Below are 56,395 nucleotides of genomic sequence, written 5' to 3' on the forward strand. Positions count from 1 at the left end.
CGCGCCGGCCTCACCTCGTTCCTGGCAGGCGTCGCGCGGACGGTGATCGACCGCAATGTGACGATCAACAACATGCTGCCCGGCAAGCTCGACACCGACCGGCTGCGCGGCCCGCACGAGGCCGGCACGCCCGAAGATCCGGCCGCCGCCGCCGCGCGCAAGGCGCAAGCGGCAGCCAACGTTCCGGCCAAGCGACTCGGCACGCCGGAGGAATTCGGCCAGATCTGCGCCTTCCTGTGCTCGGTCCATGCCGGCTACCTGACCGGGCAGAACATACCGGTGGACGGCGGCCTCTATGTCAGCGCGTTTTAGTGGCAGAATCCAAGGCTTGATACCCGCTGAAAACGGCGGGCAACAGGCGCCCTCAGGCAAGCCGAAACAGGGCAACATTATGCTCAAAACGGCGCCCAGTTCACAAGGACTAGGGTTAGTCCGCATGTTATGTCCTGCCTCGCACATGAAAATGAGACCGGCGAATGGCGTCTATTTATCGCTTTGTTGCGCAAAAACTGCTGTCGCACGGGGTTCGAGACACGGCCGACGGCAACCTTGCAATTGCCGACAGGAGATTGTTCCTTGACTTCGTTCGTCTAGAACGAGCGGTTAGGCTAGAGGATTTCGCTACAGTCCAGTCTGCGGTGGTGGCGATAGAAAATCGTTGCTTATCAATGGGTAAACGTCATATCGCGGTGTTTGCATACATGTATCTCAGGTTTTCGGATGCGGCCCCAAAGTTTACTCACCTGGACATCGAGCTTGAGGAAGAAGGAGGTATCCGCCGAACAGTCGACTACCGGCGTAGGGTGTCGTCGACAGAGCGACTTGTCGGCGAGTGGGCTGCCGCTTGGTACGATCGCTATTCCAAGAGTTTCTTTCGTGCACTTTATAGGAGCAACAGCCCCACAGCGAACTAGCGAAAGAATACCTAATCGTCCGCAAACCACCTGAAGCAGACATTCGGCTCGCAGCTCGCTCCAGCAACGCGCCTATCGCCCCAACATTTCAATGGCAGACCGTACAGGCCGGCGGGCGATGCGAAGCCATAAGCTCGCGCTTGCGACATATCACCCCTCGAAAAGGCTCGGCTGCATGCTAAGAGACTCAAAACACCAAACGGACTGAACTGAGGAGGCGGCCGTCATGACAGGCGAAAGCAAGAAGGCGGCCCGATCCGACCTCGACGAAGCAGCGCTCTATTTCCATAAGCACCCCCGTCCCGGAAAGCTTGAAATCCAGGCGACGAAGCCGCTCGGCAACCAGCGCGACCTGGCGCTTGCCTATTCGCCGGGTGTCGCCGCCCCCTGCCTTGAAATCCGCGACGATCCGGCAACCGCTGCCGACTATACAGCCCGCGCCAATCTGGTCGGCGTTGTCACTAACGGTTCGGCGGTGCTCGGCCTCGGCAATATCGGTCCGCTCGCCTCCAAGCCGGTGATGGAGGGCAAAGCGGTGCTGTTCAAGAAGTTCGCCGGCATCGATGTCTTCGACATCGAGATCGACGCACCGGGCATCGAGCGCATGGTCGAGACGATCTCGGCGCTGGAACCAACCTTCGGCGGCATCAACCTGGAAGACATCAAGGCGCCCGAATGCTTCGAGGTCGAGGAGCAGTTGAAAGCCCGCATGGGCATACCGGTCTTCCATGACGACCAGCACGGCACCGCCATCATCGTCGCTGCCGCCGTGCTCAACGGGCTGGAATTCGCCGGCAAGTCCATCTCGGACATCAAGATAGTCACGTCAGGCGCCGGCGCTGCGGCGCTTGCGTGCCTCAACCTTCTGGTCTCGCTCGGCGCGCGGGTCGAAAACATCTGGGTCACCGACCGGTTCGGCGTCGCCCATAAAGGCCGTGTCGAGGAGATGGACCGCTGGAAAAACCCGTATGTGAAGGATACCGAGGCGCGTACGCTGGCCGACGTTCTGCCCGGCGCCGACGTGTTTCTCGGCCTGTCTGCCGCCGGCGTGCTGAAGCCGGAATTGCTCCACCACATGGCGCCCAAGCCGCTGATCCTGGCGCTGGCCAATCCCAATCCCGAGATCATGCCGGAAGCGGCGCGGGCAGCGCGGCCCGACGCGATGATCTGCACGGGCCGCTCCGATTTCCCCAACCAAGTCAACAACGTACTCTGTTTTCCTTACATCTTCCGTGGCGCGCTGGATTGCGGCGCAAGCGCCATCAACGAAGAGATGAAAATGGCTGCCGTGCGAGCGATTGCAGCGCTTGCCCGCGAAGAGCCGTCCGACGTTGCCGCACGTGCCTATTCCGGCGAGACGCCGATCTTTGGTCCGGAGTTCCTGATCCCCTCGCCTTTCGATCCGCGGCTGATCCTGCGCATTGCCCCTGCCGTCGCTAAGGCAGCCTGCGAGACCGGCGTCGCGACCCGGCCGATCACCGATTTCGCCGCCTATATCGACAAGCTGAACCGCTTCGTCTTCCGCTCCGGCCTGGTCATGAAGCCGGTGTTCTCGATGGCCAAGATGTCGAGCGCCAAACGCGTCATTTATGCCGACGGCGAGGACGAGCGCGTGCTTCGCGCCGCCCAGGTCGTGCTCGAGGAAGGCATTGCCGAACCGATCCTGATCGGCCGCCCGCATGTCATCGAGGTGCGGCTGAAGCGCTACGGGCTGCGCATCAAGCCGGGCGTCGATTTCGGCTTGATCAACCCGGAAGACGATCCGCGTTACCGCCACTATGTCGACCTTTTGATCGAGCTTGCCGGCCGGCGTGGGGTGACTACGGAAGCGGCGCGCACCATGGTGCGCACCGACAATACGGTGATCGCCGCCCTTGCCCTGAAGCGCGGCGACGCCGACGCCATGGTCTGCGGCCTCGAAGGCCGTTTCGAGCGCCATTTGCGAAACGTCACGCTGATCATCGGGCCACGCGCCGGCATTAGGGATCGCGACCTGTCGACGCTTTCCATGCTGATCTCGCAGCGCGGCATCATCTTTCTCACCGATACCCATGTCTCGGTCGACCCGACCGCCGAGGAGATTGCGGAAATGACCGTTTTGGCGGCCGAGGAAATTCAGCGTTTCGGCATCGAGCCCAAGGCAGCGCTACTGTCGCATTCTGATTTCGGCTCCCGCGATTCGCCAAGCGCCATGAAGATGCGGCAGGCAGCGGCAATCCTGGCGCGCATCGCGCCCGACCTGCAATGCGACGGCGAGATGCATGCCGACTCGGCACTGTCGGAGCAGCTGCGCCAACGCGTCTATCCGCATTCGCGGCTGAAGGGCGAAGCCAATCTGCTGGTGTTTCCCAATCTCGATTCGGCGAACATCACGCTGACGGCACTGCGCACGATGATGGACGCGCTGCATGTCGGCCCGATCCTGCTCGGCACCGATAGCCCGGCGCACATATTGACCCCGTCCGTCACGTCGCGCGGCGTCGTCAACATGACGGCACTGGCCGTGGTGGAAGCCGCGCACAAGGCGCAAGCCATCGTCGATCTGGGGTAGCCGCGGGCTTTCTCAGATTGGCCTGAACCGGAAATGTCCTGTCTGCCTGAAGGCAAACAAAGTGTCCTCTTCTTTGGCGCCGCCGCCGATATTGTGAATAACCAGCCTTCTTGTCGGCACCACAGTGGAGCGATTGGACGACACGATGGCAATATGCGGCAGATTGCCCGGCAGCATCTGGGCGACAAGATCCCCAGGCCGATAGTCGGCCGGGTCTTGGCTGACGGGCAAGGCGGCACCGCGCCGCTCGAAATAGACCGCAAGATTGGGCACACGGCGGTGGTCGATGTTGCGGTCCGGCGCTTTCAGGCCCCAAGCCTTCGGATAGGCGGCAAAATTGGCCCGCATATCCTCATGCACCAATTCTTGCAGATCGAGATCGAAGGCGCGGCGATAGGCACGGATCACGACATCCGTGCACACACCCCGCTCGGGCTCAACGTCCCCGCCCGGATAGGCCAGGCGTGTATAGGTCGGATCGTAGAGTGTGGTGACGCCGATCTGCTCACGGGCAGCTTCGACCAATTTGGTACCCCAATCCGGCGTGATGGGCTTTTCCTGCGCCATGGCAACCGGCATCGCCAGGCACAAAAGACCAAATTGCAGTGCGGCTCGACGGGTAATCGCGGTCATGCCAAGCCTCCGGGCATTGCTGGATCCGGGCATTCTTCTGGGCGAATACGCCTTTTTCGTGCAGCGCCAGGATGTCGCGGTTCTGGCTCTGTCCGAATACGTCGTGTGGCGTGGTCGACATGCCAGCACTCGTCGTGATCGAAGCCCCGCACAAGGCGCAAGCCATCGCGCATTTGGGCTGAAGCCGGAATCGGCGGTATGCTAAACAAACGGTTAACCGCAAGCGCGGTAGCTTTCAGAACGGCAGACAGGCGGAGTTTCGGAGGGATGACGGGCGCATGTTGGAAGCTGACGCGTGCCGCCGCGCTGCTCGGTGCCCTGCTACTGTGCGACATTGCCGTCACTCAGGCGCAGCCCGCTCCGCGCCTCTGCCGCCAGCTTGAAGCCGATCTTGCCGCCGCTTCTCGTGGTGGCGGCGGCAAACCGGCCTTGTTCAGGAAATATGACGACGCAATCGTCCGGCAGCGCCAGCAGATTTCAAAGGCCGTCAGCCAGGCCAGCAGCGCCGGCTGCGGCTTTTCGCTGTCTCGCCGCAACGCCAACGCATGCGCGGCACTCGACGCCACCATCGATCGCATGGCAGCCAATCTCGACGCCCTGCAGGCCAAGCGCGCCGACCTTGCCGGCGGTGGTTCGCGACGCGATCGCGCGCGCATATTGACGTTGCTTTACGCCAATGGCTGCCGCGATGATGCGGCGCGGACGCCCGCGCCGGTCCGCGAAGCCAGCCGTGAAAACGGCAAGCGAAACCTGCTCGACCAGCTTTTGGGCAGTGACGCAAGTGAACCGGGCGCGCCCGACCAGCCTGAAGGGCCCAGCCAGGCCGAAGAGCTAAGCCAGCCGGGCAACATCCGCACCATGCTCAACAACGCCGACGACTTGGGGCAGCCGCGAGGCGAATTCCGCACCATGTGCGTGCGGACCTGCGACGGTTATTTCTTTCCGATGTCGAATGCCGCCTCACTGGGCGATTTCGAGCGCGACCAGAAGAATTGCGAATCGAGCTGCCCCGGCACAGAAATGCAGGTTTTCTACACGCGCGGCATGAATGGCGATTCGGCGTCCATGACGTCTTCGGTGACCGGCAGGCCTTATATCGAACTGCCGACGGCATACCTCTACAAGCAGTCCGACATGCCGCGGCCGCCGACCTGCGGCTGCAATGCCGCGCAGAATTTCGAGATCATCGCCGGCAACCCGCCAACCCGGGCACAATCTGAGGCGAATGTAGAGAGTACCCCGTTCATTCCGCTGCCGGTTGCTAGGCCTGATCCGGGCGCCGACCCGGAGTCCTTGGCCAATGCGCAAGACGGTCTCGACCGTGAGGCGATCAGACGCCTTGCCGTCAAGCCCGTGCCTTCGCCGACGTCCCTGCCCCCGCCAGAACAGCGCAAGGTCAGGGTCGTCGGGCCAACATTCCTTCCCGACCCAGCAGCGGCAACAGATCTGCAAGCTCCGGACCCGAAGGCTGTCCCGTAAGCGCCAGCCTGAGCGGCATGAACAGCGCCTTGCCCTTACGGCCGCTCGCCTCTCGGATCTTGCCGGTCCAGTCTTTCCAGACGGTGCCGTTCCAAGGCTCCTCCGGCAGCAGTTCGAACGCCTGGCGAAGAAAGTCGCGGTCATCGTCGGAAAACTCCGCCGGCTCCTCTGGACCGTCTCGAAGCGTACGCCACCAGATCGCCGCATCGGCCAGCCTGTCGAGATTGCCGCGCACCGCCAGCCAGAAAGGCTCGGCCTGTTCGCCGGAGATGCCGAGCACGATCAGCCGGTCGCGCGCCTCGGAAAACGGCATGTGATGCAGCAGCGTGCGGTTGAGCACGAAGAGCTCGTCCGGGTCGAATTTGGCGGCGGATTTCGATGTTGCAGCCGGATCGAAGCGCTCGGCTAGCTCGGCCATCGTTGGCACCGCCACGACGTTTTCCGAGGTGCCGACGAGCACCGCCAGCGAAGCGATCGCCATCGGCTCGATGCCGCTCTCACGCAGGCTCTGGATGGACAGCGCGCCGGTGCGCTTCGAAAGTCCCTCGCCTGATGCCGTTGTCAGGAGATTGTGGTGGCCGAACACCGGCGGCTCCGCGCCAAGTGCTCGGAACAGGGCTATCTGGACGCCGGTATTGGTGACGTGGTCGTCGCCGCGAATGACATGGCTGACGCCCATGTCGATGTCGTCGACAACCGAAGGCAATGTATAGAGGTAGGTGCCGTCCTCACGCCGCAGAACCGGGTCTGAAAGCGAGGCGAGGTCGACGGTCTCTTCGCCCCGCACCAGGTCGTTCCAGTGGATTTCGGTGCGCTCCGGCTGCAGCGGATCGCTGCTGAAGTTGGGCAGCAGAAAGCGCCAGTGCGGCCGCCGGCCATCGGCCTCATATTCCGCCACCTGCTCGGGTGCCAGCGTCAGCGCCTCGCGGCCATAGACTGGCGGCAGGCCACGCGTGCGGCGCACCTTGCGCCTCAGGTCGAGCTCTTCGGGCGTCTCATAGCAGGCATAGACGAGGCGCGCCTCCTTCAGCTTCTGCAGTGCGGCATCATAGACTTCGACCCGCCGCGACTGATACTCCGTGGCGTCGGGGAAGATGCCCAGCCAATGCAGGTCATAAAGGATGGCGTCGGAAAATTCCTGCGTCGAACGGGCAACGTCGGTGTCGTCGAAGCGCTGGATGAAGCGGCCCTTGTTCTTGATGGCGAACAGCCAGTTGAACAGAGCGGTGCGCGCATTGCCGATATGGATGCGGCCGGTCGGTGACGGGGCGAAACGGACGGTAACTGTCATGAGCGGGGCGTACCGGATGGTTTTGCTGTTGACAAGACGCGCCCCCGCGCTCTGCGGCAGACATAGAACATGACGAAGGCGAAGAAAAGACTGCAGCGCCACGCGTCCATCAGGACGCGCGGCGCCGCAACCGTCAGATCACCATGCCTTTGGTCAGTTCAAGCGCCTGGCGTTCGAACAGCCGGCGGTAGATGCCGCCTTGCAGCCGGATCAGTTGGTCATGCGAGCCCTCTTCGACGATGCGGCCGCGATCGAACACCAAAAGCCTGTCCAGCGCCCGCACCGTCGACAGCCGGTGGGCAATGACCAGCGTCGTGCGGCCGACCATCAACCGCTCCATCGCCTGCTGGATCAGCACCTCCGATTCCGAATCGAGGCTCGACGTTGCCTCATCCAGGATGAGAATGCGCGCATCGGCAAGAAAGGCGCGTGCGATTGCAACGCGTTGACGCTCACCACCCGATAGCTTTACGCCACGCTCGCCGACCAGCGTGCCATAGCCTTTCGGCAAATTGGCGATGAAGTCATGCGCGCTGGCCAATCGCGCCGCGTGCTCGATCTCGGCCTGCGTGGCGGCCGGCCGGGCATAGGCGATGTTTTCGGCCAGCGACCGGTGAAACAGGATCGGTTCCTGCTGGACAATCGCGATCTGTGCGCGCAGCGACGCCTGCGCCACATTGGCAATATCCTGGCCGTCGATCAGGATATTGCCCGCAGTCACGTCGTAGAGGCGCTGGATCAGCTTGACGAATGTCGTCTTGCCGGAGCCCGAATGGCCAACCAGCCCAACCCGTTCGCCCGGCGCGATGTCCACCGAAAAGTCGCGATAGAGCGGCAGGCGGTGGCTGCCATAATGGAACGTGACCTTGTCGAAGGTGATACGGCCATCGGTGATCCGGATCGGTTTGGCTCCGGGCCGATCCTCAATGCCGAGTGGTTCGGACTGGAAGTCGACCAGTTCCTCCATGTCGTTGATCGAGCGCTGCAGATTGCGGATATGCGTGCCGATGTCGCGCAGATAGCCTTGCAGCACGAAGAATGAGGTCAACACGAAGGCGACATCGCCGGCGCTCGCCTGCCCCCACGACCACAACAGCAGGGAGAATCCGATGACCGCTGCCCTCAAAAGCAGCAGCATCGTCCCTTGCGTGGTGCCGTTGACAGTGCCGCGCATCCAGGTGCGGCGCGTGCGGCCGCGCCATTTAGCGACGACCTCGGCAAGCCGTGTCTCCTCGCGTTCCTCGGCGCCAAAACCCTTGACCACGGCGTTGCAGCTCACCGCGTCGGCCAGCGAGCCGCCGAGCCGTGTATCCCACGCATTGGCAAGCCTTGCCGCGGGCGCGACATAGCCAAGCGACAGCATCGTCGTCACCGCGATGAACAGAACCGAACCGGTGGCGACGACAGCACCCATCAGCGGCCAGAACCAGCCAAGCAGCAGCGTCGAGCCGACGAGCATGACGACCGATGGCAGCAGCGCGATCAGGATCGTGTCGTTGAGCAGGTCGAGCGCCCACATGCCGCGCGTTATCTTGCGCACCGTCGATCCGGCGAAGCTGTTGGCGTGCCAGTCGGTGGAGAAGCGCTGGACGCGGTGGAAGGCGTCGGCGGCGATATCCGCCATCATCTTCAACGTCAGCTCGACAATGGCCATGAAGGCCAGATTGCGCAGCACGACACCGGTGAGCGCCAGGGCCACCAGCATCGAAAAGGCCGCTGTCGCCGCGTTCCACGCAACATCGTCGGCCGCAGCACTGCTGGCGACGGCATCCACCAGCCGGCCGGAATAGAGCGGCGTCAGCACGTCGGCCAAGGTCGAGAGCAGGAACGTGCCCATAATGCCGGCAAGCCGCCACGGCTGACGCCGCCAATGGCTGAGCGTGAAGCCAAGAACGCTGCGAAAGGCGCCCGCGCGCAAATCTATTCGAAAACGAGTCATGATGTCATTCGGGCGCAAACGAGCCCGATCCCACGAAAGTAGAAATTGAAAAACCGCGTCGGCGCCGTTTGGCGCCCGGAGATGCGGAGGTTTGGCGTATTTGGCGGCCCTGTAGAGGGGCGGCGACCGGCAGCGGCGAAATACCTGCCTCGGTTCAGCCTTGCCGCGAGGCTATCTCGCGGCGCACTGACCAAGACCTAGGCTTCGCGGCCTCGCATAACGATGTCAAATCCTAGCATTCGGTTCCTCCTGAAGGGGAATCGCGGAGAGGTGTTTATAGAGACGCCTCAACGCCGCGCCAAGTCAGTAGATAGCCAAAAGCGCATCTGGTCCAAGCAGTGAGACGATTTTGCAACAATCGCGGGTTGTGCGCTGCCTCTGTTCAGGTTGCCGGGATACGGTCGAAGCGCATATAGCGGCCGTCGGTGGAAGGCCTGAAGCCGAGCTTCTCGTAAACCGCATGGGCGTCGTTGGTCGACAGGCTCCAATGCGTGACCGTCTTGACGTCCGGGTGGTCGATAAGCGCCTGGACAAGCCGGGTTCCGATGCCTTGTCCGCGATACCCGGGCCAGACAATTATGTCGGCGAGATAGGCAAATACCGTACGGTCGGTGATCGCCCGGCCGAAGCCGACCTGATTGCCGCCGACATAGGCGCCGACGCACAGTGAGTTGGCGAAGGCGCGGCGGTGCAGTTCGTCGCTGCGGCCACTGCCCCAATAGCTCTCCTTCAAAATGTCGGACGTCGCCCGGAAGTCGATCCGCGACGGGTCGAAGCTGATTTCAAGGTTGGCCATGGCTAAACCGTTAAACAGGCCAATCGCCTACCCGCCATCCCTGAACCGGTTGGTAATGGGATAGCGGCGGTCGCGGCCGAAATTCTTCCTGGTGATCTTCACACCGGGTGCCGCCTGCCGGCGCTTGTATTCGGCGACGTAAAGCAGGTGCTCGACGCGCGTCACCGTCGCCCGGTCATGGCCGCGCGCGACGATGTCGTCGACACCCATCTCGTTTTCGATCAGGCACTCCAATATGTCGTCGAGCACCGGATAGGGCGGCAGCGAATCCTGGTCCGTCTGGTTCTCTCGCAGTTCCGCCGAGGGCGCCTTGTCGATGATGTTGGTCGGGATCACCTCGCCGGACGGACCGAGCGCACCCGGCGGCACATGCGCGTTGCGCCAGCGCGACAGCGCATAGACCTGCATCTTGTAGAGGTCCTTGATCGGATTGAAGCCGCCATTCATGTCGCCATAGAGCGTCGCGTAGCCGACCGACATCTCGCTTTTGTTGCCGGTGGTGACCACCATCGAGCCGAACTTGTTGGAAATCGCCATCAGGATGGTGCCGCGGGCCCGGCTCTGCAGGTTTTCCTCGGTGATGCCTTCCTTGGTGCCCTCGAAAAGCTGTGTCAACGTGTGCAGGAAACCCTCGACCGGCTCGAAGATCGGCACGATGTCGTAGCGGCAGCCGAGCGCGCGGGCGCAGTCCTCGGCATCCTTGAGCGAGTCCTTCGAAGTGTAGCGGTAAGGCATCATCACGGCGCGCAGCCGTTCCTCGCCGAGCGCATCGACGGCAAGTGCCGCGCAGATCGCCGAATCGATGCCGCCGGAGAGGCCGAGCACGACATTCTTGAAGCCGTTCTTGTTGACGTAATCGCGCAGGCCCAACATGCAGGCGCGGTAGTCGGCCTCCTCCTTCTCCGGGATTTTCGACATCGGTCCGTCAGAGCAGAACCAGATGTCATTCTTTCGCTTCCAGGTGGTGACGTTGACCGTCTCCTCGAACTGGCTCATCTGGAAGGCCAGCGTCTTGTCAGAACCTATGGCAAACGATGCGCCATCGAAAACCAGCTCGTCCTGGCCGCCAAGCTGGTTGGCATAGATAATCGGCAGTCCGCATTCGATGACCTGGCGGATGACGATCTGGTGGCGGACGTCGACCTTGCCGCGGTAATAGGGCGAGCCGTTCGGGACCAGCAGGATTTCCGCGCCGCTTTCGGCCAGCGTCTCGCAGACGGCAACCTCGCCCCAGATATCTTCGCAGATCGGCACTCCCACGCGCACGCCGCGGAAATTGACCGGCCCCTGGATCTCGGGGCCGGCCTGGAAGACGCGCTTCTCGTCGAACTCACCGTAATTCGGCAGATCGAGCTTGTAGCGTTCGGCAAGGATCTTGCCGCCATCGGCAAAGATGATCGAATTGTGCGTGCCGGTCTTGCGCTTCAACGGCGTGCCGATGACGAAACCCGGGCCGCCGTCGGCGGTATCGCCGGCGAAATCCTCCGCCGCCCGCTCGCAGGCCTTCAGGAAGGCGGGCTTCAGCACCAGATCCTCAGGCGGATAGCCGGCAAGGAAAAGCTCGGTAAACAGCACGAGGTCGGCGCCTTGGCGGGCGGCATCCGCCCTCGCCTCGCGTGCCTTGGCAAGATTGCCGGCGACGTCGCCGACCGTCGGATTGAGCTGGGCGACGGCGATGCGCAATATGTCTGGAGCGGTCTTGTCTGTCATGCCCGTGGGTTTAGCGCGGCAAAATTCGTCGAGCAATGGCGTTCGTTTGGACCAAACAGTCGACCCTATTCGCCCATATATTCGCGCAAGGCTTCCGGCGGATGGTTCTCGCCGATCGACATTGCCAGAATGCGCGAAATGTGTCGGCGCGGCAGCCCGGTTTCCGCCGCCCAGGCGTTGATCTGCGCCTGGATCCTGCCCAAATCCCTCTTCGACGTCGGGCTCTCCGCAATGTCGAGTCCGGCATCGCGCAGTGCGGCCGCCATATCGGCCGAGACAACAAACGCGTCCCACTCCAGCCAGCGCAGAAAATACTGGCCGGTATTGCCGCCGAGCCGGCTGCCGTGCTTGCCGAGATAGGCCATCAACCCGATCTGGTCATCCGCCGGCCAATTGGCGAGGAATGTGCCGAAGCTGCCATGCTCCTTCGACACGCGCTCGACGAAGGCTGCGTTGTCGCGTACGGATTTGATCTTCTGCGGATTGCGCACGATGCGCTTGTCGGCGGTGAGATCGTGCCAGAAATCGTCAGGTTGGAACAACAGCCGCCTCGGCTCGAAGCCGAGAAATGCCTCTTCGAAGCCCGGCCATTTCTGCTCGATGACACGCCAGACAAAGCCGGCGGCAAAAACCCGCTCGGCCATGGTCGACAGGATCCGGTCGTCCGCAATCTTTGCCACCGCGGCATTGTCGGGCATAGGACCCAGCAGCGACGTCAGCGCTGCCTCACCGCCTTTGCGCTTCGCTGCACGGGCGCGAATTTTCTGAAAATCCACCATTGTTTCCTGACCCCATCGCGTCAATCTACCACTTCCCGTATGAACCGGCAGCTTCTACCTCATCGCTGACGACGGAGGCGACGATGAACAAAACGATCGAGGACCTGGCAAGCCGCTGGCTGAAGCGAAAGCCGGACGGCCTGAGCGCGCTCGAAAGCCGGGTACTGCAATCTACGCTCGAGCGCACCACGATCTCCAAGGACACCAACAAGGCCGTCGCCTTTCACCAGACGTTTGGAGATCGCCTGGCCGACACCATCGCCCGGATCGGCGGCTCGTGGTCCTTCATCCTGGCATTCATTGGCTTCCTGATCCTGTGGACGGCAGGCAATGTCTGGCTCTTGTCGCGCGCCGCCTTCGATCCCTATCCCTTCATCTTCCTCAATCTCGTGCTTTCCATGGTTGCCGCCCTGCAGGCGCCAGTGATCATGATGGCGCAGAACCGCCAGACGGAGCGCGATCGAATCGACGCCGCCCACGACTATGAGGTTAATCTCAAGGCCGAGATCGAGATCATGGCGTTACACGAAAAGCTCGACGAACTGCGCCACAGCCAGATCATCGGCATGCGAGACGAGATCGCCCGGCTGGCCGAGCAGGTGAAGCGCATCGACGACATTCTGTCGAAGCAGCGAACGTCTTCATGACGGAAGTCATCCATCGTCTCATTGAGCAATATGGATTGGTCGCGGTTTTTCTGGGCTGCGTCGCCGAGGGCGAAAGCGCCGCAATTCTTGGCGGTTTTTTTGCGCATCAGCATGTCTTCGTCCCGTGGCAGGCGTTTCTCGCAGCCGCGCTCGGCGCCTTCGGTGGCGACACGTTGTTCTTCATCTTGGGACGGAGCTTCGCCGACCATAAATTCGTGATCAGGCTCCGAGCCCGGCCGGGCTTCAGCCACGCCTACCGCCTTGTCACCTCTCATCCCAACATTTTCGTGCTGTCGAACCGTTACATCTATGGCCTGCGACTGGTCGGCGGAATCGCGGCCGGGCTGTCGGGCATCGCCGCGGCGCGCTTCATCATCCTCAACGCCATCTCGTCGGTAGTCTGGGCGGCACTGTTCTGCACTGTCGGTTATGTCTTCGGGCTGGGCGCGGAGCACATCGTCGGCCAGGCGCTGGCCCGCCACGAGCGGTTGCTGATCGCTCTGGCAATCGGCCTCGTTGTGGCTATCCTCGGCTGGCTGGCGTCGCACTTCCTCGCCAAGAAGGAGCTTCGCAAGGGAAGCTGATCGTCAATCTATGCCGAGCGCACGGTCACCCTTTTCCAGGATCAGCGGGATGATCAGGTCTTCCTCGTCGGCAAGATGCCTGGTCAGCATGGCGATCAGCCGGCTGTTCTCGTCGGCATAGGCATCGGCGGCGAAACGCTGTTTGTCTTCGCTCTCCTGAAGCGTGCGGATGAAGGCATTTGCCGCCTCGGCATTGCGCTCCAGTCCCTCATGGATTGTGTGGTGATCGGCATCGAGAATCTCGAAGCCGCGCTTCAGACGGGTCTCGGCCCTGGCGAAGACCGGGAAATAATGATGGTCCCTCGACATTGTGATGGCCGTCGAGATTGCCGAGGAAATGGTTGAGGCGCGGCGCGAACCAGCGCGCGAATTCCGGCGCGTTCAGCCTACCTTCTCGATAATCGCCGATACCATTGGTGAGCATGCCGCCAAGCTCGCGGAACATATCGTGCCGCTGCAGCCACATATTGGCCACGCCGTGGATGTTGGCATGCGCCTGCCAGATCTCGCGCGGATATTTTTCGGCCAGCCAGCGCAGATCGTCCGGCAGGCCCTCACGTTCGAGCAGCAGAAATCCGGCGGTATCGGTCATGTCGGTTCCCTCAATTGACCGGCATGTAGTGTTTGAAACGTCAGATCGGTACCCCGAGGATCCGCTCGACGATGGCGACGCCCCAGACGCCTGCAGCGATTACCACCGAAATAAGCACCGCCAGCGAACCGCAATCCTTGGCCAGTTGGATATCGATGTTGAATTCGCGGCTGAACGCGTCGCATGCCGCCTCGATGCCGGTGTTCAACACCTCGATCATGATCATGAGCAGCACCGCGCCGATAAGCAGCGCATAGCCGCGCCACGATTCCGAAAGGAACCAGCCGAGCGGCAAGGCAAGCACAAGCAGCGTCAGCTCCAGCTGGAAGGCCTCCTCGCTGGCGGCCAGTTTGCGAAACGCCCGCACCGAGTTGTAAAAAGCGTCGATCAGCCGCTGCATGCCAAAACCCTTCGGAATCACCGGCAGGGGATTAGCGCAATGGCTGGACCAAGGGAATAAGGCGACCTCTTCAAAAATCAGTCGCCTGCCACCTTGATCGACGGCGTCGACTTCTCGAACTGCGGCAGCCCGTCATCGATGGCGTAATAATCGCCCTTGTCGCCGACGAAGATATGGCATTCTCCTTGAAGCCCGGTTGGCGCGTCGAACAGCCCTGCCATGACCGAAACATAGCCGTCATCGCTCGGCTTCCAGAACAGCAGAGAGCCGCATGTCTTGCAGAAGCCGCGCCTGGCGAACGAAGAGGCCTCGTACCAGGTGATGCTCTCCGCGCCGGTGATTGTGATGTCGCGGTCGGCAACGTTGGCCGCCGCATAAAAATGCCCGCTCTGCTTCCGGCACTGCGAGCAATGGCAGTAGACGACACCGCGTAGCGGTCCTCGTGTCTGGAACCGCACTGCCCCGCACAAGCATGATCCGCTGTGACTGTCAGCCATGTCGGCCTCCCGATGCAATTGCCATCGCCTGGCAGGATTCCAGTTTTGCGCGCGTTAGGCACGAGCAAATGCGACACCGGCGGGATTGAATAGAAAAAGCGCCGGTTTTCGCCCGGCGCTTCTTCAATGACATCACAGTTCAGATCGTATCAGCCATTGACGGCCTGCTTGTGCTGGACCGGATGGGTCTTCTTGAGCAGATCGGAGACCAGGAACGCCAACTCGATCGCCTGGTCAGCGTTGAGGCGCGGATCGCAATGGGTGTGGTAGCGATCCTGCAGCTCTTCGGCGGTGATGGCGCGGGCGCCACCGGTGCATTCCGTGACGTTCTTGCCGGTCATCTCGACATGGATGCCGCCCGGATGCGTGCCTTCGGCGCGATGCACCTCGAAGAAGGTCTGCACCTCCTTCAGGATGCGGTCGAATGGCCGTGTCTTGTATCCGGCGGCCTCGATGGTGTTGCCATGCATCGGGTCCGACGACCACACCACGCTGCGGCCTTCCTTCTGCACCGCGCGCACCAGCTTCGGCAAATGATCGGCGACCTTGTCGGAACCGAAGCGCGCGATCAGCGTCAGCCGGCCGGGCTCGTTCTCCGGATTGAGCAGGTCGATGAGCTGCAAGAGGCCATCCGGCGTCAGCGACGGACCGCATTTCAGCCCGAGCGGGTTCTTGATGCCGCGGCAATATTCGACATGCGCATGGTCGGGTTGGCGCGTGCGATCACCGATCCAGATCATGTGGCCAGAGGTGGCGTACCAGTCGCCCGAAGTCGAATCGACGCGAGTCAGCGCCTCTTCATAACCGAGCAGCAGCGCCTCATGACTGGTATAGAAGTCGGTCTCGCGCAGCGCGTAATTGGTCTCCGAGGTGATGCCGACGGCCTTCATGAAGTCCATCGTCTCGGTGATGCGGTTGGCGAGCGACTCGTATTTCTCCCCCTGCGGGCTGTCGGACACGAAGCCAAGCATCCATTGATGCACGTTCTCCAGGCTGGCATAGCCACCTTGGGCGAAGGCACGCAAAAGGTTGAGCGTGGCCGCCGACTGGCGGTACGCCATCTCCTGTCTTGCAGGATCGGGAATGCGCGACTTGGCGTCGAACTCGATGCCGTTAATGATGTCGCCGCGATAGCTCGGCAGCGTCACGCCGCCCTTGGTCTCATTGTCGGACGAGCGCGGCTTGGCGAACTGGCCGGCGACACGGCCGACCTTCACCACCGGCTGGGCGCCGGCGAAGGTCAGCACCACCGACATCTGCAAGAAGACGCGGAAGAAGTCGCGGATATTGTCGGCGCCATGTTCGGCGAAGCTCTCGGCGCAATCGCCGCCCTGCAGAAGGAATGCGTCACCGGCAGCGACGGCTGCAAGCTGCTTCTTCAGCTTGCGTGCCTCACCTGCAAAAACCAACGGCGGAAACGTGGCAAGCTGGGCTTCCGTGTTCCTCAGCGCGGCAAGATCCGGATAGGCAGGAACCTGCTGGATCGGCTTAGCTCTCCACGAATTCGGCGACCATTTCGTCATCGAAGCACCTAACGCTCTTTCACACGGACGCCATCGCCCGCCAATCCGCCCCATATGGGGTCGCGGCTCCATACACGAAGCCGATTTCCTATTCTAGACCGGAAGTGGTCGCGTGGCGAATGAGCACGGCACTGCGAAAGTGCCGGTGCGGTTGTGCCCAGAGCACCACCGACGCGCTGCTACGCCGCCTTCTCCACCAGCCGCGCCAGCTGCGTCATGACAACCGCTGAGCCAGCCAGCCGCTTCTCGGGCGTCGCCCAGTCACGGCTGAAGACGACGCTCTGGTCGGGTCGGATCTTGGCCAGCGAGCCTTGTTCGCCGATGAGCTTGACCAGCCCGACCGGATTGGGGAATTCCCGCTTGCGGAAATGGATGACGACGCCTTTCGGCCCGGCGTCGAGCTTCTCCACGTTGGCCTTGCGGCAAAGCGCCTTGATGAAGACGATCTTCAACAGATGTTCAACCTCTTCCGGCAGCGGCCCGAACCGGTCGATCAGCTCGGCGCCGAAAGCATCGATCTCTTCCGTATTTTCGAGATCGCCAAGACGGCGATAGAGCGCCAGCCTGAGCTGCAGATCCGGGACGTAGCTTTCCGGGATCATCACCGCCGTGCCGACGGCGATCTGCGGCGACCAGCCGCCGTCCTGCACCTCGCCGGAATCCTTCACTTCGGCCACCGCCTCCTCCAGCATCTGCTGGTAGAGCTCGAAACCGACCTCCTTGATGTGGCCCGACTGCTCTTCGCCAAGCAGATTGCCGGCGCCGCGGATGTCGAGGTCGTGGCTGGCCAGCTGGAAACCGGCGCCTAGCGTATCGAGCGACTGCAGCACTTTCAGCCGACGCTCGGCTGTATCGGTTAGCTTGCGGTTGGCGGGCAGCGTGAACAGCGCATAGGCGCGCACCTTCGAACGGCCGACGCGGCCACGCAACTGATAGAGCTGCGACAGGCCGAACATGTCGGCGCGATGCACGATCAGCGTGTTGGCGGTCGGTATATCGAGGCCGGATTCGACGATTGTGGTCGACAAAAGCACGTCGTACTGGCCGTCATAAAAGGCATTCATGATATCGTCGAGCTCGCCGGGCGGCATCTGGCCATGGGCCACCGCCACTTTCAGCTCAGGTACAGATTCGCGCAGAAAATCATGGATTTCCGCGAGATCGCTGATGCGCGGTACGACGTAGAAGGAATGGCCGCCGCGGTAGCGTTCTCTGAGCAGCGTCTCGCGGATGACCAGCGGATCGAAGGGCGAGATGAAGGTGCGCACCGCCAGGCGGTCGACCGGCGGCGTAGCGATCAGCGACAACTCGCGCACGCCGGTCAAGGCAAGCTGCAGCGTGCGTGGGATCGGCGTCGCCGACAAAGTCAGAACGTGGACGTCGGTCTTGAGATCCTTCAGCCGCTCCTTGTGCTTGACGCCGAAATGCTGCTCCTCATCGATGATCAGCAGACCAAGATTCTTGAACGAGATCGAGGAGCCGAGCAGTGCATGCGTGCCGACGACGATATCGATCTGGCCTTCGGCGATGCCCTTCTTGGTCTCCGCCAATTCCTTGGCGCCGACCAGCCGCGAGGCCTGGGCGACGCGGATCGGCAGGCCGGAGAAGCGCTGCGAGAAGGTCTTGAAATGCTGGCGCGACAACAATGTCGTCGGCACCACTATGGCCACCTGAAAGCCTTCCATCGCCCCAATGAAGGCGGCGCGAAGTGCAACTTCGGTCTTGCCGAAGCCGACATCGCCGCAGATCAGCCGGTCCATCGGCTTTCCGGCGCCTAGATCATCCATGACCGAATCGATCGCCGTCTGCTGGTCATCGGTCTCCTCATAGGGAAAACGCGCTGCAAACTCGCCATAGAGGCCTTCCGCCGGCACCAACGCCGGCGCGGCCCGCATTTGTCGCTCGGCCGCGATGCGGATCAGTTGCCCGGCCATGTCGAGCAGGCGCTTCTTCAGCCGCGCCTTGCGCGATTGCCAGGCGCCGCCGCCAAGCTTGTCGAGCGTCGCCTCGGCCGAATCCGAGCCATAGCGCGACAGCAGCTCGATGTTTTCCACCGGCAAGAATAGCCGATCGTCGCCGGCATAGTGGATTTCGAGGCAATCGTGCGGCGCACCGACCGCCTCGATGGTGCGCAGCCCGATGAAGCGGCCAATGCCATGGTCGGCATGGACGACGATATCGCCTGAAGACAATGCCGAAGCCTCGGCGATGAAGTCGGACGCGCGCTTCTTGCGCTTCGAGCGCCGGATCAGCCGGTCGCCGAGAATGTCCTGCTCGGCGACGACGACCAGTTTCTCAGTCTCGAAGCCGGATTCGAGCGGCAGCACGGCCAGTCCCGCCTGCCCTGGCTCAAGCCTTTCGGCTTCGGCAAGCGTCGCCACCGGCTTCAGATTGCCAAGGTGATGCTCGACCAGGATCTGGCCGAGCCGGTCGAGCGAACCTTCAGTCCAGCCGGCGACGACGACACGGCGGCGTCCAGCGCGCTCGTCGGAAATGTGTTTTACGACGACGTCGAAAACGTTGGCGTTAGGATCGGCGCGTTCCTCGACGAAGCTGCGGCCGTGGCGCGAGCCGGCATGGAACACCTTTTTCGCGCCGGCATCGGGCGCGTCGAAGGCCGTGAAATCTATCGCCTCGCGCGGGCCAAGCGAGGCAATCAGGTTCTCGGGCGACAGATAGAGCAGATCCGGCGGCACCGGCTTGTAGGGCACCGCGTCCTTCAAGGCGCCGTCGGCCTGCTTCTTGCGCGCTTCGTAGTGGTCGAGGATCAGAGTGTGGCGCTCGGCCAGTGCCTCATGCGCCAGATGGTCGAAAACCACAGGCGCATCGGGCAGGTAGTCGAAGACGGTTTCCAGCCGCTCATAGAAGAACGGCAGCCAGTGCTCCATGCCGGCAAACCGCCTGCCCTCGCTGACCGCCGCATAGAGCCCATCGTCGCGGGAGGGCGCGCCAAAGGCTTCGATGTAGGCGCGGCGGAAGCGGCTGATGGTTTCCGGCGTCAGCGCCACCTCGCTCATCGCCTGCAGCGCCATCGATTTGCGTTGGCCGATGGTGCGCTGGGTTGCGGTGTCGAAGACGCGGATCGATTCCAGCGTATCGCCGAAGAAATCGAGGCGCAGTGCCTCCGTCCAGCCGGGCGCGAAGAGATCGAGAATGCCGCCGCGCACCGCAAATTCGCCGATGCCGCGCACTGTCGGCACTCGCTCGAAGCCGGAATTCTCCAGCCGCGACACCAGCACGTTCATGTCTATCTGGTTGCCGGGTTTGGCGTGGAAGGTCTGCGCCTCGACGAGTTCAGCCGGCGGAATGCGTTGCAACAGCGCATTCGCAGTGGTGAGGACGACGGCGCGGTGCGGCTTCTTCGCCAGCGCAATCATTGCGGCCAGTGCATCGAGCCGCCTTGCGGCGGCATCGGCGCCGGGCGAGACGCGGTCGTAAGGCAGGCAGTCCCAGGCCGGCAGTTCCAGCACCGGCAGGCCCGGCGCCGCAAAGGCAAGCGCCTCGACGATCGCCGGCAGACGCTGGCCGTCGCGCGCCACGAACAGCACCGGCTTGTCGGGGGCGATCTCGTGCGCAGCCTGCACCAGCGCAAAGGCTTCGTAGCCGTCGGCGACGCCATCGACGATGAACTGGCCGGCGCGGCCTTTCGGCAGACCGATCGTAGGGATAAGGCTCATGGCTACACGTTGTTCAGAAGGTCATCTCCCGGCGCGAAGCCAGGATTTTTTGCAGGACGGCACAGTCGATATCCGCCGGAACCGGGCGTTCGCCAGTGACGAGAGGCAGGAATTCGGTGTCGGGAATGTCGAGGAGCCTCTCATATTGGTCGATTTCGTCGACGGTCAAGGCGCCGATCTCGGCGTCGGCGAAGCTGCCGAGTATAAGGTCCATCTCGCGCATGCCGCGGTGCCACGAACGAAACAGAAGCTTGCGGCGGCGGGCATCGAGCCCCTCGCTTGATCGTTTCGTTCCGGTCATCTTGCAACATCCTTGCCCAGGCGGCGCATATAGCGTGGATAGAAGGCGGTGTCAGCCTTGCGCTACAGTCGCCGCAACATAAGCTGACATCATGCGTCCCTCCCTCCTCGATCCGCTGTTTGTCCCGATCACCTCGCTTGCCGGGGTCGGGCCAAAAGTTGGCGCCCTGATCGAAAAAGTCGTAGCAGCCGACCTCGGCGACCGGGCCGCGCGCGCCGGGGATCTCTTGTTCGTGCTGCCGCATACTGTCATCGACCGCCGCAACCGGCCTGGCATCGCCGGCTCGGCGGAAGGCGCCATCGTTACGCTCGACGTCCGCATCGATCGCCACCAGCCGCCGCCACGCGGCAACAGGTCGGTCCCGTACCGGGTCTACGCCCATGACGACACCGGCGAGATCGCGCTGACCTTCTTCCATGCCCATGCCGCCTATCTCGAAAAAGCAATGCCCGCAGGCGAGCATGTCGTCGTCTCCGGCCGCATGGAATGGTTCAACGGCCGCCCGACCATGGTTCACCCCGACCATATCGCACTTGCCGGCGACGCGGAAAACCTGCCGCTGGTCGAGCCGGTCTATCCGCTGACCGCCGGGCTCTCGGGCAAGGTGCTGCGCCGGGCCATCGGCCAGGCGCTGGCCCGCCTGCCGGTGCTGCCCGAATGGCAGGACGGTGAGTTCCGGCGCCGCCACGCCTTTCCTGCTTTTAGCGATGCGCTCAACCGCATCCACAATCCTGCCGACCCGATCGACGTCTCTGTCGACGGCGCAGCGTGGCGGCGCCTTGCCTATGACGAGTTCTTGGCCGGCCAGGTATCGCTGGCGCTGGTGCGGGCCAAGGTCCGCCGATTATCTGGCCGGCCACTCGTCGGCGACGGCCGCATAGTCGAACAACTGCGCGTGGCACTCCCCTATTCGCTGACCATGTCGCAGGAAATGGCGCTTGCCGAAATCAACGCCGATCTCGGTGACCCCGAACGCATGCTGCGCCTTTTGCAGGGCGATGTCGGCTCCGGCAAGACGGTGGTCGCGCTGCTTGCCATGGCGCGTGCCGTCGAGGCCGGCGGCCAGGCGGCATTGATGGCGCCGACCGAAATCCTGGCGCGCCAGCATCTGGCAACGATTGCGCCGTTGGCGGAACGGGCCGGCCTGCGTGTCGCCGTCCTCACAGGTCGCGAAAAGGGCCGCGAGCGTGCCGACACGCTGACCGGGCTGGCCAAGGGTGACATCGACATCGTCGTCGGCACCCATGCGCTGTTCCAGGAAACGGTGACGTTCCGTGACCTCGTATTCGCCGTCGTCGACGAGCAGCACCGTTTCGGCGTCCATCAGCGCCTTGCCATTACCGCCAAGGGCGATGCGCCCGACATGCTGGTGATGACAGCAACGCCGATACCGCGGACGCTGGTGCTGACTGCATTCGGCGACATGGATGTGTCGAAGCTGACGGAAAAGCCGGCCGGCCGCCAGCCGATCCGCACCGTCACCTTGCCGCTTGAACGGCTCGACGAACTGATCGGACGCATGCTCGACGCCGTCGCCGATGGCCAGAAAATCTACTGGATCTGTCCGCTGGTCGAGGAATCCGAGGAGATCAAGCTGATGTCGGCCGAGGACCGTTTTGCCTCGCTGAAGCCGCTGTTCGGCGACCGCATCGGCCTGGTGCACGGCCGCATGAAAGGCACCGACAAAGACGAGGCGATGCGCGCCTTCAAGCAGGGTGACACCCGTATCCTGATCGCCACCACAGTGATCGAGGTCGGCGTCGATGTGCCCGACGCGACAATCATGGTCATCGAGCATGCCGAGCGTTTTGGCCTTGCCCAGCTGCACCAATTGCGTGGCCGGGTCGGGCGCGGCGACAAGCCTTCATCCTGCGTGCTGCTCTACAAGGATCCGCTCGGCGAGACGGCAAAACGCCGTTTGTCGGTAATGCGCGAGACCGAGGATGGCTTCCGTATCGCCGAAGAGGATCTGAAGCTGCGCGGCGAAGGCGAGTTGCTCGGCACCCGCCAGTCCGGCACGCCGGGCTTCCAGGTGGCGCGCATCGAGGCGCATGCCGACCTGCTCGAGGCCGCCCGCGACGATGCGCGGCTGATCCTGTCGCGCGATCCGGAACTGCAGTCCGAACGCGGCACGGCGCTGCGCCTGCTGCTCTATCTGTTCGGCCGCGACGAGGCCGTGCGGCTCCTGCGTGCCGGCTGAGGCATCGTGTCGAGCGGAGGATTGGCAAGCGCGCCGTGGATCTGCTCGCCGTTCACCGTCACCATTTTGACCGCCGGCGCCACCAAGCCGGCCGACACGATCAGCTTGGCTCCGTCCTCGATTGTCATGTCGAGCAGCACAATGTCGGATTTCGGCACATACATCAGAAAGCCCGTCGTCGGGTTGGGCGTACACGGCATGAATACGGCAATCAGCGGATCGCCTTCCCGGTCGAGCTTCTGGTTGATCTCGGTTTCCTTCTCGCTGGCGACGAAGACCAGCGACCAGACCCCTTTGCGCGGATATTCGACCAACCCGACCTGGCGGAACATGTCGCCCTTGTTCGACAGCACGGTCTCGAAAATCTGCTTCAGCGAACGGTAGATGCCGCGCACCAGCGGCATGCGGCCAAGCAGGCGCTCGCCGAAATTGACGATGGCGCGGCCAACGATATTGGCGGTCATAAAGCCGATGAAGGTGATGAGGATCAAGGCAACGATCAGCCCAAAACCCGGCACTGGAAACGGCAGGTAGGTGTCCGGATTGTAGCGTACCGGAATGTAGGGTTTCACCCAGGAATCGACCCAGCCGATCAGCGACCAGGCAATGTAGGCGGTAATCGCCAGCGGCGCGCAAACGACGAAGCCGGTCAGGAAATAGTTTCTCAGCCGGGTCATGCCTGAGGTCTTGAGAGCATCCGACATGGTTCACCGCAGCGTGTGTTTGCAGCGCGACACTACTGAACCCCAAGGCGCTTTGGAATGGCGAAGTTTTTAAAAGATCAACTATGCCGCGGCTTCCAGCGGTTCGATCTTCTCGAGCTCCGGTGCGAGTTTCTTCGCCTCGGTTTCAAGTTCATAAGCCTGCTGAAAATTCATCCAGAATTCCGGCGTGGTGTTGAAGAACCTGGCGAGGCGAAGCGCGGTATCAGGAGTCAGGCCGATCTCTTCCTTGGCAATGCGTTCGATACGGGTACGAGGAAGATTGAGCTTCTTCGCCAGCGCACCGGCACTCATACCGAGCGGGACGAGATATTCCTCGCGCAGGAACTCTCCGGGGTGAATTGGACGTACGAACTTGAGCATGGTTCAGAGACCTCAAGGGTTTAGGGCAAGTGCCCGCTCAATGGTAGTCGACGATCTCCACCTCTTCGGCGCCAGCGTTGGTCCATTTGAAGCAGATACGCCATTGGTCGTTGATACGAATTGAATGCTGCCCAGCTCTGCTCCCTTTCAGGGCTTCAAGGCGATTTCCGGGTGGCGATCGAAGGTCGTTCAATTGTGCGGCGTTTTCGATCGCTCGAAGACGACGTTCGCCACGGGCAACCAGATCCGGTGGAAACCTTTCGGTGCCTTCCCCTCGGCAACCGCTTCCACCGCTTTGCCTTTGAACGAAACGATCAACTTCTGCCCTCGTCTTGTATCATACATTGATACAAGACAGGGTGCAAGAAATATGTATCAATAACTGATACTAAATTGTCGTTGGACCCTATCGGTAGCCGTTTGGAACCGATCATTCCACCGTTACCGATTTCGCCAGGTTGCGAGGCTGGTCGACATCCGTGCCCATGAACACGGCGGTGAAATAGGCGAGCATCTGGATCGGCAGCGCGTAGATGATCGGCGAGATGATTTCCGGCACGTCCGGCAAAACGATCGTCTCCATCGTCTTCACCGTAGCGTGTGCGGCGCCCTTGCTGTCGGTGATCAGGATGATCTTGCCGCCGCGTGCCGCGACCTCCTGCATGTTCGACACGGTCTTTTCGAAGATGCGGTCATGCGGCGCGATGACGATGACGGGCATGTTCTCGTCGATCAGCGCGATCGGGCCGTGCTTCAACTCGCCGGCGGCATAGCCTTCGGCGTGGATATAGGAAATTTCCTTGAGCTTCAGCGCGCCTTCCATGGCCAGCGGAAAATTGGTGTCGCGGCCGAGATAAAGCACGTTTTTGTAGTGCGAGAGGTCGCGCGCGACCTTTTCGATCTGCCCGTCGAGCTTTAGCACCTGGTTCGCATAACGCGGCGCTTCCGACAGCTCGCGTATCAGCGTTTTCTCCTGCTCCTGCGAAATCGTTCCGCGCGCCACGCCCGCCCGCACCGCCAGCGAGGCCAGCACGGAAAGCTGGCAGGTGAACGCCTTGGTCGAAGCGACGCCGATCTCCGGGCCGGCCAACGTCGGCAGGATGACGTCGGATTCGCGCGCCATGGTCGATTCGCGCACATTGACGACCGCGCCGATCTTCATGCCGGCCTTGCGGCAGTAGCGCAGCGACGCCAGCGTGTCGGCGGTCTCACCCGATTGCGAGATGAAGAAAGCGGCATCGTTCTTCGACAGCGGCATCTCGCGGTAGCGGAACTCCGAAGCGACATCGATGTCGACCGGCAGCCGCGCATAGCGCTCGAACCAGTATTTGCTGATCAGCCCGGCGAGATAGGCGGTGCCGCAGGCCGAGATCGCCAGCCGGTCGATCTTGGCGAAATCGAACGGCAGGTCGAGCGGCTTCGAGACGCCGCTGACGAAATCAACATAATGCGCCAGCGTGTGCGAGATCACTTCCGGCTGCTCATGGATTTCCTTTTCCATGAAATGGCGGCGGTTGCCTTTGTCGACCATGAAGCTCGTGCTGAGCGACTGTTGGCGTTTGCGGTCGACCTTGTTGCCGCCCATGTCGAAGATATCGACCTCGTTGCGGCGCACCACCGCCCAGTCGCCGTCTTCCAGATAGGTGATCGAATTGGTGAAAGGGGCAAGCGCAATGGCGTCGGAGCCAAGGAACATCTGGCCGTCGCCATGACCGACCGCGAGCGGCGGGCCATTGCGCGCGCCGACGATCAGATCCTCGTCGCCCTTGAACATGATGGCGAGCGCAAAGGCGCCTTCCAGCCGCTTCAGTGCCTTGTGCGCCGCCTCAACCGGCTTCAGCCCCTTGGCCAGTTCGCGCGCCACCAGATGAGCGACGACTTCGGTATCGGTCTGCGAGGCGAAACTGTAGCCGTCGCGCATCAGCTCGTCGCGCAATTCGGCGAAATTCTCGATGATCCCGTTATGGACGATGGCGACGCCGTCGGAAAAATGCGGATGCGCATTGCTCTCGTTCGGAACGCCATGTGTGGCCCAGCGCGTGTGGCCGATGCCGATCATGCCGTCGAGCGGTTCGTCCTTCAGCCGGCGCTCGAGATTGACCAGCTTGCCCTCGGCACGGCGGCGGTCAAGCCTGCCGTGCTCGATCGTGGCGACGCCGGCCGAGTCATAGCCGCGATATTCGAGCCTTTTCAGCGCATCGACGATAAGCGGCGCGACCGGCGAGTTACCGACAATTCCAACGATACCGCACATGGCGCTTGCCCCCGATTCCGACCTCAAACCCGGCGCTATTTAGAGACTGCCGGGCTGTCGCGAAAAATCACATTCCATTTCGTCCGGTATCAGCCGGACTATCCTGCACAGATGCACCATGACAGGGCGCACTTGCAATCCGGTTACTGCAATTGCTCAGTTTCTCCGCTTATGTATCCTATCTCGCCTCAACGGCTCCAGAAATCAGTCAAAGACATGATGCGGCTATGAACGAACGAATTGACACGGTGACGCTTTGGCGTCCGGTCGGCCCCCGCGAATTGGAGTTGATCCAGAAGGCAGGGATGCGCGCCTTTCCTCCTCGACTTGCCGATCAGCCGATCTTCTATCCGGTCACCAGCGAGGCCTATGCCACCCAGATCGCCCGCGACTGGAATGTGCCTGCGAGCGGATCAGTTTCGTGACGCGTTTCGAGGTGCGTCGCAGCTTTCTGGACCGTTACAGTGTCCAGCATGCCGGCAGCAGGGCGCATCTGGAATACTGGATCTCGGCCGAAGACCTGCCCGCCTTCAACGATGCAATCGTTGGCGAAATCGAGCTTGTCGCCGAGTTCCGTTAGGCTAGCCTTTTTTGCGGGCCGCCGCGGCCGAAGCGAACCGTTCGCGCAACTCCTTGCCCTTGCCGGGCAGAGTCCGCTGTCGGGCGCGGCCGAAGGCCAACGCATCGTCGGGCACGCTTTCGGTGATGACGCTGCCCGAGGCGATGTAGCCGCCCTTGCCGATCGACACCGGCGCCACCAGCGAGGAGTTCGAGCCAATGAACGCGCCTTCGCCAATATCGGTGAAGAATTTCGAATAGCCGTCATAGTTGCAGGTGATGGTGCCGGCGCCGATATTGGCGCCCGCTCCGATGCGGGCATCGCCGATATAGGTCAGGTGGTTGACCTTGGCGCCCTCCTCGACGATCGCCTGCTTGACCTCGCAGAAATTGCCGACCTTGGACTTGTTTCTCAGATCGGCCCCGGGCCGCAGCCGCGCGAACGGCCCGACATCGCAATTCGACGCGATGGTGGCGCCTTCGATATGGCTGAAGGCATGGATCTTGGCGCCCGTGGCGATTTTCACGCCCGGCCCGAACCAGACATTCGGTTCGACGATCGTATCGGCGCCGATCTCGGTGTCGTACGAGAAGAACACAGTTTCAGGCGCAATCAGTGTCACCCCGGAAAGCATCGCTTCATGCCGTCGACGCGCCTGCCAGATACCTTCCGCCTGGGCAAGCTCGGCACGGTTGTTGATGCCGAGCGCGTTGTCGAAACTGGCTTCGGTGGCGACGACATCAAGTCCCTGCGCAGCGGCGATCTCGACGATGTCGGTGAGATAATACTCGCCCTTGGCGTTCTTGCTGCCGACCGCATCGAGCAACTTCAGCGCGTGCCTGCCGGCGACCGCCATCAGCCCGCCATTGCAGAAGGTGATTTTCTTCTCCTCGTCCGAGCAGTCCTTCTCCTCGCGGATGGCCACGAGCTTGCCGACCTTTTCGATCAGCCGGCCATAGCCGGAAGGATTTTCCGTGCGGAAGCCTACCACGACGACAGCCGCACCTTCCGCCAGCTTCAGCCGCGCTGCGGCGAGTGCCTCCGGATCAATCAGCGGCGTGTCGCCGAACATCACCAGAATGTCGTCATAACCCTTTGATATTGCTGCGCGTGCGGCAAGCACGGCGTGCGCGGTGCCGAGACGTTTTTCCTGGACGAAAGCCTCGGCCTTCGGCGCGAACTTGAGTGCCGCCTTGCGCATCTCGTCGCCGCCATGGCCGATCACCAGCGCCAGATCGCCGCTGCCGGCGGCTTCGGCCGCCTTCACGACATGGGCGACCATCGGCAGGCCGGCGATTTGGTGCAGCACTTTCGGCACGGCACTCTTCATGCGCGTGCCTTCGCCTGCGGCGAGGATGATGGAAAGGCAGGATCTCTGGCTCATGGAATGGCAACCGTTGAAAAGGGATCTGGAATCGAAGCGTTAGTAGCACCGGCGCCATGCTGCACCAATGCGGTTAAATTCCGGTGAGACGGCGAGCCCTCCAACCGCTTACATCCGCGACACGCTCAAGCCGATCGGCTCAGGCAGCTTCCGCCCCGTTACGTGACGCGAAGGCCGGAGCCCGGCCACGGCCATATTGCCGCGGCGAACAGTTCATGACCCGCTTGAAGGCTGTGCTGAAGGCGCTTTCGGATTCATAGCCGAGCGACAGCGCAATGACGGACACGGGATCGCTGGAATTCGCCAGCCTGTCCCCGGCCAGCAACATTCGCCAGCGCGTCAAATAGTCCATGGGCGAAGCGCCGACCGTCTCCTTGAATCTGAGCGCAAAGGTCGATCGCGACATGCCGGCCCGTTCCGCCAACTCCTGCAATGTCCAGCCATGCGCCGGATCGTCATGCATGGCGCTGATCGCCGCGCCCATCTGTTTGTCCGCCAAGGCAAAGAGCCAGCCGACGCCGCCTCTCAGTCCTTCCGAAAGATGCAGCCGCAGCGCCTGAACCAGCATCATGTGGGCGAGATGCTGGATCACCAGAAAGCCACCCGGCTGCGGCTCGCGCAGTTCCTGCATCATCCGCTCCACAGACCAGCGAAGCGCCGACTGGTCCGACTCTTTGCGGATATGCACAATGGCTGGCAGCATCCGCAACAGGATGCCGGCATGGTTGCCACCAAGCGCGAAGCGGCTGCTGACAAGAAAGAAATCACCGCCGCCATTGTGGATCACGACACCGCCGGCCCGCGCTGGCGGAAAAATCTTGACGGCTTCAACAGGCGTCAAGCTCATGTCGCTTGCAAGACGGAAAGGCCGTCCGCTCGGCAGCAGGAAGCAGTCCCCCGTTCCCAGGCGCACTGCGTCGGCAACGCCCTCCACCGACAGCCAGCACCGGCCGGAAACCACGGCGCCGGTCTTGATGCTTTGCTGCTGGTCGGGGAACTGGATCGACCATTCACCACCCGCGTCGAAGCCGGCTGACATATAGTTGCGCGGCTTCAGCAGCGAGAGCACATCTGAAAGGGGATCCATGGGTTATTCCGGACGATTGCGAAGATAGTACGGACTTTACCGCATAGATCGTATTTTCTCAAGCGCCTATCACGACACCACCGGACCGCGAACATGGTCGTGGTCAGAAGTAAACAAGGAGAAGTCGTGATGCGTGTTTTCGTTACCGGGGCGACCGGATTCGTCGGTTCTGCCGTCGTTCAAGAACTCATCGGCGCCGGCCATCAGGTGCTCGGTCTCGCCCGCTCGGAGGCGTCGGCCAAGTCGCTGGCCGCTACCGGAGCGGAGGTGCATCGAGGTGACCTCGAAGACTTGGAAAGCCTGCGCAGGGGCGCGGCCGTCGCGGATGGAGTGATCCATACTGGCTTCAACCATGACTTCTCGAAATTCGCGCAAAACTGCGAGATGGACCGGCGCGCCATCGAGGCGTTGGGGGGCGTACTCGAAGGCTCCCAGCGTCCCCTGCTCGTCACCTCCGGAACCGCGCTCCAGGCGCGGGGCCGCATCGCGACCGAGGAAGATGCGCCTGTCCCCGCGTCCGCCTCGTATCCTCGCGCCTCCGAAGCGACAGCCGCCGCGCTGGCGGCGCGCGGCGTGCGCGCATCGGTTGTCCGTCTTCCCCCGTCGGTCCATGGCCAGGGCGATCACGGCTTTGTTCCGATCCTCATCGACCTTGCTCGCAGGAAGGGCGTGTCGGCCTATGTCGGCGAAGGGCTCAACCGCTGGCCCGCAGTGCATCGGTTCGATGCCGCCCGCGTCTACCGGCTTGCGCTCGAGCACGGCGCCGGCGGCGGGCGCTATCACGCGATCGCCGAAGAGGGCGTGCCATTCAAGGACATCGCCAGCGTGATCGGTCGGCGTCTGAACGTACCCGTGGTCGCCAAGTCCCCGGAAGAAGCGGCCGGCCATTTCGGCTGGTTCGCGATGTTCGCGGCGATGGATGTCCCGACCTCGAGCGAACGGACCCGGGCGCTGCTGAGGTGGGAGCCGAGCGGACCCGGGCTCATCGCCGATATCGACCAGCCGGGCTATTTCGAAGGCTGAACAGACCACGTCGCTGCGGCGCTTTGCGCTGCAGCGACGACCTCGGGCCTCGGCCGGGCGGCAAACCTATCCCAATTGCCCCAGCACCGGAAAATTCTCGAGCAGCCAGTAGGACACCGCCTGCACGCCGCCGGTCAGGAAAAACACGCCGGCGACCACCAGCAGCGCGCCGATGGCCTTTTCGACGCGACCAAGATGGACGCGGAATTTTCCGAGAAAGCGCATGAAAGCGCCGGAAAACAGCGCCGCGACGAGGAACGGGATGCCGAGGCCGAGTGAATAGGCAGCAAGCAGCAGCGCGCCCTCGCCCACCGTTTCACGGCCGCCGGCAAGCGTCAGGATCGGCCCCAGCACCGGGCCGATGCAGGGCGTCCAGCCAAAGGCGAACGCCAAGCCCATGACATAGGCGGCGATCAGGCTGGCCGGCTTGCCTTGCGACTGGAACCGCGCCTCGCGTGAAAGCAAAGGGATGCGCAATATGCCGAGGAAATTCAGCCCCATCAGGATGATCAGCACGCCGGCCGCCATTGCCAGCGGCTCCTGCCAGACGCGCAGCAGATGGCCGATCGTCGAGGCGCCGGCGCCGAGCGCGACGAAGACCGTCGAGAAGCCGAGCACGAAGGCGATGGAGGAATTAACCAGCGCGCCTCGCGCACCGGCCTTTGCCGCAATGCCGGCCTCGCCACGGAAATCGTCGACCGACACGCCGGCCATATAGCACAGATAAGGCGGCACTAGCGGCAGCACGCAGGGTGACAGGAACGAGATCGCTCCCGCCCCGATCGCGCTGACATAGCCGACGTCCAATGCCATTTCCGTCTCCCGGTGACTGCGCAGCCATATAGCCGCGACTACGGTCGTCCGCCAATCACCATCGCGTGGCAAGTCGTCGCCCCCGCCGGGATCGACGGGAAACGGCCCGGGAAGAAAGGGCAGTCAGGCAGCGTTGATCAAACGAAGCCGCGTTGTTCCGCGCGCTTCGTTGAAAATCTTCCAGGGAGATGTCCATGAAAACGATCGCAATCTGCATGGCTGCGCTCTTGCTCGGCACCGCCGCGTCCTTCGCCGCCGAGGCGTGGAAGGAAGCGGAAGTCGGCGGCACCAAGATCTACACTGACGCCAACGGCATGACGCTCTACACCTACGACAAGGACAAGACAGGCAAGTCGAACTGCTACGACAAATGCGCCGCCAATTGGCCGCCGCTGAAGGCTGAGGCCGGCGCCAAGGCCGAAGGCGAATGGACAATCGTCGACCGCACCGACGGCACCAAGATGTGGGCCTATGAAGGCAAGCCGCTCTACACGTTCATCAAGGACAAGAAGGCCGGCGACGTGACCGGCGAGGGCGTCGCCGGCGTCTGGCATATCGCCAAGGCCGACTGAGCCTTGAGCCTCTGATCCGCCCAAACAGGCGGAAATGCGGCTGGTCGCCGGGAAGTCCACCCAACCACCCCCGGCGGCCAGCTCTTCGGCATGGCAATTCCTATGATTTCCGGGCAAATGCCGGGCCTATGGGCACCCATCCGATTGGGCGTTTCACGCCGTCTGTTCAAGCAGGGCTGGCGCGTGATCGATGTTTCTCTTATATCCGCGGGAGAGTTTGTCCCGTTCTCCAGGATCAATTGCCGGGCTTGTCCAGCGATAGGCGGCCCATTTCCCTTGTCCAGGATTGCGGAAAATCGCATGGCGCCGCTGGGTTGCGCATTCGGTGCAGGGCCGCATTTTGGCTGCTTGGCCTTGACCGGATGCAAAAGCGCGGCCATGTGAGCGACACATTGAACGAGATTTCGTCGCGCGCAGCGGAATTCTTCTGCCGCATCACAACTGATATGAGACCGTATGGACGTCGTCGTCGTCGAATCGCCGGCTAAGGCGAAGACAATCAACAAGTACCTCGGCAAGAACTATAAGGTTCTGGCCTCGTTTGGCCATGTCCGCGATCTGCCGGCCAAGGATGGCTCGGTACGCCCGGATGAGGACTTTGCCATGTCCTGGGCCGTCGACACCGCGTCCGGAAAGCGTCTCGCCGACATCGCCAAGGCGGTCAAGGACGCCGACGGGCTGATCCTCGCCACCGATCCGGACCGCGAGGGCGAAGCTATTTCCTGGCATGTCCTGGAGGTGCTGAAGCAGAAGCGCGCGCTGAAGGACAAGCCGGTCAGCCGCGTCGTCTTCAACGCTATCACCAAGGCGTCGGTGCTGGAAGCGATGGCCAATCCGCGCCAGATCGATGGACCGCTGGTCGACGCCTATCTCGCCCGCCGCGCACTCGACTATCTTGTCGGCTTCACGCTGTCGCCGGTGCTGTGGCGCAAGCTGCCCGGCGCCCGCTCAGCCGGCCGCGTCCAGTCGGTGGCGCTGCGTCTGGTCTGCGACCGCGAATCCGAGATCGAGCGCTTCATCCGCGAGGAATACTGGCAGGTCGCCGCCATCCTCGGTACGCCGCGCAAGGAAAATTTCGAGGCGCGGCTGACCGCCTTCGAGCGCAAGAAGCTGCAAAAGCTCGATATTTCCAACAAGGCGCAGGCCGACGACATCAAGGCGATGCTCGAAGGCGCCAGCTTCAAGGCGCTGTCGGTCGAAGCCAAGCCGACCAAGCGCAATCCCGGCCCGCCCTTCACCACCTCGACGCTGCAGCAGGCCGCCTCATCGGGTCTTGGTTTTTCGGCCAACCGCACCATGCAGGTCGCGCAGCGGCTCTATGAGGGCATGGAGATCGGCGGCGAGACCACCGGCCTGATCACCTATATGCGAACCGACGGCGTACAGATGGCGCCGGAGGCGATCTCTGCCGCACGCGATGCGATCGCCAAGGAATTCGGCCCGAAATACCTGCCTGAAAAGCCGCGCGTCTATTCCGCCAAAGCCAAGAATGCCCAGGAAGCGCACGAGGCGATCCGCCCGACCGAGTTCATGCGCACGCCGGCTTCCGTCAGGCAGTATCTCGATGCCGACCAGGCGCGGCTTTACGAGATGATCTGGAAACGCGCCATCGCCAGCCAGATGCAGCCGGCCGAGATCGAGCGCACCACGGTTGAGATCGAGGCGATCAACGGTTCGCGTACCGCCGAGCTTCGCGCCGTCGGCTCGGTTGTTCGCTTCGACGGCTTCCTTGCCGCTTACATCGAGCAGAAGGAAGAAGATTCGGAAGATGAAGAAAGCCGCCGCCTGCCCGAGATCCGTGCCGGCGAGCAGCTCACCCGCGAGGCGATCAACGCCACCCAGCACACCACCGAGCCGCCGCCGCGCTATTCGGAAGCCTCGCTGATCAAGAAGCTGGAAGAGTTGGGCATCGGCCGGCCGTCGACCTATACGGCCATCCTGAAGACGCTCGAGGATCGCGATTACGTCACCATCGACAAACGCAAGCTGGTGCCGCAGGCCAAGGGCCGGCTATTGTCGGCCTTCCTCGAAAGCTTCTTCGAGCGTTATGTCGAGTACGACTTCACCGCTTCGCTCGAGGAGAAACTCGACGAAATCTCTGACGGCAAGCTCGCCTGGAAGGACGTGCTGCGCGACTTCTGGAAGGATTTTTCCGGCGCCGTCGCCGACATCAAGGAGCTGCGCGTCACCGACGTTCTCGACGCCCTCAACGAGGAGCTGGCGCCGCTTGTGTTTCCCGCGCGGGAAGACGGCTCCAACCCCCGCATATGCCCGAAATGCGGCACCGGCAACCTGTCGCTCAAGCTCGGCAAGTTCGGCGCCTTCGTCGGCTGTTCGAACTATCCAGAATGCTCGTTCACCCGCCAGCTCGGCGACGCCGCCAATCCCAATGGCGAGAACGGCAGCGGCGAAGACGGCACCAAGGTGCTCGGCAAGGACCCCTATACCGCCGAGGAGATCACGCTGCGCAATGGCCGGTTCGGCCCCTATATCCAGCGCGGCGACGGCAAGGAAGCCAAGCGCTCCAGCCTGCCGAAGGGCTGGACGGTCGATTCGATTGATCACGAAAAGGCGCTCGCCCTGCTGTCGCTGCCGCGCGATGTCGGACAGCATCCGGAATCCGGCAAGATGATTTCGGCCGGTCTGGGACGCTACGGGCCGTTCGTGCTGCATGACGGCACCTATGCCAATCTCGACAGCATCGAGGACGTGTTCTCGATCGGCCTCAATCGCGCCGTCTCGGTGATCGCCGAGAAGCAATTAAAAGGCAAAGGCGGCCGCAATGGCGCCACGCCCGCTGCATTGAAAGAGCTTGGCGAGCATCCTGCCGGCGGCGGCAAGATCGTCGTGCGCGACGGCAAATACGGGCCTTATGTGAATTTCGGCAAGGTCAATGCGACGCTGCCGAAAGGCAGGGATCCGCAATCGGTGACGATCGAGGATGCGGTGGCGCTGATCGCAGAAAAGGAAGCCAAGGGCGGCAATGGCGCCAGAAAGCCCTTCCGCAAAGCGGCCGCGCCTGCCAAAAAACCGGCAGCGGCAAAAAAACCGGCGGCCAGGAAAAAGGGATAGGACGGGTTGGCGCGCAAAGTCTCCGGAAGAAGCCACGGCGATCTGCGCACCGCCGATACCCGCGCCAAGGTGAGGGACAATTACCGGCCTTCGCGCGACGAGATCCTGCGTTACATTGCCGAAAATCCTGACCGCGCCGGAAAACGCGACATCGCCAAGGCGTTTGCGCTGCGCGGCGAAGACCGTGTCTGGCTGAAGGACATGTTGCGCGACCTGCAGGACGAAGGCCTGCTGACCAAGGAGCGCAAGCGGCTCGCCCGTGTCGGCGCCCTGCCCCACGTCGCGGTGCTCGACATCTTTGGCCGCGACGCCGACGGTGCGCTGCTGGCGCACCCGACCGAAGCCGTGGGCAATGGCGAACCTCCGGTCATAGCGATCCGCGTGTCGCGCGGCGGCAATGGCCCGACACCTGGCATCGGCGATCGCGTGCTGGCCAAGACCTTTCCAACCGACGATCCGGCAGGCCCGGCCTATACCGGCCGGGTGATGAAGATCTTCGAGAAGCGCACCGATGCGGTTCTCGGCGTTTTCCGCGTGCTGAAGGACGGCACGTTCCGCATCGAGCCGGTGGAGCGGCGCCAGCCTGAACTGGTCGTCGACAAGGAGTTCCAGAACGGTGCCAAGAACGGCGACCTGGTCGAGGTCGAGCCGGCGCGGGCCTCCCGGTACGGGCTGCCGAGAGCCAAGGTTCTGGCGGTGCTGGGTTCGCTGACCAGCGAAAAGGCGGTCTCGATGATCGCCATCCACGCGCACGACATCCCGCATATTTTCCCAGCCGACGTCATCGCCGAGGCGGAGGCGGTCAAGCCGGCGACGCTTGCCGGCCGCGACGATTGGCGCGAGCTGCCGCTGGTCACCATCGATCCGGTCGATGCCAAGGATCATGACGACGCGGTGTTGGCCACGCCTGATACCGACGAGAAGAACGCCGGCGGCGTGATCGTCACCGTCGCCATTGCCGATGTCGCCGCCTATGTGCGCTATGGCACGGCGCTCGACCGCGAAGCGCTGAAGCGCGGCAATTCGGTCTATTTTCCCGACCGAGTCGTACCGATGCTGCCGGAGCGCATCTCGAACGACCTCTGTTCACTGCGCGAGGGCCAGGATCGTCCGGCGATAGCGGTGCGTATGACTTTCTCGGCCGATGGCCACAAACTCAGACACTCCTTCCATCGCGTCATGATGAAGTCGGCGGCGAAACTCGCCTATCAGCAGGCGCAAGCGGCGATCGACGGCGCACCGGATGACACGACTGGCCCGATCCTCGATACGGTGCTTAAGCCGCTATGGGACGCCTACGCGATCCTGAAGCGCGGCCGCGACACGCGCCAGCCGCTTGAGCTCGATCTGCCCGAGCGCAAGATCCTGCTCAAGCAGGACGGCACCGTCGACAAGGTCGTCGTGCCGGAGCGGCTCGACGCGCACAAGCTGATCGAAGAGTTCATGATCCAGGCCAATGTCGCCGCCGCCGAGACACTGGAGGCGAAGCGGCAGGCGCTGGTCTACCGCATCCACGATTCGCCCTCGCTCGCCAAGCAGGAATCGCTGCGTGAATTCCTGCAGACCCTAGGCCTGTCGCTGGCGCGCGGTGCGCAGATGCGGCCGAACCAGTTCAACGGCATCCTCGCTCGCGTGCGAGGCGCCGACAATGAGGGACTGGTCAATGAAGTGGTGCTGCGCTCGCAGAGCCAGGCCGAATATTCGCCCGCCAATATCGGCCATTTCGGCCTCAACCTGAAGCGCTACGCGCATTTCACCTCGCCGATCCGCCGGTATGCCGACCTGATCGTGCATCGTGGGCTGATTGCCGCACTCGGCCTTGGTCCGGGCGGCCTGACGCAGGACGAGGCGGAACGGCTGGAAGAGGTCTCAGCACTGATCTCGGCGACCGAGCGCCGCGCGATGGCCGCCGAGAGAGACACGGTCGACCGGCTGATCGCCGCCTATCTCGCCGAGCGCATCGACGACCGTTTCGACGCCCGCATCTCGGGCGTCACCAAATCGGGACTGTTTGTCCAATTGCCGCAGTACGGCGCGGATGGCTTCATTCCGGTTTCAACGCTGGGCGGCGACTACTATATATACGACGAAACTGCCCGATCGCTTTTCGGAGAACGCACCGGCAAGGGCTATCAGCTTGCTGATCGCGTCGAGGTTCGCCTGATCGAGGTGGCGCCGATGGCCGGCGCGATGCGTTTCGAGATGCTGACCGAGCCAAAGCCGCTGCCCGGCTCCAAACGGTCGTTCCACAAGGCCAAAGGCCGCGCCCGGGCGTCGCAATCGCGTCCAGGCTCGCGCGGCAGGAGACGGTAATGCCAACAGAACTGCAGGTGGAAGAACGGATTTTCGGCGGCGAACATCACTCGGGCCGGACCGCCCGGCCGCTATGGACGGCAATGAAGCGCGGCATGCTCGGCCGCTGCCCGCATTGCGGCGAGGGCAAGCTGTTTCGCGCCTTCGTCAAAACCGTCGACAAATGCGATCATTGCGGCGAGGAACTTCACCACCATCGCGCCGACGACCTGCCGGCCTATCTTGTGGTGGTCATTGTCGGCCACATCGTGCTCGGCGCCTTCATGGGTGTCGAGGCAACCTCGACGCTGTCGACCTGGCAGCACATCGCCATCTGGGTGCCATTGACCATCATTCTCGCCGTCGTCCTGCTGCAGCCGGTCAAGGGCGCTGTCATCGGCCTGCAATGGGCGTTTTATATGCACGGCTTTGGCGGTGAAGAAGATCTGATCGAGTCGCATCCCGAGGCTTGAAACCGAGGCTGGCGCAATCGGCATGGCTGGACGCCACTTTCGCATCGGAGAAGATTCCGCTAGGTCGAGCGCATGGACGTTATGACCAAGGCGGAAGTCGACAAGGTTGAGCGGAACGCGCTCGAGGCCAAGCCTATACGCCCGCGCGACGCCGCGACGCTGATCCTGCTCGATCGCAAAGGCGACGAATTCCTGGTGCTGATGGGCCGGCGCCACGCCCGTCATGCCTTCATGCCGGGAAAATTCGTGTTTCCTGGCGGCCGCACAGATCCGGCCGACAGCCGCATCCCGATAGCCACCGCACTTCATCCCGAGGAAGAAGCGAGATTGACCGCTGGCATCGGTCGCACCAGCCCGGCTCGCGCCCGCGCCATTGCCTTGTCGGCAATCCGCGAAACCTATGAGGAGGCCGGCCTGCTGATCGGTCAAAAAGGCGTGTTCGCAACCGCCAGGCGCGACTGGCAGGGCTTTGTCGAACACGGCGTCATCCCATCACTGCAAGCGCTGCGCTTCGTCGCACGCGCCATCACCCCGCCCAACCGGGTGCGCCGCTTCGATACGCGCTTTCTCGCCGCATGGCGCGACGATGTCGCCGTGCAACTGCCGGATGGCGGTCCGACCGACGAGTTGGAAGACGTCGTTTGGCTGCCGCTGGCCAAGGCCCGGCAAGTCGATATTCCAGACATCACGCGCACGGTCCTGGAGGAGCTGGAAACCCGGCTCGTCCGGGATCCGCTGCTGAGCCCCGGCGGTCCCGTGCCGTTCTACCGGCTTGTCCGCAATCGCTTCGTCCGCGAAATTCTCTAGAGCAGCCAGGCATTCCATGACAGTCGATATCCAGCCGCAGGGCAAGGAACGCGTACACTGGCTGCCGATGGTCGCGGCGATCTCGTCGATCAGCGTCGTCGGCATTGCCATCGGCCTTGGCATGCCGCTGCTCAGCGTGATCCTGGAAACGCGTGGCCATTCCGCGTCGATGATCGGTCTCAACACCGCGGTCGCCGGCCTCGCCTCTATCGCCGGCGCGCCGCTCGCCACCCCGCTCGCCATGCGGTTCGGGGTCGCCTGGACGATGCTTGCCATGATCGCCGCCGGGGCGCTGGCATTTGTCGGTTTCCATTTCGCGCCAGCTTTCTGGATGTGGTTTCCGCTGCGCGTGCTGCTGCATATCGCGCTGACGGTGCTGTTCATCCTGTCGGAATTCTGGATCAGCACCTCGGCGCCGCCACACCGGCGCGGACTGGTCCTCGGCATCTATGCCACCGTGCTGTCTCTCGGCTTTGCCGCCGGGCCTTGGCTGTTCGCCCATCTCGGCAGCAGTGGCTTCCTGCCCTTCGGCGTTACCATCGCCTTGGTTACGCTCGCTGCCATACCGGTCCTGGCGGCACGCAACGAGAGCCCGACGATCGTCTCGGACGGCGAAACCAGCAATTTCCTGCGTTACATCTGGCTGGTGCCGACGGCAACCGCCGCCGTGCTGGTGTTCGGCGCGGTCGAGACCGGCGGCTTTGCACTGTTCCCGGTCTACGGTAGCCGCATCGGCTACTCAGAGGCGGACGCCGCCCTTTTGCTCACCATGATCGGGCTTGGCAATGTGCTGTTGCAGATCCCGATCGGCATGATCAGCGACCGCGTCAGCGACCGCCGCTATCTGCTGATGGCCTGTGCCACTGTCGGGCTTGCCGGCACGGTCTTCATGCCGTTCTTCGCGCATAACTGGCATTTGATGGCAGCGCTTCTGTTCATCTGGGGCGGTGTGGTCGCCGCTATGTATACAATCGGTCTTGCTCACCTCGGCTCCCAGCTTTCCGGCCACGAACTGGCCTCCGCCAACGCCGCCTTCGTTCTCTGCTACGGCGTCGGCATGGTGCTTGGCCCGCAGGCAATCGGCATCGGCATGGACGCTTTCGGGCCGTCGGGCTTCGGTTGGGCGCTCGGCCTGTTCTTCGCCTGCTATATCGTGCTGGTCGGCACCAGGCTGCTCCGCAAAATCCTCTGAGTCGGCCCAGCTGCCGACATCGCTCCCACTGCTGACCAACTCCTGACACAACCATGTCAGGAGGGCTCGAGTATATGCTCCCCCAAAATGCATAGCAGGGAGACCTCGGATGATCGATAGTGGCTTTGAAACGAAATCGCTGCGGATGGAATTGCTGCTGCTGGTGACCTTTCAGGCACCGGCAGCCGATGTCGACCGCATCATGGAGGCGGTGGTCGCGATCGTACCGCTCGGAATGGGCAAATATGACAGCAATGCTTTCCAGTCGGCGGACGGCATCGAACGCTACCGGCCGCTTGAAGGTGCCGCCGCCGGCGCCGAGACGGAATTGCGCAGGCGGCCAGGGACTGTCGAGGTGTCGTTCGAACTGCCTGACGACCAGAAGCTCGCCGCTCGCGTCGTCGAAGCGATTTACCAGGTTCATAGCTATCAGGAGCCGGTGATCCGCATTCAGCCACTGCTTGCCAGCCGCTCCAAGGGTCTCGACGACCGCGCCAACCCGAACCGCTGGTGGAACACGACGGGAGACTGGAAGAAGGCGTTGCAACCGGAAACCGTCGCGGCGGAGTGACCGGAACCTGGTCGTATCTCGGTTTGAATTTGGCTGTCAGGAAGCCTGCCGATGAATGATGAAGCAAACCGCAAACCGGCAAGCGATCCCCAGGACCTGGCGCGGCTATTGGTTTCTCGCGAGCAAGCGGGAGACGCGGAAGGAATGGCTGCTCTTTACGAACCCGGTGCCATCCTCGCTACCGGCAACGGACAGTTGGCCTGCGGCAGAGATGCCATCCGCCGATTTTACGCCAAGTTGGTGGCAGCGGGACGAAAGTTTGATCTCGGAGATCAGCGTCCGGCTATCATCAACAGGGATTTGGCGCTCACTTCCACGCGCCTTGCCGATGGCACCGTTACTGCGGAAATCGCTCGCCGGCAAGGTGACGGGAACTGGCTTTGGGTGATCGATCAGCCGTCCATCGCTCGATACTCATAGCTAGCATTCAAACTGAGACGCCACCCGGAGGACGGCCGGAGGCACACAGGAGCCTCCCGCGGCTGTCGGCACCCAATCAAATTGTCGGGTTTTGGTAGCACATCAATGTCCGCTTCGTCCCCAGCCTCCATCGGCTGGCAATAAACCCGGACAACTCATGTGCTACCTAATCCGGACAACTCATCTGCTTACGACACAGAACCTGGACAAGGGTTGACTTTCCGGGCGCGTTCTTTATGTGTCGCGGCAAGTTTCCCGCGTCCGGGTGTTTCCCGTGCTCCAGCGGCCAAAACTCCACGAACATTAACGGACGAACATCATGGCCAAAGCCGCAAACATCAAGATCAAGCTTCTGTCGACCGCCGACACCGGTTTCTTCTACGTGACCAGCAAGAACAGCCGCACCAAGACGGACAAGCTGTCGTTCCGCAAATACGACCCGGTCGCCAAGAAGCACGTCGAATTCAAGGAAACCAAGATCAAGTAATCGGGTTTTCTCTCGCAGTACCGAAACGCCGCCTTCCGGGCGGCGTTTTTCATTTCGGGATGCAGGATTAGCCGATGCGATCGCCGCTTGCCGGATCGAACAGATGGAGCGATGCCGGATCAGCCGATAGGCGCACGGCCTCACCCGGCTTCACGCTGGCCCGGCCCATGGCAAACACGCAGACCTGCTGGCCGGCAAGCCCGGCATAGAACTGGGTGGACAGGCCGAGCGGCTCCACGACACCCACCTCGCCCTTCAGCGCGCCATTGTCGGCGAGCCGGATATGCTCGGGCCGCAAGCCGACGGTGATCGCATCGCCATCCCTGAGCGGCAGGCCGTCCGGCAGCCTCAGCTTCTGGCCGTCGGCCAGGATGGCATCCGGCTTGGCGCCCTTTTCAACTACGGCAGGCAGAAAATTCATGCCGGGCGAGCCGATGAACCCGGCGACGAACATGTTGACCGGCCGGTCGTACAGATCGAGCGGCACACCGACCTGCTGGACGAGGCCGTCATGCATGACGACGATGCGGTCGGCCATTGTCATCGCTTCGGTCTGGTCGTGGGTGACATAGACCGAAGTGGTCTTCAATTGCTGGTGCAGCGCCTTGATCTCGGCACGCATGTGGACGCGCAGCTTGGCGTCGAGGTTCGAAAGCGGCTCGTCGAAGAGAAAGACCTTCGGGTCGCGCACGATGGCCCGTCCCATGGCGACGCGCTGGCGCTGGCCGCCGGACAATTGCCGCGGCAGGCGTTGCAGAAGCGCATCGAGCCCGAGCCGCTTGGCGGCACTGTCCACCCTTGCATCGATTGCCGGCTTGCCGGCCTTTCTCAGCATCAGGCTGAAGCCCATGTTCTTCGACACGTCCATGTGCGGATAGAGCGCGTAGGACTGGAATACCATGGCAATGTCGCGGTCCTTTGGCGCGATGTCGTTGACCAGGCGCTCGCCAATATGGATCTGCCCGTCGGAGACCTCCTCCAGCCCGGCGATCATGCGCAGCAGGGTCGATTTCCCGCAGCCGGACGGGCCGACCAGAACGACGAACTCGCCGTCGGCGATTTCGAGATCGACCGCGTGCAGAACGCGCACGGCTCCATAGTCTTTGCGGACTTTGTCGAGTGTAACGGAGGCCATCGATCTATCCCTTGACGGCGCCGGCGGTAAGGCCGGTGACGAGGTAGCGTTGCAGGAAGGCAAAGAAGACGCAGACCGGGATCAGCGCCAGGATGGAAGCAGCCATCATCTGTCCCCAGTCGACCGCGAATTTGCCGATATAGGTGAGCAGGCCAACCGCGAAGGTCTTCTGGTCGTCGCTGGAAATCAGCATCAGCGCAAACAGCAACTCGCTCCAGGCGGCGGTAAAGACGAAGCCGAGCGTCGCGCCCATGCCGGGTAGCGTCAGCGGCACGATCACCTTGCGCATCGCCTGCAGGCGCGTGCAGCCGTCGATCATGGCTGCCTCTTCCAGGTCTCTCGGGATGCCGTCGAAGAAAGATTGCATCAGGAAGGTCGCAAAGGCCGTATTGAACGCGGTGTAGATGATGACGAGGCCGGTCAGGCTGTTGATGAGGCCGATCTGTCCCATGATGCGGTAGATCGGCGGAATGACCATCACCAGCGGAAAAGTCTGGGTGAGCAAAAGCAGGATGGCCAGGGTCGCCTTGCCGCGGAAGGAAAATCGCGACATGGCGTAGCCGGCCAGCGTGGCAATGACCGTTACGAAGGCTGCCGTCGACACCGAAACGATAACGCTGTTCAGGAAATAGCGCGGAAAATCGGTGGCTTCGAGCACGGTGACGAAGTTCTGCAGCGTCGCTTGCGACGGCCAGAAAGTGATGCCTTCGGAATAGAGCAGCCGCTCCGGCGTAACCGAGATCTTCAACGTCCAGAAGATCGGGAACAGCGCGAAGGCCATATAGGCGGCGATGGCGCCGTAAAGGCCGATGCCGCCGAGAATGCGCGAGGAGACGGAGCGTCCGGCAATCATCAGACGTACCTCACCAGCGAGCGGCGGATGCCTATCAGCGCAATCGCATAGACGATGAGCAGCACAAGCAGCAGCACCGCCACCGCCGAGGCATAGCCCTTATCCAGTGACTTGAACGCGCTGACATAGATATAGACCGGCACCGTGGCGGTCGAACCGGCAGGCCCGCCTTCGGTCATGACGAAGATCAGGTCGGCGAATGTGGCGATCCATATCGTGCGCAGCATGACGGTAATGACGATGGTCGGCGCCAGGAACGGCAGCGTCACCTTGGTGAAGCGCTGCCACGGCGAGGCGCCGTCGATCGCCGCCGCCTCATGCAGTTCTGACGGGATCGACTTCAACGCCGCCAAAAGCGTGATGGCAAAAAAGGGAATGCCGAACCAGACATTGGCGACGATCGGCCCCCACATGGCTGTCGAGGGATCGGAGAGCACGTTGGTTGGCTCGGCTTTCAGCCCCAAGGCGTAGAGCCAATGCGGCAGCGGCCCGATGATCGGGTTGAACAGCCAGGCCCAGGTCAGGCCCGAGAGGAAGGACGGTACCGCCCAAGGCAGGAACACCACGGCCTGCACGATCTTTCTGCCCCGGAACGGCGTATCGAGCAGCAGCGCCAGGCCAAGTCCAAGGAAAAATTGGAAGAACAGGCTGGCTGCCGTCCACCATAGGGTGTTGACGAGCGCCTGCCCGAGCACAGGATCCGACAGCATCGCCTGATACTGCCCAAGCCCGACATATTCGGATTTGAAAGCGGAGAATTTGCGGAACGAGTAGCCGACACCGATAACCAGCGGCACCAGGAGCACGACGACCAGCAGCGCGATCGCCGGGCTGAGATAGAGCCAAGGCTCGATCGCGGCATGCGATAGCCGCTTCTTTCGCGGCCTGCCGGCGGATCGGATTTCGGACACGGCATAGGTCATTGGTACTGGATCGTCTCCTGGGTAAGCACGGGCTGGCGACAGCGCCTTCCCCGTTTACGGGGAGATGCCGGTCCACCCTCCGCAGCTGCAGCGCAGCTGCTGTGGAGGACGGGCAGGCAGATGAGAAGCAGCGCGAGCCAAGTCGAGTTGGCGCCGCCGCTCATCCGTCACGTCGTGACACCTTCTCCCCGTGAACGGGAGAAGGAAGAAAAGCTATTTCTTGTTCTTGGCCAGCCAGTCCTGCTGTTCCTTGGTCAGGAACTTGGCCCATTCGTCAGCCACGTCCTTGGCCGCTTTCTGGCCAAGCAGCACTTCCTGAAAATTCTTGATCGCCACCTGGTCTACGAAATTGCCAAGGTTTTCCAGATGCGTCGGAGGCGTCACCATCTCGTATTTGTCGCCGTTGTTCAGTTCCTCGAACCAGCCTTTGAACTGCTCGGTCCTGAAGTGGGCGTCCTGGTCGGCGCCGTTGTGGATTGGAATGACGCCGACTTCCTTTGCCCATTCCAGATTGTCCTTGGGCGACAACAGCGTCGCCATCAGCTTCCAGGCATCGTCCTTGTGCTGGGAATTGGCGAACATCGCCCAGCCGGCATAACCGAGCGTCGGATAGGATTTGCCGCTCGGCCCGACCGGCATCGGCGCCACGGCGAAATCGTCGGCGCTCATCTTGTCGGCGATGCCGAGCAGCGCGTCGGGATCCTGGTTCAGCATGGCGCAGGTGCCGCTGTAGAAGCCGGTGACGGTCTCGTTAAAACCCCAGCTCACCGCATCTTTCGGCGCCAGGCCGTTCTTGTACATGTCGGCGAGCATCTGCAGGCCCTTGACCGAGCCTTCCTCGTTGATGGTCGAGGTGCCGTCCTCGTTGAAATAGCCGCCCTTGCCGGCGGCGATGTTCATGAACATATGCATGCCGTTGAAGGCGCCCGGGCCGCCGCGCAGGCAGTAGCCATATTTGCCCGGTATCGCCGAGATTTTTTTGGAGTCCTCGACGAATTCATCGAGCGTCGCCGGCGGACCGTCCAGACCGGCCTCCTTGAACAGCTTCTTGTTCCAGAACAGCGCATTCAGGTAATAGCCGTAAGGGATCATGTACTGCTTGTTATCGACCGTCGAGCCGAACTGCTTGGCACGCTCGCCCAGCGTTTTGGCATCGTCCCATTTGGCCATGTATGGCCCGAGATCCTCGAGCTGGCCGTTGGTCGCATAAAGACCCATCCAGCGTTCCGGCATCTCGACGATGTCGGGCGTGTCGCCGGCCTGCACCATGGTGAGGAACTTCTCGAACGCCTGGCCCCAGGGCAGCGATACCAGCTCGACCTTGACACCCGGATTGGCAGCCTCGAATTCGGCGATCTGCTTCTTGAGGAATTCGGTACGCGGCGGGCTGGTGATGACCTCGACCATCTTGACCGTGGAATCGGCCAGCACGCTGCCGGCGGAAATCGCCAGACCCGCGACGGCACCAAGAAGGATGCTCAGTTTTTTCATGTTCAGCACTCCCATTTTGAACGGCTCCTTTATCTTTTTGCTCTGTCGAAGGCCTGGGCAACATCCGCCCACAGGTCTTCGACACTTTCCAATCCGACACTGAAGCGGATGGTTCGTGGGCTGACGCCGAAGCGCGCCATCGAATTCAGGCCCGGCGTCTGCTCGAGCGAGGCCTTTGCCGGAACGACCAGGCTCTCATGGCCGCCCCAGCTGACGCCGATGCGAAAGAGTTTCAGCGCATCGACGAAAGCCGGGATGTCGACGTCTTCCGTCACTTCGAACGAGAACAGCCCGGCATAGCCGGCAAGCGTCGCCTTGCCTGGATGGTTGGAATAGGCCGGGTGGTTGACCCGCTCGACATGGTCATGCGCTTTCAGCCGTTCGGCGATGGTCAGCCCGCTCTTCATGTGATGCGGCAACCGCAGCGGCAATGTGCGCAGGCCACGCAGCAACAGCCAGGCCTCGAAAGGCGAAAGTTTGCCGCCGAGATAGGAATAGGTCTGCTCGTTGATATGTCGGATATGGGCGGCCGAACCGGCTACCACACCGGCGACGGTGTCGCTGTGGCCGCCGAGATATTTCGAGGCCGAATGCAGCACCAGGTCGACACCGTGCGAAATCGGCTTCTGGAACACCGGCGTCGCCCAGGAATTGTCGATCGAGGTGATGATGCCCTGCTCTTTGGCCAGCCGCGCCAGCTGGGTTATGTCCTGGAGCTCGAACATCATCGACGTCGGGCTTTCCAGGTAGAGCAGCTTGGCGCCGGGAAGTGCTGCCGCGACCGCGTCCGGATCGGAACCGTCGACATAGTCGACCTTGATGTTGAGCCGTGGCAAAAGCCGTTCGAACAGTCGGTAGGCATCGCCGTAGCAATTGCGCACGACAACCATGCGCTCACCGGCACCGACGAAAGCAAGCACCGTGGCGCTGATCGCCGCCATGCCGCTGGAAAAGCCGCGCGCGGCCTCCGCGCCTTCGAGAGCGGCGACACGCGCCTCGAACTCCATGACCGTCGGGTTGTCGCCGCGCGAATAGATCGGCTGACGTCGCCTGCCGGCGAATGTGTCGGCCATCTCGGAATAGTTGGCGAAGGTGAAGAGCGAAGTCTGGTAGATCGGCGGGACCACCGCGCCGCCGGGGAAAGGCTCGTCATGGGCGAGAAGCGTCGCTGCCTCGGCGAGATAGTCGATTTCGAAACCGGCGGGATGATCGCTCATTTCTGGCCTGAAAGTTCGAGTTTGGCCGCGCCGCGCTTCAGATCGTCCTCGACGGTGGCGATCAGCTTGAGCGCCTCGGCCCGGGCCCCCTCCGGATCGTGCGCGGCGATGCGTTCGTAGATGGTGCGGTGGTAGGGAAAGCTGGCGTGGCCGAAATCACGCACGCCGAGCGGATGCTCCCAGAAACGATGGAACAGTTCGTGCATGGCGGCGATGATCTGCTCGAACAGCGGATTGCCGGAACTGCGGTAGATCGACTGGTGGAATTCCCAGTCCTCCTCCGCCGACATCCCGGCGCGGGTGTGGAAGGCCTGCTCCATAATGTCGAGCTTGCGCCCGATTTCGACGAGATCTGCCTGGCCCGCGCGGACGGCGCACAGGGCGGCGGCTTCCGCTTCCAGTGCCCGGCGGATTTCCAGCGTCTGCATCAGGCTGGTGAAATCATTGCCGCCGGCCAGCGTCAGCGGCATGTGCAGCATGTCCAGCGAGACCACTCCCTTGAGATAGGTGCCGCTGCCTTGCCGCCGTTCGACCAGGCCGAGCCCTTCCCAGCGCGTCAGCGCCTCGCGCACGGTGTTGCGGCTCACCTTGAGGCGCTCGGCAAGGATGCGTTCGGTCGGCAGTCTCTGGCCGGGCCCGAGAGCTTCCCGCATCACAAAGCCGGCCAGCGCCTTGAGCACCGCGTCGTCGCGAGCAGTTGCCTGTATGGGGGAAAGGCCGAATTCGGTCATGCCAACGGGTCACCAAATGGCTCAATGGTCCAACCAATTTCTGCATAGAAGACAGGCCCTGTCAACCGACTGCGGGCGCATACACTCTGCCCAGCCGGCTATTTCAAAGGGCGCTGTCGCTGCCGCAACAAAAACCAAGCGTTTTCCTGGTCTTGGCGTAGAGTCCTGATGTGTTTTGAAAATTGGGGGCCGGCCGGCGTTTGGCAGCGGTACGAGGAGGCCACTATGTGCCAGCGCCGGCCGGCCGACCCCACGGACCCAGGAGATGCGGCGGACCTGAGCATCATGGGGTATTCTTCCGGTCGAACCGGCGATCTAGCCTCGTGCCGGTTACGTCTAAGGGCTGCACATTTGCGCAACAACTTATGGAAATCAACCGTTTCTTAACCAAGCCTCGCAAATCGCTTGGATTAAGGTAAATTCGTAACCTTGTCGCGTTGACCCGGCAATTGGTGTTCGGTGCTAAGCCGCCTTGGCGACGACGCGATTGCGGCCGCCGCTCTTGGCTTCGTAGAGCGCGAGGTCGGCGCGTTTCATCAGCGCGGAGACCGTGTCTACCCCCTTCAGCACCGACGACACGCCGACGCTGACGGTGACTTCGACGGCCTTGCCTTCGGTGCCGACGGCAAACGGCAGCTGGGCGATTTCGGCGCGAATGCGCTCGGCGACCTTTTCGGCTACCGCGCCGTCGGTGTCCGGCATCACCACGACGAACTCCTCACCGCCGAAGCGGCAGGCTAGATCGATGCCGCGCACATTCTTGCGCAGCCGCCGCGCGAATTCGCGCAGCACGTCGTCGCCGCCGTCATGGCCATGCGCGTCGTTGATGCTCTTGAAGCGGTCCAGATCGGTGATCATCACCGACAGCGGCCGGCGCCGTGCCACGGCGCGGTCGAACAGCGTCTGCAAATGGCTGTCGAGATAGCGGCGGTTGTGCAGGCCGGTCAGGGCATCGGTCACCGCCATCTCGATGGTCTGGGTGACGCTGGCGCGAAGCTGGTCGTTGTAGCGCTTGCGGCGCACCTGCGTACGCAGCCGCGCGGTCAGCTCCTGCTGGTCGATCGGCCGCATCAGATAATCGTTGATGCCGAGTTCGAGGCCGCGGATGATACGCCCCTCCTCGCCCTCGTCCGCCAGAAGGATGATCGGCAGGAAACGGGTGCGATCGAGCGAGCGCAATTGCGAGCAGAGCCTCAGCGGGTCGAAATCGGCGAAGGCCGTCGAGATCATCACGCATTCATACGGCTGCTCGGCGGCCTGGAAGAAGCCGGCATGCGGATCGTTGGCGACGTCGAGATCGGCACTGCCGCGCAGCATCTTCTGGATGCGCTCGAACGAGGATTTGCGCTCGTCGACCAGCAGCACCTTCGGCACCGCATCGTCGGTAGCGAAGTTGCGGCTCAAAAGCTCCTCGATGCCGATATTGCGTGTCGTCGAGGCGCGCAGCCGCAGCTCGTCGGTCAGCGATTTCAGCCTGACCAGGCTCTTGACGCGCGTCATCAACTGCAGATCGTTAACCGGCTTGGTCAAAAAATCGTCGGCGCCGGCCTCGAGGCCGCGCACCCGGTCCGAAACCTGGTCGAGCGCGGTGATCATCACGACAGGGATGTGCGATGTCGCCGGGTCGCCCTTCAGCCGCCGGCAGACCTCGAACCCGTCCATGTCGGGCATCATCACGTCGAGCAGCACGACGTCGACCTTGCCGTTCTCGCAGATCTCGATCGCGTCCGGCCCGTTGGTGGCGGTCAGGACCTCGAAATATTCGGCGAGCAGCCGAACCTCCAGCAGCCTGACATTGGCTGGGATGTCGTCGACGACGAGGATCCGCGCGGTCATTTCACAAAGCTCCGGCTCGGCTGGAAAGATACATCAGGCATCGCCCAGGTAGGATTTGATGGTTTCGATGAAACGCGGCACCGAGATCGGCTTGGAGATATATGCCTCGCAGCCGCCCTGGCGAATGCGCTCCTCGTCCCCCTTCATCGCGAAGGCGGTGACGGCGATGACCGGGATGACGTGGAGATCATCGTCCTCCTTCAGCCATTTGGTGACCTCGAGGCCCGACACTTCCGGCAGCTGGATGTCCATCAGGATGAGGTCCGGCCTGTGCTGCCGCGCCAGATCCAGCGCTTCCAGGCCGTTGCGTGTGCGCACCGTCTCGTAGCCGCTCGCTTCGATGAGGTCGCGAAAGAGCTTCATGTTGAGCTCGTTGTCTTCGACGATCATAACCTTCTTTGGCATCGATTTCCCGTCCCGGCTGGCCTTCCACTCGAAGGGTGCCGTCATGCGCCCCTTGTCGGCACGCACCAAACCTGTTCCCACTATACGGCAATATGATTGACGAAACGGAAACCGGTCGCCCTAAAAGCGTTCGGATTCCAGGTCGGCGAGCTTGCTGCCGGCGACACTTGCCACTACTGCGAAAACAGAACGATTCCGCCCATGAAGGAAGGTAGCGATGGCAAACGCAGCGTCAATGCGCGAGGAAGCGGAAACGGTTGCCGTAAAGGCGTTGGGCTTCGTCGCCGCCGATTCGGAACTTCTGCCCCGCTTCCTGGCGATCACCGGCATCGAAGCCCATTCCATCCGCCGGGCGGCGGGCGAGCCGGGATTCCTGGCCGGCGTGCTGCAGTTCATCCTTGCCCACGAGCCGACGTTGATGCGTTTTTCCGAGGAGACCGGAACGCCGCCCGCCGCAGTCGGCAAGGCATTGCGGGCGCTGCCGCTCGGCGACGACAATCATGAGCATTCGATATAAGCGGCGATCCCGAGACTGCGGGCAGATCGCGGCGGCGAAAATCGTGAGCGCACTCGGGCGTTAACGCCAGCCGCTTCTAGAGCAATTCCAGGAAAAGTGTGAAACGGTTTTCCGTCCGGATTGTGCAAAAACAAAGACATGGAGCGGTTCGGCGTTTCCGGGAAACGATGAACCGCTCCAAGCTCGGCGCTTAGGGTTTCAACTTCGCCCCTGCCTCGCCATTGTCATTCTCGCCCGAGCCATGATCCGGAACGGTAGCCTCGCTTGGGTCCATGACGGGGTTGTCCTGAACGGCATCGGCCGGCTTCAGCATGGCGCCGTTGACCGTGACCGAACCGTCTGCCTTAGCGTTGACGACCCATTCCAGTCGACCATCCGGCAGCGCCTTGCCAAATCCTTTGACGGCGAGTGCGAAGGGGAAATACTGCGCCGCTTCCGGCTCGGTCTTGGCCGCCGTCTGCAGAGCCTCCACAATCTTGTCATAGCCCGCGACATCGATGGTCATGCTCGCCTCGGGCTTCTTGCCGGGGAACGTCATTTCACCTTCCATCGCAATCTCGATGTTGCCGTTCTTGATCGTGCTGTGTCCGAGAATGGCCTTTGGCGTCTTGGCCAGGAAATCGGCGAAGATCTGGTTGCCGAAATCTGCCGGCAGCGGTGGATCCTTGCTGAAATCAAGGGTTTCGATGGTTTTCTTCGCCATGCTGTCCAGATCGATGTTGGTGCCGCCGAAGTTGAGGTCGATATCCGTCGGCAGCAACGCAACGCTCCAGCTGGGCAGCACCTGCTGTGGTATTGTCAGGCCGGAAACCTTGAACGCGTAGTTGATCTTGCCGTCCTTGGCGATGCCGTCCATGCCGACGGCGGTATTCAGTTGCGTCGCACCGAACTTGCCTACCGGGCTCTCCACCACAAAGTCCTTGAAGCCGTAGGTGCCGTCGATCCGCTCCCACAATGGCAGTGCTGCCGTCAGAAGCGATTTGAACTCCGCCTCATCCGCCTTGAATTTGGCTGCATCATCAGTCGCCACGATGAAAGCAAGCAGGTCGAGCAGCGGCTTTGTCCGCAAACCCTTGCCGGACGCATCCACGGAAAGTTCAGGCGCTTTTACAGCAGCCGGAAAACTCAACCCACTTTTGGGATCGTTGACTTTGATCGTTTCGGCGAAGTTCGTTATTTTTTCCATCACCGTGAAATCGATGCCGCCATTTGCGGATTTGGTCGAAACTATTACGGCAGTGCCAGCACCGACCGTGACATCCGCCTGCTGCTTGGGCTCTCGGGTGGTCATCGTCATGCCAGCCATCGAACCGGTTGCGCTCGCGAAAGCGGCCAGGTCGGGGTCATAAACTCCGGTGAACTTGTTGTCCGACACGGAGAAGTCGATGTGCTGCGCCCCCTCAGGGCCAACGAAATCGATAGACCCCTTCGGGGACACGTCCGCCGAAACGTCCCAGTGTCCATCTTGGCGTGGCTTGACCAAGATGAAGTAAGGCGTGACGTCGAACTTGAAGGCTTGCTGCTTTGCCATCAAATCCGTGACTGGCTTGAAGTCGAAAGCGAGCTTGTAGGCATCGCCGTCGACTGAAATTTTCACGAACCCGATATCGAACAGCTTCTTGCCGATGTAGTGCGCCAGATCGTCGGAAAGCTGCTTCGCGCCTTGCCTGTCGACCGCTTGGCCGAAGGCCGGTGCGCTGCAGGCAAGAAGTAAAACAAGTGGCAAAACGCGCTTCATCTCGATCCTCACTTAATCGCGGCCCTCAAGCCGTTCTATCACTGGTAGGCAAATACCATCGCAGCCGCAAGAGAAGGCCTATGTGTTGCGGAGCTGTTACAGCACCAGCCGCATCAGCGGTCGGCCTGGCTTACGTTCGACCAACCGCTGGAACCCGGCCTTTTCGAAGACCCGCGACGAGCCGACGAACAGCCCGATCGAGCGCGAATCCTTCGATAGATCGATCGGGCAGGCTTCGATCAGCCGCGCTCCGTTCTGGCGGGCGAACTCGATGCCGCCTTGGACCAGGCGGTGCGACAGGCCCTTGCCGCGTGCTTTGGTGCGGATGAAGAAGCAGGAGATCGCCCAGACGCCCGGATCGCTGGCGTCGGCGGGGTCGATCGGCGCCGACCCCCTGCCCTGGTTGTTCCATTCGGGCACGTCGGCACGCGGGCCGATCTGCATCCAGCCGACCGCCTGGCCACCCTCGAAGGCCAACAGGCCGGGCGGCGGCCCGGCCTCGATCCGCGCCTTGTTGCGCTCCCGGTTGCTCGCGCGGCGCGCTGCGGGCGACAGCCGGAAATGTGTGCACCAGCAGCCGTAGCAGGCGCCTTGCCTACCGAAAAGATCTTCGAAATCCGCCCAAAGCTCGGGCACTAGCGGCGCTATGGTCGTATTCATGAGCTCTCTCCCGGCCCACCGCCTTGTCGTGGCGTCCGTCCTGACGTACCATTGCATTTGTTCTCTTTATGTTCGCAGCGATGGCGGCCCCTGTCAACAATCCCGAACACGGTTTTTGCCGCGACTGCCTGAGTTTTCAGCGCAGCGAGGCAGGCCGTTGCGAGCGCTGCGGCAGTCCACGGCTCGCCCGCCATCCGGAGCTCTACCGGCTGCGCCTTGCCCATATCGATTGCGACGCGTTCTACGCGGCGGTCGAAAAGCGCGACAACCCGGCGTTGAAGGACCGGCCATTGATCATCGGCGGCGGCAAGCGCGGCGTCGTCTCCACCGCATGCTACATTGCCCGCATCCACGGCGTGCGCTCGGCAATGCCGATGTTCAAGGCGCTCGAAGCCTGCCCGGAAGCGGTGGTCCTGCCGCCGGACATGGAAAAATACGTGCGCGTCGGCCGCGAGGTGCGCGCCATGATGCAGGCGCTGACGCCGCTGGTCGAGCCGCTCTCGATCGACGAGGCCTTTCTCGACCTCGCCGGCACCGAGCGCCTGCATGGCCTGCCGCCTGCGGTGGTGCTGGCGCGCTTCGCACTCGGCGTGGAAAAGGAGATCGGCATCACCGTTTCGGCCGGCCTTTCCTACTGCAAGTTCCTGGCCAAGGTGGCGTCGGACTTCCGCAAGCCGCGCGGCTTTTCGGTGATCGGCGAGGCCGAGGCTATCGGCTTCCTGGCCGAGCAGCCGGTGACGCTGATCTGGGGGGTCGGCAAGGCCTTTGCCGCCACGCTCGAGCGCGACGGCATCCGCACCATCGGCCAGTTGCAGCGCATGGAACGTGGCGATCTGATGCGCCGCTACGGCGTCATGGGCGACCGGCTCTACCGGCTTTCGCGCGGCGAGGACGACCGTCGCGTCGTTCCCGACCAGGACGCGAAAAGTGTGTCGGCAGAAACCACTTTCGATACCGACATCGCCTCCGTCGACGAACTGGTTTCGGTGCTGAGGGCGCTGTCGGAAAAAGTCTCGGCCCGGCTGAAGAAATCCGGCATTGCCGGACGCACCGTCGTCCTCAAGCTGAAGACCCAGGATTTCAAGATCCGCACGCGCAATCGCCAGCTCGGCGATCCGACCCGGCTGGCCGACCGCATCTTTCAGACCGGGCTCGAGCTGCTGCGCAAGGAAGCGGATGGCACGAAATACCGGCTGCTCGGCATTGGCGTCAGCGATCTCTCCGACGATGACCGGGCGGACCCGCCCGACCTGGTCGACGTCCAGTCACGCAAGCGCGCCATGGCCGAAGGCGCCATCGACACGCTGCGCGGCAAGTTCGGCCGCAGGGCGGTGGAAACCGGCTATACCTTCGGCAAGGGCCGCGATGCCCATCCGCCCGAACCGGTCGAGGAGTGAGCCCGTCAGGTGCGCCGCAGATCGATCCTGCTGGTCACCACCCTTTTTCCAGTTTTCGGATCGGTATCGATAACGGTCAGCCGCATGCCGTCCTCGCCGGTTTTCTCAACAGTCATTTGCGCCCTGCGATCGCCATTGACCTCCTTGGCCCAACGGATGCCGAGATTGATTGCGTTGCCGGAGCGGCTGCCGCTCAATTGCGCCGGCCCGGTGCGCGATCCGACATAGGTGCCGGTGTATTTCGTCCCGCTCGATTTGAGATCGGCGCTGATGGCGCGCGTTACCACGATAAGACCGCGGCAGCTGCCGTCGAGCGATAGCGAGCTCGACGTTGCGTCGGAATTGAAATGACAGGAGACATTCACCGTCGGCGCATCGGTGGTCACCTTGACGATGCCTTTGCCGGCGAAATTCCCCTGGAATGAGCGAAGAAAATCCGGATCGTCGGCATGCGCTGCGCCGGCCCCGGCCGTCAGGCAGCCGGCAAGTACAAATCGTGCGAATGATTTCATCGGACCGCTCCTCGTTGGTATCCAAAACACAGAACGCAAGCAGTGACAGACCAACGCTTCCCTCAGTCGCGAGTTCCGGCTTCAACATCACTGCGTGAAGCGCTGCACGGCTGGCCCAGCCGAATGCGTCGGCTAGCGGTTGCGATGAGCGCTCCGGCTTGCGACATAGCCGCATGGCACCCGCACCCTCGATCCCCAAGGCCGCGTTCTGGATGGCGCTGTCGATCGCCTCGTTCCTGGCGATGTCGGTGGCTGGCCGCGCCACGACGGCCGAACTAAACGTCTTCCAGGTGCTCGAGCTGCGCTCGGTGATCGGCTTTTTCATCCTGTTGCCGCTGGTCATGATGTCAGGCGGTTTTGCGGCGATGCGCACCGGACGCCCGCTGGCTCATATCGCCCGCAACGTCGTCCACTATACCGGCCAGGCTGCCTGGCTCTACGCCCTGACGCTGATCCCGCTTGCGGTACTGATCTCGATCGAATTCACGACGCCGATCTGGACTGCTTTGCTGGCCGTCGGTTTCCTCGGCGAAAGGCTCTCCCGGCCACGGCTCGCAGCGATCGTGCTCGGGCTGATCGGCGTTGTGATCATCGTGCGTCCGGGCGTCGGCGCGGTCAATCCGGGACATGTAATCGTGCTGGGAGCCGCGGTCTGCTTCGGCGTCTCGGTGGTCCTCGTCAAGTCGCTGACGCGGACGGACAGCGTCGTGCGCATCATCTTCTGGATGCTGATCATCCAGTCGCTGCTTGGCCTGGTCCCGGCGCTTTACGAATGGCAAAACCCGCCGCTTGAGCTCTGGCCGTGGATCCTGCTCATCGCCTTCACCGGCATGTCGTCGCATTTCTGCATGGCCCGCGCACTTGTCTATGCCGATGCGACGGTCATCTCGCCAATGGACTTTTTGCGCGTGCCGCTGTCGGCGGTGATCGGATGGCTGCTCTATCACGAGCAGATCGACGCCTTCACCGCCGGTGGCGCCCTGCTGATCCTCATGGGAAATCTGCTCAACCTGCAGCGGAGAGCACCGCAACCGGCGGAGATCGCCGCTTCATAAGCGTGCGCTAACTCTTAGACCAGTTCCACCTCGACCACGCCCGGCACCGCCCGCATCGCCGACGCGATCTGAGGCGATACGCGGTAGCGGTTGGGCAACTCGATCTCGACCTCGCCCTCGCCGCCTTCCTTGATGACGATGATGCTCACCTGACTGTCGCCACGCTGGCCAAGCTGCGATTGGATTGTCGATGCCGGTGCGTCATTTCTGACGAAGATGCGCAACGCTTTCTGGATACGGCTTGCCTCTTCCTCCAACGACTGCACGGTCTGGATGCGCAGATTGACGCCTTCAGGCCTGTCCTCGGCCGAAACGGTGATCACCACCGAGCGGCCGGGTTCGAGCAAGTCGCGGTATTGCGCCAGCCCCTCGGAAAACAGCACCGCTTCATACTGGTCGGACGTGTCGGAGAATTGCACGACGCCCATCTTGTTGCCGGTGCGCGTCTTGCGCTCCTGCTTGGTGGTCACCGTGCCGGCGAGCCGGCCGGCGGCAGCACCGCGTTTGACGGCGGCCGAAAACTCGCCCCAGGTCTGCACCCGCATTTTCTGCAGCGCCGCCTTGTATTCGTCGAGCGGATGCGCCGAGAGATAGAACCCGACCACCTGGAATTCACGGTGCAGGCGGTCGGCGGCGAGCCAGGGATCGGTCGCCGGCAAGTTGAGCGCCTGCGACTGTGCGCCGAGCGAGGCGCCAAAGATGTCATGCTGGCCGGTGACGGCATTCTGCTGCGCCAGCGACGCCAGCCCCATCATCCGCTCGACGCCGGCCATCATCGCCGCACGGTCATGACCGAAGCAGTCGAGCGCGCCGGCCATGATCAGGCTTTCGAAGACGCGCTTGCCGACGATCTTCGGATCGACCCTATCACAGAAATCGGCGAGGCTCTTGAAGGGTTTTTCGCCGCGCGTAGCGACGATGTGCTCGACCGCCGCGTCGCCGACGCCCTTGAGCGCGGCCAGCGAATAGAAGATGCGGTTCTCGCCGACCTCGAAATCCCGGAACGACGTCATGACCGACGGCGCCACCACCTCGATGCCGAGGCGCAGCGCATCCTGGCGGAAATCGGCGAGCTTGTCCGTATTGCCCATGTCGAGCGTCATCGATGCCGCCAGGAATTCGACAGGGTAATGCGCCTTCAGATAGGCGGTCTGGTAGGAGACGACGGCATAGGCGGCGGCATGCGATTTGTTGAAACCGTAGTCGGCAAACTTTGCCAGCAGGTCGAAGATGAAGTCGGCTTGCGGCTTGCCGACGCCGCGCTCGACCGCGCCCGAAACAAAGCGCTCGCGCTGCTTGTCCATCTCGGCGCGGATCTTCT

The 56,395-nt window shown here is 62.5% G+C and carries 52 protein-coding genes and 1 pseudogene (2 of these 53 running past the window's edge); 22 read left to right on the forward strand and 31 right to left on the reverse strand.

The window, feature by feature from the left end; genetic code table 11:
• The 3 genes from NKI54_RS20920 to NKI54_RS20930 form a co-directional block, all read left to right on the forward strand.
• Positions 1-312: the 3' portion of an SDR family oxidoreductase gene (locus tag NKI54_RS20920; RefSeq protein WP_352448726.1), read on the forward strand. 468 nt of this gene lie to the left of the window's left edge; the window shows 312 of its 780 coding nt (coding positions 469-780); its start codon lies off the left edge, out of view; it ends in the stop codon at positions 310-312.
• Between the two features lie 164 nt (positions 313-476).
• Positions 477-914, forward strand: coding sequence for a hypothetical protein (locus NKI54_RS20925; RefSeq protein WP_352636785.1), 438 nt, complete (start codon positions 477-479; stop codon positions 912-914).
• 226 nt (positions 915-1,140) lie between these two features.
• Positions 1,141-3,465, forward strand: coding sequence for an NADP-dependent malic enzyme (locus tag NKI54_RS20930; protein ID WP_352636786.1), 2,325 nt, complete (start codon positions 1,141-1,143; stop codon positions 3,463-3,465).
• Positions 3,466-3,477: 12 nt separating this feature from the next.
• Here NKI54_RS20930 and NKI54_RS20935 read toward each other — a convergent pair whose 3' ends face one another.
• Positions 3,478-4,098, reverse strand: a complete 621-nt coding sequence (locus NKI54_RS20935; RefSeq protein ID WP_352594479.1) for a DUF1287 domain-containing protein — start codon at positions 4,096-4,098, stop codon at positions 3,478-3,480.
• 267 nt (positions 4,099-4,365) lie between these two features.
• Between NKI54_RS20935 and NKI54_RS20940 the strand changes: the two genes are divergently transcribed.
• Complete coding sequence (locus tag NKI54_RS20940) at positions 4,366-5,577, forward strand: DUF2865 domain-containing protein (RefSeq protein WP_352636787.1); 1,212 nt, start codon at positions 4,366-4,368, stop codon at positions 5,575-5,577.
• On the opposite strand, the gene gltX is transcribed toward NKI54_RS20940, so the two are convergent.
• The 5 genes from gltX to NKI54_RS20965 all read right to left on the reverse strand — a co-directional run bounded on the left by gltX (position 5,495) and on the right by NKI54_RS20965 (position 12,092).
• Positions 5,495-6,868: a glutamate--tRNA ligase gene (gltX, locus tag NKI54_RS20945; RefSeq protein ID WP_352692313.1), complete on the reverse strand. Its 1,374-nt coding sequence runs from the start codon at positions 6,866-6,868 to the stop codon at positions 5,495-5,497. The genes NKI54_RS20940 and gltX overlap by 83 nt on opposite strands.
• A 133-nt stretch (positions 6,869-7,001) precedes the next feature.
• Positions 7,002-8,807: an ABC transporter ATP-binding protein gene (locus NKI54_RS20950; protein ID WP_352636789.1), complete on the reverse strand. Its 1,806-nt coding sequence runs from the start codon at positions 8,805-8,807 to the stop codon at positions 7,002-7,004.
• A gap of 382 nt (positions 8,808-9,189) precedes the next feature.
• Positions 9,190-9,603, reverse strand: coding sequence for a GNAT family N-acetyltransferase (locus tag NKI54_RS20955; RefSeq protein WP_352636790.1), 414 nt, complete (start codon positions 9,601-9,603; stop codon positions 9,190-9,192).
• A 27-nt stretch (positions 9,604-9,630) separates the two neighbouring features.
• On the reverse strand, positions 9,631-11,313 hold the full coding sequence (locus NKI54_RS20960; RefSeq protein ID WP_352636791.1) for an NAD+ synthase: 1,683 nt from the start codon (positions 11,311-11,313) through the stop codon (positions 9,631-9,633).
• Between the two features lie 65 nt (positions 11,314-11,378).
• Positions 11,379-12,092, reverse strand: a complete 714-nt coding sequence (locus tag NKI54_RS20965) for a DNA-3-methyladenine glycosylase I (RefSeq protein WP_352636792.1) — start codon at positions 12,090-12,092, stop codon at positions 11,379-11,381.
• Positions 12,093-12,175: 83 nt separating this feature from the next.
• Here NKI54_RS20965 and NKI54_RS20970 point away from each other — a divergent pair, with 83 nt between their 5' ends.
• Both NKI54_RS20970 and NKI54_RS20975 read left to right on the forward strand, forming a co-directional pair.
• Complete coding sequence (locus tag NKI54_RS20970) at positions 12,176-12,739, forward strand: DUF1003 domain-containing protein (RefSeq protein ID WP_023680015.1); 564 nt, start codon at positions 12,176-12,178, stop codon at positions 12,737-12,739.
• A complete protein-coding gene (locus tag NKI54_RS20975; protein WP_352574954.1) occupies positions 12,736-13,323 on the forward strand; it encodes a DedA family protein in 588 nt (195 codons plus the stop codon). The genes NKI54_RS20970 and NKI54_RS20975 overlap by 4 nt, the downstream gene beginning before the upstream one ends.
• Before the next feature lie 3 nt (positions 13,324-13,326).
• On the opposite strand, the gene NKI54_RS20980 is transcribed toward NKI54_RS20975, so the two are convergent.
• The gene (locus tag NKI54_RS20980; protein WP_352692314.1) at positions 13,327-13,632 is read right to left on the reverse strand and encodes a hemerythrin domain-containing protein; all 306 of its coding nucleotides are present in this window, start codon (positions 13,630-13,632) and stop codon (positions 13,327-13,329) included.
• Between the two features lie 4 nt (positions 13,633-13,636).
• Between NKI54_RS20980 and NKI54_RS20985 the strand changes: the two genes are divergently transcribed.
• Positions 13,637-13,933: a hypothetical protein gene (locus NKI54_RS20985; RefSeq protein ID WP_352692315.1), complete on the forward strand. Its 297-nt coding sequence runs from the start codon at positions 13,637-13,639 to the stop codon at positions 13,931-13,933.
• Positions 13,934-13,955: 22 nt separating this feature from the next.
• Here NKI54_RS20985 and NKI54_RS20990 read toward each other — a convergent pair whose 3' ends face one another.
• From NKI54_RS20990 to NKI54_RS21010, 5 genes are all read right to left on the reverse strand, one after another.
• Positions 13,956-14,315 carry a diacylglycerol kinase gene (locus NKI54_RS20990; protein ID WP_254820160.1) on the reverse strand — a complete coding sequence of 120 codons (360 nt, stop codon included), beginning with the start codon at positions 14,313-14,315 and terminating at the stop codon, positions 13,956-13,958.
• 77 nt (positions 14,316-14,392) lie between these two features.
• Positions 14,393-14,812, reverse strand: coding sequence for a GFA family protein (locus NKI54_RS20995; RefSeq protein WP_352574951.1), 420 nt, complete (start codon positions 14,810-14,812; stop codon positions 14,393-14,395).
• Between the two features lie 149 nt (positions 14,813-14,961).
• Positions 14,962-16,335, reverse strand: a complete 1,374-nt coding sequence (locus NKI54_RS21000; protein WP_352448710.1) for a class II 3-deoxy-7-phosphoheptulonate synthase — start codon at positions 16,333-16,335, stop codon at positions 14,962-14,964.
• A 179-nt stretch (positions 16,336-16,514) separates the two neighbouring features.
• Positions 16,515-20,012 carry a transcription-repair coupling factor gene (mfd, locus tag NKI54_RS21005; protein WP_352692316.1) on the reverse strand — a complete coding sequence of 1,166 codons (3,498 nt, stop codon included), beginning with the start codon at positions 20,010-20,012 and terminating at the stop codon, positions 16,515-16,517.
• 13 nt (positions 20,013-20,025) lie between these two features.
• Positions 20,026-20,313 (reverse strand): FAD assembly factor SdhE, encoded by a 288-nt coding sequence (locus NKI54_RS21010; protein ID WP_352692317.1) that lies wholly within the window; start codon positions 20,311-20,313, stop codon positions 20,026-20,028.
• A gap of 91 nt (positions 20,314-20,404) precedes the next feature.
• On the opposite strand from NKI54_RS21010, the gene recG reads away from it, so the two are divergent.
• Entirely contained in the window at positions 20,405-22,513 is a 2,109-nt protein-coding gene (recG, locus tag NKI54_RS21015) for an ATP-dependent DNA helicase RecG (RefSeq protein WP_352692318.1), read from the forward strand.
• Here recG and NKI54_RS21020 read toward each other — a convergent pair.
• The 4 genes from NKI54_RS21020 to glmS form a co-directional block, all read right to left on the reverse strand.
• Positions 22,465-23,217: a DUF502 domain-containing protein gene (locus tag NKI54_RS21020; RefSeq protein ID WP_023680026.1), complete on the reverse strand. Its 753-nt coding sequence runs from the start codon at positions 23,215-23,217 to the stop codon at positions 22,465-22,467. The genes recG and NKI54_RS21020 overlap by 49 nt on opposite strands.
• A gap of 81 nt (positions 23,218-23,298) precedes the next feature.
• Positions 23,299-23,598, reverse strand: coding sequence for a HigA family addiction module antitoxin (locus NKI54_RS21025; RefSeq protein WP_031212869.1), 300 nt, complete (start codon positions 23,596-23,598; stop codon positions 23,299-23,301).
• Between the two features lie 37 nt (positions 23,599-23,635).
• Positions 23,636-23,842 (reverse strand): type II toxin-antitoxin system RelE/ParE family toxin, encoded by a 207-nt coding sequence (locus tag NKI54_RS21030; RefSeq protein ID WP_352692326.1) that lies wholly within the window; start codon positions 23,840-23,842, stop codon positions 23,636-23,638.
• A 186-nt stretch (positions 23,843-24,028) separates the two neighbouring features.
• Complete coding sequence (gene glmS / locus NKI54_RS21035) at positions 24,029-25,852, reverse strand: glutamine--fructose-6-phosphate transaminase (isomerizing) (protein WP_352455656.1); 1,824 nt, start codon at positions 25,850-25,852, stop codon at positions 24,029-24,031.
• Positions 25,853-26,079: 227 nt separating this feature from the next.
• Between glmS and NKI54_RS21040 the strand changes: the two are divergent.
• Positions 26,080-26,432: pseudogene (locus tag NKI54_RS21040) on the forward strand (ADP-ribosylation/crystallin J1).
• A 1-nt stretch (position 26,433) separates the two neighbouring features.
• Here NKI54_RS21040 and glmU read toward each other — a convergent pair.
• The gene (gene glmU, locus NKI54_RS21045; protein ID WP_352531016.1) at positions 26,434-27,795 is read right to left on the reverse strand and encodes a bifunctional UDP-N-acetylglucosamine diphosphorylase/glucosamine-1-phosphate N-acetyltransferase GlmU; all 1,362 of its coding nucleotides are present in this window, start codon (positions 27,793-27,795) and stop codon (positions 26,434-26,436) included.
• Positions 27,796-27,934: 139 nt separating this feature from the next.
• The gene (locus tag NKI54_RS21050) at positions 27,935-28,882 is read right to left on the reverse strand and encodes an AraC family transcriptional regulator (protein ID WP_352531014.1); all 948 of its coding nucleotides are present in this window, start codon (positions 28,880-28,882) and stop codon (positions 27,935-27,937) included.
• Positions 28,883-29,011: 129 nt separating this feature from the next.
• Between NKI54_RS21050 and NKI54_RS21055 the strand changes: the two genes are divergently transcribed.
• Positions 29,012-29,905: an SDR family oxidoreductase gene (locus NKI54_RS21055; RefSeq protein WP_352531060.1), complete on the forward strand. Its 894-nt coding sequence runs from the start codon at positions 29,012-29,014 to the stop codon at positions 29,903-29,905.
• A gap of 66 nt (positions 29,906-29,971) precedes the next feature.
• Here NKI54_RS21055 and NKI54_RS21060 read toward each other — a convergent pair whose 3' ends face one another.
• Positions 29,972-30,718 (reverse strand): cytochrome c biogenesis CcdA family protein, encoded by a 747-nt coding sequence (locus NKI54_RS21060; RefSeq protein WP_352530878.1) that lies wholly within the window; start codon positions 30,716-30,718, stop codon positions 29,972-29,974.
• Positions 30,719-30,912: 194 nt separating this feature from the next.
• Here NKI54_RS21060 and NKI54_RS21065 point away from each other — a divergent pair, with 194 nt between their 5' ends.
• The 9 genes from NKI54_RS21065 (at position 30,913) to rpmG (ending at position 40,604) form a co-directional block, all read left to right on the forward strand.
• Positions 30,913-31,290: a COG4315 family predicted lipoprotein gene (locus NKI54_RS21065; RefSeq protein ID WP_352530876.1), complete on the forward strand. Its 378-nt coding sequence runs from the start codon at positions 30,913-30,915 to the stop codon at positions 31,288-31,290.
• Positions 31,291-31,746: 456 nt separating this feature from the next.
• On the forward strand, positions 31,747-34,362 hold the full coding sequence (topA, locus tag NKI54_RS21070) for a type I DNA topoisomerase (protein WP_352530874.1): 2,616 nt from the start codon (positions 31,747-31,749) through the stop codon (positions 34,360-34,362).
• Between the two features lie 6 nt (positions 34,363-34,368).
• Positions 34,369-36,675: a ribonuclease R gene (rnr, locus tag NKI54_RS21075; RefSeq protein WP_502898236.1), complete on the forward strand. Its 2,307-nt coding sequence runs from the start codon at positions 34,369-34,371 to the stop codon at positions 36,673-36,675.
• Positions 36,675-37,127 carry a DUF983 domain-containing protein gene (locus NKI54_RS21080; protein WP_023679976.1) on the forward strand — a complete coding sequence of 151 codons (453 nt, stop codon included), beginning with the start codon at positions 36,675-36,677 and terminating at the stop codon, positions 37,125-37,127. The genes rnr and NKI54_RS21080 overlap by 1 nt, the downstream gene beginning before the upstream one ends.
• A gap of 72 nt (positions 37,128-37,199) precedes the next feature.
• Positions 37,200-37,934 carry an NUDIX hydrolase gene (locus tag NKI54_RS21085; protein WP_352594493.1) on the forward strand — a complete coding sequence of 245 codons (735 nt, stop codon included), beginning with the start codon at positions 37,200-37,202 and terminating at the stop codon, positions 37,932-37,934.
• A gap of 16 nt (positions 37,935-37,950) precedes the next feature.
• Positions 37,951-39,126: an MFS transporter gene (locus tag NKI54_RS21090; RefSeq protein WP_023679978.1), complete on the forward strand. Its 1,176-nt coding sequence runs from the start codon at positions 37,951-37,953 to the stop codon at positions 39,124-39,126.
• A gap of 109 nt (positions 39,127-39,235) precedes the next feature.
• Positions 39,236-39,697, forward strand: coding sequence for a YqfO family protein (locus NKI54_RS21095; protein ID WP_352568798.1), 462 nt, complete (start codon positions 39,236-39,238; stop codon positions 39,695-39,697).
• A 51-nt stretch (positions 39,698-39,748) separates the two neighbouring features.
• Positions 39,749-40,117, forward strand: a complete 369-nt coding sequence (locus NKI54_RS21100; protein ID WP_352455648.1) for a YybH family protein — start codon at positions 39,749-39,751, stop codon at positions 40,115-40,117.
• 319 nt (positions 40,118-40,436) lie between these two features.
• On the forward strand, positions 40,437-40,604 hold the full coding sequence (rpmG, locus tag NKI54_RS21105) for a 50S ribosomal protein L33 (RefSeq protein ID WP_006201775.1): 168 nt from the start codon (positions 40,437-40,439) through the stop codon (positions 40,602-40,604).
• 67 nt (positions 40,605-40,671) lie between these two features.
• On the opposite strand, the gene NKI54_RS21110 is transcribed toward rpmG, so the two are convergent.
• From NKI54_RS21110 to NKI54_RS21145, 8 genes are all read right to left on the reverse strand, one after another.
• Positions 40,672-41,739 (reverse strand): ABC transporter ATP-binding protein, encoded by a 1,068-nt coding sequence (locus tag NKI54_RS21110; protein ID WP_352594494.1) that lies wholly within the window; start codon positions 41,737-41,739, stop codon positions 40,672-40,674.
• A 4-nt stretch (positions 41,740-41,743) separates the two neighbouring features.
• Entirely contained in the window at positions 41,744-42,592 is an 849-nt protein-coding gene (locus NKI54_RS21115; protein WP_352594495.1) for a carbohydrate ABC transporter permease, read from the reverse strand.
• A complete protein-coding gene (locus NKI54_RS21120; RefSeq protein WP_352636802.1) occupies positions 42,592-43,515 on the reverse strand; it encodes a carbohydrate ABC transporter permease in 924 nt (307 codons plus the stop codon). Before NKI54_RS21120 ends, NKI54_RS21115 begins: the two co-directional genes overlap by 1 nt.
• 213 nt (positions 43,516-43,728) lie before the next feature.
• Positions 43,729-45,006: an ABC transporter substrate-binding protein gene (locus NKI54_RS21125; RefSeq protein ID WP_031212851.1), complete on the reverse strand. Its 1,278-nt coding sequence runs from the start codon at positions 45,004-45,006 to the stop codon at positions 43,729-43,731.
• Between the two features lie 29 nt (positions 45,007-45,035).
• On the reverse strand, positions 45,036-46,223 hold the full coding sequence (locus NKI54_RS21130; RefSeq protein ID WP_352692319.1) for a PLP-dependent transferase: 1,188 nt from the start codon (positions 46,221-46,223) through the stop codon (positions 45,036-45,038).
• Positions 46,220-46,954, reverse strand: a complete 735-nt coding sequence (locus NKI54_RS21135) for a FadR/GntR family transcriptional regulator (RefSeq protein WP_023679986.1) — start codon at positions 46,952-46,954, stop codon at positions 46,220-46,222. Before NKI54_RS21135 ends, NKI54_RS21130 begins: the two co-directional genes overlap by 4 nt.
• A 462-nt stretch (positions 46,955-47,416) precedes the next feature.
• Positions 47,417-48,790, reverse strand: a complete 1,374-nt coding sequence (locus tag NKI54_RS21140) for a PleD family two-component system response regulator (protein WP_352692320.1) — start codon at positions 48,788-48,790, stop codon at positions 47,417-47,419.
• A gap of 33 nt (positions 48,791-48,823) precedes the next feature.
• Positions 48,824-49,240 carry a response regulator gene (locus NKI54_RS21145; RefSeq protein ID WP_348625950.1) on the reverse strand — a complete coding sequence of 139 codons (417 nt, stop codon included), beginning with the start codon at positions 49,238-49,240 and terminating at the stop codon, positions 48,824-48,826.
• 172 nt (positions 49,241-49,412) lie between these two features.
• Here NKI54_RS21145 and NKI54_RS21150 point away from each other — a divergent pair, with 172 nt between their 5' ends.
• A complete protein-coding gene (locus tag NKI54_RS21150; RefSeq protein WP_352568802.1) occupies positions 49,413-49,712 on the forward strand; it encodes a DUF3572 domain-containing protein in 300 nt (99 codons plus the stop codon).
• Positions 49,713-49,902: 190 nt separating this feature from the next.
• On the opposite strand, the gene NKI54_RS21155 is transcribed toward NKI54_RS21150, so the two are convergent.
• Together NKI54_RS21155 and NKI54_RS21160 are read right to left on the reverse strand one after the other, a co-directional pair.
• Positions 49,903-51,450 (reverse strand): hypothetical protein, encoded by a 1,548-nt coding sequence (locus NKI54_RS21155; protein WP_352692321.1) that lies wholly within the window; start codon positions 51,448-51,450, stop codon positions 49,903-49,905.
• A 96-nt stretch (positions 51,451-51,546) separates the two neighbouring features.
• Positions 51,547-52,110, reverse strand: a complete 564-nt coding sequence (locus NKI54_RS21160) for a GNAT family N-acetyltransferase (RefSeq protein ID WP_352692322.1) — start codon at positions 52,108-52,110, stop codon at positions 51,547-51,549.
• Between the two features lie 68 nt (positions 52,111-52,178).
• Between NKI54_RS21160 and NKI54_RS21165 the strand changes: the two genes are divergently transcribed.
• A complete protein-coding gene (locus NKI54_RS21165) occupies positions 52,179-53,507 on the forward strand; it encodes a DNA polymerase IV (protein ID WP_352594500.1) in 1,329 nt (442 codons plus the stop codon).
• A 5-nt stretch (positions 53,508-53,512) separates the two neighbouring features.
• On the opposite strand, the gene NKI54_RS21170 is transcribed toward NKI54_RS21165, so the two are convergent.
• Positions 53,513-54,019: a hypothetical protein gene (locus NKI54_RS21170; protein WP_352594501.1), complete on the reverse strand. Its 507-nt coding sequence runs from the start codon at positions 54,017-54,019 to the stop codon at positions 53,513-53,515.
• Between the two features lie 173 nt (positions 54,020-54,192).
• On the opposite strand from NKI54_RS21170, the gene NKI54_RS21175 reads away from it, so the two are divergent.
• Positions 54,193-55,074 carry a DMT family transporter gene (locus NKI54_RS21175; protein WP_023679994.1) on the forward strand — a complete coding sequence of 294 codons (882 nt, stop codon included), beginning with the start codon at positions 54,193-54,195 and terminating at the stop codon, positions 55,072-55,074.
• Positions 55,075-55,088: 14 nt separating this feature from the next.
• Here the strand turns inward: NKI54_RS21175 and dnaE are convergent, their stop codons facing one another.
• Positions 55,089-56,395 carry the final stretch of a DNA polymerase III subunit alpha gene (dnaE, locus tag NKI54_RS21180; protein ID WP_352692323.1) on the reverse strand. It continues 2,221 nt past the right edge of the window, so 1,307 of the gene's 3,528 nt are visible here — the last part of the coding sequence; the start codon falls outside the window, past its right edge — the gene reads right to left on this strand; the stop codon is at positions 55,089-55,091.

It is taken from the genome of Mesorhizobium sp. M0663, from assembly GCF_040320585.1.
Classification (GTDB): domain Bacteria; phylum Pseudomonadota; class Alphaproteobacteria; order Rhizobiales; family Rhizobiaceae; genus Mesorhizobium.

What these genes read in the sequence shown, in the direction of transcription:
- NKI54_RS21120 (WP_352636802.1), bottom strand. Translation starts at nt 43,515, where the DNA reads ATGACCTATGCCGTGTCCGAAATCCGATCCGCCGGCAGGCCGCGAAAG.
- NKI54_RS20940 (WP_352636787.1), top strand. Translation starts at nt 4,366, where the DNA reads ATGACGGGCGCATGTTGGAAGCTGACGCGTGCCGCCGCGCTGCTCGGT.
- NKI54_RS21055 (WP_352531060.1), top strand. Translation starts at nt 29,012, where the DNA reads ATGCGTGTTTTCGTTACCGGGGCGACCGGATTCGTCGGTTCTGCCGTC.
- NKI54_RS20970 (WP_023680015.1), top strand. Translation starts at nt 12,176, where the DNA reads ATGAACAAAACGATCGAGGACCTGGCAAGCCGCTGGCTGAAGCGAAAG.
- NKI54_RS21020 (WP_023680026.1), bottom strand. Translation starts at nt 23,217, where the DNA reads ATGTCGGATGCTCTCAAGACCTCAGGCATGACCCGGCTGAGAAACTAT.
- NKI54_RS21160 (WP_352692322.1), bottom strand. Translation starts at nt 52,110, where the DNA reads ATGAATACGACCATAGCGCCGCTAGTGCCCGAGCTTTGGGCGGATTTC.
- NKI54_RS20965 (WP_352636792.1), bottom strand. Translation starts at nt 12,092, where the DNA reads ATGGTGGATTTTCAGAAAATTCGCGCCCGTGCAGCGAAGCGCAAAGGC.
- NKI54_RS20935 (WP_352594479.1), bottom strand. Translation starts at nt 4,098, where the DNA reads ATGACCGCGATTACCCGTCGAGCCGCACTGCAATTTGGTCTTTTGTGC.
- NKI54_RS20955 (WP_352636790.1), bottom strand. Translation starts at nt 9,603, where the DNA reads ATGGCCAACCTTGAAATCAGCTTCGACCCGTCGCGGATCGACTTCCGG.
- NKI54_RS20980 (WP_352692314.1), bottom strand. Translation starts at nt 13,632, where the DNA reads ATGTCGAGGGACCATCATTATTTCCCGGTCTTCGCCAGGGCCGAGACC.
- NKI54_RS21080 (WP_023679976.1), top strand. Translation starts at nt 36,675, where the DNA reads ATGCCAACAGAACTGCAGGTGGAAGAACGGATTTTCGGCGGCGAACAT.
- NKI54_RS20995 (WP_352574951.1), bottom strand. Translation starts at nt 14,812, where the DNA reads ATGGCTGACAGTCACAGCGGATCATGCTTGTGCGGGGCAGTGCGGTTC.
- gltX (WP_352692313.1), bottom strand. Translation starts at nt 6,868, where the DNA reads ATGACAGTTACCGTCCGTTTCGCCCCGTCACCGACCGGCCGCATCCAT.
- glmS (WP_352455656.1), bottom strand. Translation starts at nt 25,852, where the DNA reads ATGTGCGGTATCGTTGGAATTGTCGGTAACTCGCCGGTCGCGCCGCTT.
- NKI54_RS21145 (WP_348625950.1), bottom strand. Translation starts at nt 49,240, where the DNA reads ATGACGGCACCCTTCGAGTGGAAGGCCAGCCGGGACGGGAAATCGATG.
- NKI54_RS20925 (WP_352636785.1), top strand. Translation starts at nt 477, where the DNA reads ATGGCGTCTATTTATCGCTTTGTTGCGCAAAAACTGCTGTCGCACGGG.
- NKI54_RS21135 (WP_023679986.1), bottom strand. Translation starts at nt 46,954, where the DNA reads ATGACCGAATTCGGCCTTTCCCCCATACAGGCAACTGCTCGCGACGAC.
- NKI54_RS21095 (WP_352568798.1), top strand. Translation starts at nt 39,236, where the DNA reads ATGATCGATAGTGGCTTTGAAACGAAATCGCTGCGGATGGAATTGCTG.
- NKI54_RS21125 (WP_031212851.1), bottom strand. Translation starts at nt 45,006, where the DNA reads ATGAAAAAACTGAGCATCCTTCTTGGTGCCGTCGCGGGTCTGGCGATT.
- NKI54_RS21085 (WP_352594493.1), top strand. Translation starts at nt 37,200, where the DNA reads ATGGACGTTATGACCAAGGCGGAAGTCGACAAGGTTGAGCGGAACGCG.
- NKI54_RS21010 (WP_352692317.1), bottom strand. Translation starts at nt 20,313, where the DNA reads ATGACCGGAACGAAACGATCAAGCGAGGGGCTCGATGCCCGCCGCCGC.
- NKI54_RS21150 (WP_352568802.1), top strand. Translation starts at nt 49,413, where the DNA reads ATGGCAAACGCAGCGTCAATGCGCGAGGAAGCGGAAACGGTTGCCGTA.
- NKI54_RS21065 (WP_352530876.1), top strand. Translation starts at nt 30,913, where the DNA reads ATGAAAACGATCGCAATCTGCATGGCTGCGCTCTTGCTCGGCACCGCC.
- NKI54_RS20960 (WP_352636791.1), bottom strand. Translation starts at nt 11,313, where the DNA reads ATGACAGACAAGACCGCTCCAGACATATTGCGCATCGCCGTCGCCCAG.
- NKI54_RS20990 (WP_254820160.1), bottom strand. Translation starts at nt 14,315, where the DNA reads ATGCAGCGGCTGATCGACGCTTTTTACAACTCGGTGCGGGCGTTTCGC.
- NKI54_RS20950 (WP_352636789.1), bottom strand. Translation starts at nt 8,807, where the DNA reads ATGACTCGTTTTCGAATAGATTTGCGCGCGGGCGCCTTTCGCAGCGTT.
- NKI54_RS21130 (WP_352692319.1), bottom strand. Translation starts at nt 46,223, where the DNA reads ATGAGCGATCATCCCGCCGGTTTCGAAATCGACTATCTCGCCGAGGCA.
- NKI54_RS21155 (WP_352692321.1), bottom strand. Translation starts at nt 51,450, where the DNA reads ATGAAGCGCGTTTTGCCACTTGTTTTACTTCTTGCCTGCAGCGCACCG.
- NKI54_RS21025 (WP_031212869.1), bottom strand. Translation starts at nt 23,598, where the DNA reads ATGCTCAAGTTCGTACGTCCAATTCACCCCGGAGAGTTCCTGCGCGAG.
- NKI54_RS21170 (WP_352594501.1), bottom strand. Translation starts at nt 54,019, where the DNA reads ATGAAATCATTCGCACGATTTGTACTTGCCGGCTGCCTGACGGCCGGG.
- topA (WP_352530874.1), top strand. Translation starts at nt 31,747, where the DNA reads ATGGACGTCGTCGTCGTCGAATCGCCGGCTAAGGCGAAGACAATCAAC.
- NKI54_RS21000 (WP_352448710.1), bottom strand. Translation starts at nt 16,335, where the DNA reads ATGACGAAATGGTCGCCGAATTCGTGGAGAGCTAAGCCGATCCAGCAG.
- NKI54_RS21115 (WP_352594495.1), bottom strand. Translation starts at nt 42,592, where the DNA reads ATGATTGCCGGACGCTCCGTCTCCTCGCGCATTCTCGGCGGCATCGGC.
- NKI54_RS21175 (WP_023679994.1), top strand. Translation starts at nt 54,193, where the DNA reads ATGGCACCCGCACCCTCGATCCCCAAGGCCGCGTTCTGGATGGCGCTG.
- NKI54_RS20975 (WP_352574954.1), top strand. Translation starts at nt 12,736, where the DNA reads ATGACGGAAGTCATCCATCGTCTCATTGAGCAATATGGATTGGTCGCG.
- NKI54_RS20930 (WP_352636786.1), top strand. Translation starts at nt 1,141, where the DNA reads ATGACAGGCGAAAGCAAGAAGGCGGCCCGATCCGACCTCGACGAAGCA.
- NKI54_RS21140 (WP_352692320.1), bottom strand. Translation starts at nt 48,790, where the DNA reads ATGACCGCGCGGATCCTCGTCGTCGACGACATCCCAGCCAATGTCAGG.
- NKI54_RS21165 (WP_352594500.1), top strand. Translation starts at nt 52,179, where the DNA reads ATGTTCGCAGCGATGGCGGCCCCTGTCAACAATCCCGAACACGGTTTT.
- NKI54_RS21050 (WP_352531014.1), bottom strand. Translation starts at nt 28,882, where the DNA reads ATGGATCCCCTTTCAGATGTGCTCTCGCTGCTGAAGCCGCGCAACTAT.
- rpmG (WP_006201775.1), top strand. Translation starts at nt 40,437, where the DNA reads ATGGCCAAAGCCGCAAACATCAAGATCAAGCTTCTGTCGACCGCCGAC.
- mfd (WP_352692316.1), bottom strand. Translation starts at nt 20,012, where the DNA reads ATGAGCCTTATCCCTACGATCGGTCTGCCGAAAGGCCGCGCCGGCCAG.
- NKI54_RS20985 (WP_352692315.1), top strand. Translation starts at nt 13,637, where the DNA reads ATGGCCGTCGAGATTGCCGAGGAAATGGTTGAGGCGCGGCGCGAACCA.
- NKI54_RS21090 (WP_023679978.1), top strand. Translation starts at nt 37,951, where the DNA reads ATGACAGTCGATATCCAGCCGCAGGGCAAGGAACGCGTACACTGGCTG.
- NKI54_RS21110 (WP_352594494.1), bottom strand. Translation starts at nt 41,739, where the DNA reads ATGGCCTCCGTTACACTCGACAAAGTCCGCAAAGACTATGGAGCCGTG.
- recG (WP_352692318.1), top strand. Translation starts at nt 20,405, where the DNA reads ATGCGTCCCTCCCTCCTCGATCCGCTGTTTGTCCCGATCACCTCGCTT.
- NKI54_RS21100 (WP_352455648.1), top strand. Translation starts at nt 39,749, where the DNA reads ATGAATGATGAAGCAAACCGCAAACCGGCAAGCGATCCCCAGGACCTG.
- NKI54_RS21060 (WP_352530878.1), bottom strand. Translation starts at nt 30,718, where the DNA reads ATGGCATTGGACGTCGGCTATGTCAGCGCGATCGGGGCGGGAGCGATC.
- glmU (WP_352531016.1), bottom strand. Translation starts at nt 27,795, where the DNA reads ATGAGCCAGAGATCCTGCCTTTCCATCATCCTCGCCGCAGGCGAAGGC.